At 54.8% G+C, this 57,381-nt stretch carries 52 protein-coding genes and 1 tRNA gene (2 of these 53 running past the window's edge); 29 read left to right on the top strand and 24 right to left on the bottom strand.

Features of this window, described 5'->3' with window-relative positions; translation table 11 throughout:
* Positions 1-45 carry the beginning of a SlyX family protein gene (locus tag QCD60_RS05050; protein WP_104151977.1) on the bottom strand. The gene continues 156 nt to the left of window position 1, outside the view, so only the first 45 of its 201 coding nucleotides appear in the window; it begins with the start codon at positions 43-45; its stop codon lies off the left edge, out of view.
* A 172-nt stretch (positions 46-217) separates the two neighbouring features.
* On the opposite strand from QCD60_RS05050, the gene QCD60_RS05045 reads away from it, so the two are divergent.
* Positions 218-619: a cold-shock protein gene (locus QCD60_RS05045; protein WP_279782999.1), complete on the top strand. Its 402-nt coding sequence runs from the start codon at positions 218-220 to the stop codon at positions 617-619.
* Between the two features lie 17 nt (positions 620-636).
* Here QCD60_RS05045 and QCD60_RS05040 read toward each other — a convergent pair whose 3' ends face one another.
* Positions 637-1,431: a DUF72 domain-containing protein gene (locus tag QCD60_RS05040; protein WP_279782997.1), complete on the bottom strand. Its 795-nt coding sequence runs from the start codon at positions 1,429-1,431 to the stop codon at positions 637-639.
* A 359-nt stretch (positions 1,432-1,790) separates the two neighbouring features.
* On the opposite strand from QCD60_RS05040, the gene QCD60_RS05035 reads away from it, so the two are divergent.
* Positions 1,791-1,867 (top strand) — tRNA-Met (locus QCD60_RS05035).
* 1,219 nt (positions 1,868-3,086) lie between these two features.
* Here the strand turns inward: QCD60_RS05035 and mdoH are convergent.
* Entirely contained in the window at positions 3,087-5,291 is a 2,205-nt protein-coding gene (gene mdoH, locus QCD60_RS05030) for a glucans biosynthesis glucosyltransferase MdoH (RefSeq protein ID WP_279782994.1), read from the bottom strand.
* Positions 5,279-6,853, bottom strand: a complete 1,575-nt coding sequence (locus QCD60_RS05025) for a glucan biosynthesis protein G (RefSeq protein ID WP_279782992.1) — start codon at positions 6,851-6,853, stop codon at positions 5,279-5,281. Before QCD60_RS05025 ends, mdoH begins: the two co-directional genes overlap by 13 nt.
* A 524-nt stretch (positions 6,854-7,377) precedes the next feature.
* Between QCD60_RS05025 and QCD60_RS05020 the strand changes: the two genes are divergently transcribed.
* Positions 7,378-8,175 carry a thioesterase family protein gene (locus tag QCD60_RS05020; protein WP_279782990.1) on the top strand — a complete coding sequence of 266 codons (798 nt, stop codon included), beginning with the start codon at positions 7,378-7,380 and terminating at the stop codon, positions 8,173-8,175.
* Between the two features lie 130 nt (positions 8,176-8,305).
* On the opposite strand, the gene QCD60_RS05015 is transcribed toward QCD60_RS05020, so the two are convergent.
* The 6 genes from QCD60_RS05015 to QCD60_RS04990 form a co-directional block, all read right to left on the bottom strand.
* Positions 8,306-9,010, bottom strand: a complete 705-nt coding sequence (locus QCD60_RS05015; RefSeq protein WP_104152008.1) for an ABC transporter ATP-binding protein — start codon at positions 9,008-9,010, stop codon at positions 8,306-8,308.
* 20 nt (positions 9,011-9,030) lie between these two features.
* Positions 9,031-9,912: an ATP-binding cassette domain-containing protein gene (locus QCD60_RS05010; protein ID WP_104151971.1), complete on the bottom strand. Its 882-nt coding sequence runs from the start codon at positions 9,910-9,912 to the stop codon at positions 9,031-9,033.
* Positions 9,913-11,181, bottom strand: a complete 1,269-nt coding sequence (gene livM / locus QCD60_RS05005) for a high-affinity branched-chain amino acid ABC transporter permease LivM (protein ID WP_104151970.1) — start codon at positions 11,179-11,181, stop codon at positions 9,913-9,915.
* A gap of 4 nt (positions 11,182-11,185) precedes the next feature.
* Positions 11,186-12,097, bottom strand: coding sequence for a branched-chain amino acid ABC transporter permease LivH (locus tag QCD60_RS05000; RefSeq protein ID WP_104151969.1), 912 nt, complete (start codon positions 12,095-12,097; stop codon positions 11,186-11,188).
* 85 nt (positions 12,098-12,182) lie between these two features.
* Positions 12,183-13,304, bottom strand: a complete 1,122-nt coding sequence (locus QCD60_RS04995) for a branched-chain amino acid ABC transporter substrate-binding protein (protein ID WP_104151968.1) — start codon at positions 13,302-13,304, stop codon at positions 12,183-12,185.
* Between the two features lie 950 nt (positions 13,305-14,254).
* On the bottom strand, positions 14,255-15,451 hold the full coding sequence (locus QCD60_RS04990; RefSeq protein ID WP_279782985.1) for an FAD-binding oxidoreductase: 1,197 nt from the start codon (positions 15,449-15,451) through the stop codon (positions 14,255-14,257).
* A gap of 558 nt (positions 15,452-16,009) precedes the next feature.
* Between QCD60_RS04990 and QCD60_RS04985 the strand changes: the two genes are divergently transcribed.
* The 3 genes from QCD60_RS04985 to QCD60_RS04975 all read left to right on the top strand — a co-directional run bounded on the left by QCD60_RS04985 (position 16,010) and on the right by QCD60_RS04975 (position 19,096).
* On the top strand, positions 16,010-17,008 hold the full coding sequence (locus QCD60_RS04985) for a TRAP transporter substrate-binding protein (RefSeq protein WP_279782983.1): 999 nt from the start codon (positions 16,010-16,012) through the stop codon (positions 17,006-17,008).
* Positions 17,009-17,230: 222 nt separating this feature from the next.
* On the top strand, positions 17,231-17,797 hold the full coding sequence (locus QCD60_RS04980; RefSeq protein ID WP_279782980.1) for a TRAP transporter small permease: 567 nt from the start codon (positions 17,231-17,233) through the stop codon (positions 17,795-17,797).
* A 3-nt stretch (positions 17,798-17,800) separates the two neighbouring features.
* Positions 17,801-19,096, top strand: a complete 1,296-nt coding sequence (locus QCD60_RS04975; protein ID WP_279782978.1) for a TRAP transporter large permease subunit — start codon at positions 17,801-17,803, stop codon at positions 19,094-19,096.
* 72 nt (positions 19,097-19,168) lie between these two features.
* Here QCD60_RS04975 and QCD60_RS04970 read toward each other — a convergent pair whose 3' ends face one another.
* Positions 19,169-19,897 (bottom strand): aspartate/glutamate racemase family protein, encoded by a 729-nt coding sequence (locus QCD60_RS04970; RefSeq protein WP_279782976.1) that lies wholly within the window; start codon positions 19,895-19,897, stop codon positions 19,169-19,171.
* Between the two features lie 137 nt (positions 19,898-20,034).
* On the opposite strand from QCD60_RS04970, the gene QCD60_RS04965 reads away from it, so the two are divergent.
* Together QCD60_RS04965 and QCD60_RS04960 are read left to right on the top strand one after the other, a co-directional pair.
* Positions 20,035-21,366, top strand: a complete 1,332-nt coding sequence (locus QCD60_RS04965; RefSeq protein ID WP_279782973.1) for an FAD-dependent oxidoreductase — start codon at positions 20,035-20,037, stop codon at positions 21,364-21,366.
* A gap of 94 nt (positions 21,367-21,460) precedes the next feature.
* Positions 21,461-22,738: a hypothetical protein gene (locus tag QCD60_RS04960; RefSeq protein WP_279782971.1), complete on the top strand. Its 1,278-nt coding sequence runs from the start codon at positions 21,461-21,463 to the stop codon at positions 22,736-22,738.
* 65 nt (positions 22,739-22,803) lie between these two features.
* Here QCD60_RS04960 and QCD60_RS04955 read toward each other — a convergent pair whose 3' ends face one another.
* Positions 22,804-23,190, bottom strand: a complete 387-nt coding sequence (locus QCD60_RS04955) for a DUF2750 domain-containing protein (protein WP_104151961.1) — start codon at positions 23,188-23,190, stop codon at positions 22,804-22,806.
* A gap of 230 nt (positions 23,191-23,420) precedes the next feature.
* Between QCD60_RS04955 and QCD60_RS04950 the strand changes: the two genes are divergently transcribed.
* The 5 genes from QCD60_RS04950 (at position 23,421) to QCD60_RS04930 (ending at position 28,341) form a co-directional block, all read left to right on the top strand.
* Positions 23,421-23,780, top strand: coding sequence for a histidine triad nucleotide-binding protein (locus QCD60_RS04950; RefSeq protein WP_104151960.1), 360 nt, complete (start codon positions 23,421-23,423; stop codon positions 23,778-23,780).
* A 201-nt stretch (positions 23,781-23,981) separates the two neighbouring features.
* A complete protein-coding gene (locus tag QCD60_RS04945) occupies positions 23,982-24,923 on the top strand; it encodes a bifunctional enoyl-CoA hydratase/phosphate acetyltransferase (protein WP_104151959.1) in 942 nt (313 codons plus the stop codon).
* A complete protein-coding gene (locus QCD60_RS04940) occupies positions 24,923-26,122 on the top strand; it encodes an acetate/propionate family kinase (protein ID WP_104151958.1) in 1,200 nt (399 codons plus the stop codon). The genes QCD60_RS04945 and QCD60_RS04940 overlap by 1 nt, the downstream gene beginning before the upstream one ends.
* A gap of 270 nt (positions 26,123-26,392) precedes the next feature.
* Positions 26,393-27,544, top strand: a complete 1,152-nt coding sequence (locus QCD60_RS04935) for a pyridoxal phosphate-dependent aminotransferase (protein ID WP_279782965.1) — start codon at positions 26,393-26,395, stop codon at positions 27,542-27,544.
* Complete coding sequence (locus QCD60_RS04930) at positions 27,532-28,341, top strand: amidohydrolase (protein WP_279782963.1); 810 nt, start codon at positions 27,532-27,534, stop codon at positions 28,339-28,341. Before QCD60_RS04935 ends, QCD60_RS04930 begins: the two co-directional genes overlap by 13 nt.
* A 187-nt stretch (positions 28,342-28,528) precedes the next feature.
* Here QCD60_RS04930 and QCD60_RS04925 read toward each other — a convergent pair whose 3' ends face one another.
* From QCD60_RS04925 to aroQ, 10 genes are all read right to left on the bottom strand, one after another.
* The gene (locus tag QCD60_RS04925; protein ID WP_279782961.1) at positions 28,529-28,900 is read right to left on the bottom strand and encodes a DOPA 4,5-dioxygenase family protein; all 372 of its coding nucleotides are present in this window, start codon (positions 28,898-28,900) and stop codon (positions 28,529-28,531) included.
* Positions 28,901-29,082: 182 nt separating this feature from the next.
* A complete protein-coding gene (gene purD / locus QCD60_RS04920; RefSeq protein ID WP_279782959.1) occupies positions 29,083-30,369 on the bottom strand; it encodes a phosphoribosylamine--glycine ligase in 1,287 nt (428 codons plus the stop codon).
* A 57-nt stretch (positions 30,370-30,426) separates the two neighbouring features.
* Positions 30,427-32,010: a bifunctional phosphoribosylaminoimidazolecarboxamide formyltransferase/IMP cyclohydrolase gene (gene purH, locus QCD60_RS04915; RefSeq protein WP_279782957.1), complete on the bottom strand. Its 1,584-nt coding sequence runs from the start codon at positions 32,008-32,010 to the stop codon at positions 30,427-30,429.
* 152 nt (positions 32,011-32,162) lie between these two features.
* Positions 32,163-32,480, bottom strand: a complete 318-nt coding sequence (gene fis / locus QCD60_RS04910) for a DNA-binding transcriptional regulator Fis (RefSeq protein WP_243410128.1) — start codon at positions 32,478-32,480, stop codon at positions 32,163-32,165.
* Entirely contained in the window at positions 32,481-33,470 is a 990-nt protein-coding gene (gene dusB, locus QCD60_RS04905) for a tRNA dihydrouridine synthase DusB (RefSeq protein ID WP_279782951.1), read from the bottom strand.
* An 87-nt stretch (positions 33,471-33,557) separates the two neighbouring features.
* Positions 33,558-34,661, bottom strand: coding sequence for a zinc-ribbon and DUF3426 domain-containing protein (locus tag QCD60_RS04900; protein ID WP_279782949.1), 1,104 nt, complete (start codon positions 34,659-34,661; stop codon positions 33,558-33,560).
* Position 34,662: 1 nt separating this feature from the next.
* Positions 34,663-35,556, bottom strand: coding sequence for a 50S ribosomal protein L11 methyltransferase (gene prmA / locus QCD60_RS04895; protein WP_104151952.1), 894 nt, complete (start codon positions 35,554-35,556; stop codon positions 34,663-34,665).
* A 119-nt stretch (positions 35,557-35,675) separates the two neighbouring features.
* Positions 35,676-37,022 carry an acetyl-CoA carboxylase biotin carboxylase subunit gene (accC, locus tag QCD60_RS04890; protein ID WP_104151951.1) on the bottom strand — a complete coding sequence of 449 codons (1,347 nt, stop codon included), beginning with the start codon at positions 37,020-37,022 and terminating at the stop codon, positions 35,676-35,678.
* 27 nt (positions 37,023-37,049) lie between these two features.
* Positions 37,050-37,523, bottom strand: coding sequence for an acetyl-CoA carboxylase biotin carboxyl carrier protein (accB, locus tag QCD60_RS04885; RefSeq protein WP_279782946.1), 474 nt, complete (start codon positions 37,521-37,523; stop codon positions 37,050-37,052).
* 25 nt (positions 37,524-37,548) lie between these two features.
* Complete coding sequence (aroQ, locus tag QCD60_RS04880) at positions 37,549-37,992, bottom strand: type II 3-dehydroquinate dehydratase (protein ID WP_104151949.1); 444 nt, start codon at positions 37,990-37,992, stop codon at positions 37,549-37,551.
* 618 nt (positions 37,993-38,610) lie between these two features.
* On the opposite strand from aroQ, the gene QCD60_RS04875 reads away from it, so the two are divergent.
* From QCD60_RS04875 to QCD60_RS04865, 3 genes are all read left to right on the top strand, one after another.
* A complete protein-coding gene (locus tag QCD60_RS04875; RefSeq protein WP_279782942.1) occupies positions 38,611-40,566 on the top strand; it encodes an EAL domain-containing protein in 1,956 nt (651 codons plus the stop codon).
* A 65-nt stretch (positions 40,567-40,631) separates the two neighbouring features.
* Positions 40,632-41,651: a DUF2333 family protein gene (locus QCD60_RS04870; RefSeq protein WP_104151947.1), complete on the top strand. Its 1,020-nt coding sequence runs from the start codon at positions 40,632-40,634 to the stop codon at positions 41,649-41,651.
* A gap of 133 nt (positions 41,652-41,784) precedes the next feature.
* Entirely contained in the window at positions 41,785-42,564 is a 780-nt protein-coding gene (locus QCD60_RS04865) for a ParA family protein (protein WP_279782939.1), read from the top strand.
* Positions 42,565-42,710: 146 nt separating this feature from the next.
* Here QCD60_RS04865 and ppa read toward each other — a convergent pair whose 3' ends face one another.
* Positions 42,711-43,244: an inorganic diphosphatase gene (gene ppa / locus QCD60_RS04860; protein WP_104151945.1), complete on the bottom strand. Its 534-nt coding sequence runs from the start codon at positions 43,242-43,244 to the stop codon at positions 42,711-42,713.
* Positions 43,245-43,429: 185 nt separating this feature from the next.
* Between ppa and QCD60_RS04855 the strand changes: the two genes are divergently transcribed.
* Positions 43,430-44,176 carry a hypothetical protein gene (locus QCD60_RS04855; RefSeq protein WP_279782936.1) on the top strand — a complete coding sequence of 249 codons (747 nt, stop codon included), beginning with the start codon at positions 43,430-43,432 and terminating at the stop codon, positions 44,174-44,176.
* A gap of 175 nt (positions 44,177-44,351) precedes the next feature.
* Positions 44,352-45,683 (top strand): IS4 family transposase, encoded by a 1,332-nt coding sequence (locus QCD60_RS04850; protein ID WP_279781589.1) that lies wholly within the window; start codon positions 44,352-44,354, stop codon positions 45,681-45,683.
* Between the two features lie 44 nt (positions 45,684-45,727).
* Here QCD60_RS04850 and QCD60_RS04845 read toward each other — a convergent pair whose 3' ends face one another.
* Positions 45,728-46,720 carry a class 1 fructose-bisphosphatase gene (locus QCD60_RS04845; RefSeq protein ID WP_104151943.1) on the bottom strand — a complete coding sequence of 331 codons (993 nt, stop codon included), beginning with the start codon at positions 46,718-46,720 and terminating at the stop codon, positions 45,728-45,730.
* A gap of 207 nt (positions 46,721-46,927) precedes the next feature.
* Here QCD60_RS04845 and mpl point away from each other — a divergent pair, with 207 nt between their 5' ends.
* From mpl to QCD60_RS04790, 11 genes are all read left to right on the top strand, one after another.
* A complete protein-coding gene (gene mpl / locus QCD60_RS04840; protein ID WP_279787884.1) occupies positions 46,928-48,319 on the top strand; it encodes a UDP-N-acetylmuramate:L-alanyl-gamma-D-glutamyl-meso-diaminopimelate ligase in 1,392 nt (463 codons plus the stop codon).
* A 2-nt stretch (positions 48,320-48,321) separates the two neighbouring features.
* Positions 48,322-48,984, top strand: a complete 663-nt coding sequence (locus QCD60_RS04835) for a UbiX family flavin prenyltransferase (RefSeq protein WP_279787883.1) — start codon at positions 48,322-48,324, stop codon at positions 48,982-48,984.
* Between the two features lie 33 nt (positions 48,985-49,017).
* Positions 49,018-49,605 carry an LON peptidase substrate-binding domain-containing protein gene (locus QCD60_RS04830; protein ID WP_279782933.1) on the top strand — a complete coding sequence of 196 codons (588 nt, stop codon included), beginning with the start codon at positions 49,018-49,020 and terminating at the stop codon, positions 49,603-49,605.
* Between the two features lie 228 nt (positions 49,606-49,833).
* Positions 49,834-51,090: a glutamate-5-semialdehyde dehydrogenase gene (locus QCD60_RS04825; RefSeq protein WP_279787882.1), complete on the top strand. Its 1,257-nt coding sequence runs from the start codon at positions 49,834-49,836 to the stop codon at positions 51,088-51,090.
* On the top strand, positions 51,071-51,736 hold the full coding sequence (gene nadD, locus QCD60_RS04820) for a nicotinate-nucleotide adenylyltransferase (RefSeq protein WP_279782931.1): 666 nt from the start codon (positions 51,071-51,073) through the stop codon (positions 51,734-51,736). The genes QCD60_RS04825 and nadD overlap by 20 nt, the downstream gene beginning before the upstream one ends.
* Before the next feature lie 11 nt (positions 51,737-51,747).
* A complete protein-coding gene (gene rsfS, locus QCD60_RS04815) occupies positions 51,748-52,086 on the top strand; it encodes a ribosome silencing factor (RefSeq protein WP_104151940.1) in 339 nt (112 codons plus the stop codon).
* Complete coding sequence (gene rlmH / locus QCD60_RS04810) at positions 52,086-52,553, top strand: 23S rRNA (pseudouridine(1915)-N(3))-methyltransferase RlmH (RefSeq protein ID WP_104151939.1); 468 nt, start codon at positions 52,086-52,088, stop codon at positions 52,551-52,553. The genes rsfS and rlmH overlap by 1 nt, the downstream gene beginning before the upstream one ends.
* Positions 52,554-52,559: 6 nt before the next feature.
* Positions 52,560-54,500 (top strand): penicillin-binding protein 2, encoded by a 1,941-nt coding sequence (mrdA, locus tag QCD60_RS04805; RefSeq protein WP_104151938.1) that lies wholly within the window; start codon positions 52,560-52,562, stop codon positions 54,498-54,500.
* 50 nt (positions 54,501-54,550) lie between these two features.
* Positions 54,551-55,705 carry a rod shape-determining protein RodA gene (rodA, locus tag QCD60_RS04800; RefSeq protein WP_279782926.1) on the top strand — a complete coding sequence of 385 codons (1,155 nt, stop codon included), beginning with the start codon at positions 54,551-54,553 and terminating at the stop codon, positions 55,703-55,705.
* A gap of 132 nt (positions 55,706-55,837) precedes the next feature.
* The gene (gene mltB / locus QCD60_RS04795; RefSeq protein ID WP_279782924.1) at positions 55,838-56,839 is read left to right on the top strand and encodes a lytic murein transglycosylase B; all 1,002 of its coding nucleotides are present in this window, start codon (positions 55,838-55,840) and stop codon (positions 56,837-56,839) included.
* Positions 56,836-57,381, top strand: the 5' portion of a protein-coding gene (locus tag QCD60_RS04790) for a septal ring lytic transglycosylase RlpA family protein (RefSeq protein ID WP_279782922.1). 483 nt of this gene lie beyond the right edge of the window; the window shows 546 of its 1,029 coding nt (coding positions 1-546); it begins with the start codon at positions 56,836-56,838; the stop codon falls past the right edge of the window. Before mltB ends, QCD60_RS04790 begins: the two co-directional genes overlap by 4 nt.

Below are 57,381 nucleotides of genomic sequence, written 5' to 3'. Positions count from 1 at the left end.
CATAAATGCGACCCGTGTTTCCAGCTCGGTCAAGCGGTCTTCCATAGGGCCTCCCGTGGCGTATGTGTGAAGAGAGCTAACAATGATCTCGGTAAGTAACCTTGTGGGAAGTGTCAGAGCTCATTCCCAATCTTTTCGCCTGTACTTCTGACGCTTTCTGTATTTGTCAGCTATTGATGTAAATAAGAGAGATACAATGACACCAAAAAATATCGTAGTGAGCATCGTCATCAGCGCGCTGGTAACATTACCTTTGCCGCTGCTGCTCCAGCAAATCCTGCCTGAACTGGCTATTTCTAATGCCTTCATCCCTGTCTGGGCGGCGGCAGCTGTATTGGCTGCCATCGCCAGTGTTCTGGGGCTGTTTGTGAACACGCGGGTGGTCGGCGAAGAAGACGACGAAAATGATACTCGCGAACTGGGCCAGGTAAAGTGGTTCAACGTCAACAAAGGTTTCGGTTTCGTTACCCGGGAAAATGGCGAGGATGTGTTTGTGCATTTTCGCGCCATTCGTGGAAAGGGCCATCGTACCTTGGTACAGGGGCAAAAAGTGCGCTTTCACGTGATTCAGAGTGACAAAGGTTTGCAGGCAGAGGATGTCTCTATCCTGCGTTCCTGATGGGTTGAATGTGTTTGTCAGAACAGCCCCTGTTGGGGCTGTTCTGCTTTTTGCGGCAGGCTCCAGGTGCCTGCCACAGACGAGATCTCATTGATCAGCTCATGCCAGAGTTGAGCCAGCTGTAATGTATCGCCGATATCAGGCATGTGCACAAAAAAGTAGGGGTGCTTTCCCTGTGCCAGCCACTGGCTCATCTTGGTGGCCCAGGGGCGAAGAAACTCGGTGTTTTTCTCTAGCTGTGGGTGGCCGATAAAACGCACCATTGGGCATTCCACCTGATCCAGAATGTGTACTGGCAGACGAGGCTTTTTCCTCTGGGCTTCACGTGTTGCCTCATCATCCGGTAGCGCGCTGAACAGGGCTCTGCTGTCAAAACATACCCTGCTCATCCTTCTTTCCAGTAGTCCGCGATTCAGCTGGCGTTCGCTTTCTCCCTTGGCAAAAAAGTCCGGATGGCGTACTTCCACGGCGATATCCAAGTGTTCAGGAAGCGCGTCCAGAAAGCGCCACAGGCTATCCAGCTGTGAGGCGGAGAATTGAGCCGATAGTTGCAGCATGAAGGGGCCACAAACGTCCAGCAGGGGCTGCATGGTGTGAATGAAGCGGGCGGTCTCCTGTGCACAGTTAACCAATTGTGCGTCATGACTGATCTGGCGCGGAAACTTGAAGGCAAAGCGAAAGTGATCTGGAACCTGCTGTCGCCAGCGCTCTGACTGACGGGGGGCTGGTAGCGAATAGAAAGCGGTATTCCCTTCTACTGTATTGAACGTCTGAGCATAAAGTGCTAGTGGTTGCCCCTCTGGTGCTCCCAAAATACTTTTCCACCGAGGATGTTGCCATTGTGGACAACCCAGATAGTAGTTAAGGGACATTGAGTAAAAAATAACCTCATCTATTAAGATATTGATTTATAAGTAAAATTTTATCTATTCCCAAGGATGTCCACATTGATGGGCAGAGAAAACTTGGAAAAGCTGGATGGTGTGAGCCTATGTCTGATCGAATAGGCCAGTTTTCAAGTGGCTATCCCAAGCTTATCAAGGTTTTCTGCACAGACCTATGCAAGCTGTGAGTAAGTGATGTGTGGCTATTGCAGAGCTGCTAGCAGAGTTATCTAACTTCATGAGTGCTTGACAGAAAGTGGGCATGTCACTAATATGCACGCCGTCGACGCGGGGTGGAGCAGCCTGGTAGCTCGTCGGGCTCATAACCCGAAGGTCGTCAGTTCAAATCTGGCCCCCGCAACCACATTCAGGAAAGGGCGATTACCGGAAGGTAATCGCCTTTTTCGTATTCCGGGTTTAGGGAAAGACGGCGTCGGGCTGAGCTCTTTATAACCCCGGGGCGAAGGTCGTCAGTTCAAATCTGGCCCCCGTAACCACATTCAGGAAAGAGCGATTACCGGAAGGTAATCGCCTTTTTCGTATTCCGGGTTTAGGGAAAGACGGCGTCGGGCTGAGCTCTTTATAACCCCGGGGCGAAGGTCGTCAGTTCAAATCTGGCCCCCGCAACCACATTCAGGAAAGGGCGATTGCCGGAAGGTAATCGCCCTTTTCGCATTCCGGGTTTAGACGGCGTCGGGCTAAGCTCTTCATAACCCCGGGGCGAAGGTCGTCAGTTCAAATCTGGCCCCGCAACCACATTCAGGAAAAGGCGATTACCGGAAGGTAATCGCCTTTTTCGTATTCCGGGTTTAGGGAAAGACGGCGTCGGGCTGAGCTCTTTATAACCCCGGGGCGAAGATCGTCAGTTCAAATCTGGCCCCCGTAACTACATTCAGGAAAGGGCGATTACCGAAAGGTAATCGCCCTTTTCGCATTCCGGGTTTAGGGAAAGATGGCGGCGGGCTGAGCTTTTTATAACCCCGGGACGAAGGTCGTCAGTTTACATCTGGCCTCGCAACCACAAACAGGAAAGAGCGGTTACCGCAAGAAGATCGCTCTTTTCGCATTCCGGGTTTAGGGAAAGACAGCGTCGGGCTAAGCTCTTTATAACCCCGGGGCGAAGGTCGTCAGATCACATCAGGCCCCCGCAACCACATTCAGGAAAGGGCGATTATCGGAAGGTAATCGCCCTTTTCGCATTCCGGGTTTAGACGGCGTCGGGCTAAGCTCTTTATAACCCCGGGGCGAAGGTCATCAGTTCAAATCTGGCCCCCGTAACCACATTCAGGAAAGGTAATCGCCCTTTTCGCATTCCGGGTTTAGGGAAAGATGGCGTCGGGCTGAGCTTTTTATAACCCCGGGACGAAGGTCGTCAGTTTACATCTGGCCTCGCAGCCACAAACAGGAAAGAGCGGTTACCGCAAGAAGATCGCTCTTTTCGCATTCCGGGATTCAGGTAGGAAAGTTCCGGATCCGACTGTTCAGAGTTCCGTGGTGAAGTGTCTGCATCAAACCGCTCAACTTTAAATGCAGTACGCCCACTATGAAGTGGGCGTACTGGGTTCCAAATACCATGCCTTACATTAGGCCGGGAGTTGGCCCTGGAGCTTGCTTTGCTCGGCAGACGGCCCGAGTGCTCTGGTCGGGATGGCTGCCAGCTTCAGAAACAGGCTGGGGGTCGACAGGACAATCGACTGCTCTTTCTTGTCGAGGAATTTTACAGCTTCTTCAATGGTTTCTGCTTCCTCTATTTTCATCGCTGCCATGGCTTCCACAGCATCAATATGCCCACGTGGTCGAGGTGGTATGCGGTCAACCAAGGCCAGATGCTGCTCAACCAGATCTGCGTGGCTGGCAAGTTGTACCAGGTTGGGGCTGCTGCGTACCGTCGCGTGGTATTCGTCATAAATGGCTTCGGTATGCTCGCGAATGGCGGGTTTCTCCGCCTCTTCTGGCGTACGCATGATGCCAGCGGCTTTGAACCAGCGCCCGATACGCATGGAGCCGGTTACCATAGACAGCGGCACTGACAGCAGCATGCCTGCCAGTGCTGGGGACAGCCATGCCAGCAGGTCCAGTGAGTTTAGGTAGGCAGCCAGGGTGAGGAACACGCCCATAATCATGTGCCAGCGATGGCGGAACAGTACATCAAGGAAGGGCAGGCTGCCATCATCCCGGCGCTGGGGATTCCAGCCACTGTCACGGCCGAGCAGAATGGAGAACACTGCACCGCTGTGTATCAGCATCATTACTGGTGCGACCAGCGCTGACAAAATCACTTCTACGACGAAGCTAATCAGTATGCGGAAGAATCCTCCTGCTGCTTTTCGCTGCTTATTGCTGGCCATAAAGGCGATAAGGCCAAGGATTTTGGGGCCAAACAGAATAGCCATGGTGAAGTAAAACAATTGGAGTGCGCGTGCCGCGTCCATACGTGGCCATGAGGGGAACAGCGAGAACTCGTCAGTGAAATATTCGGGGCGAATAAATTGTGCCTGCAACGCCAGAGCCAGACCTGCAAGGATCAGGGCTAACCACAATGGTGATGAGAGATAGGACATGATGCCTGTCAGGTGGTGGCTACGGCTTACCCAGTGCAGGCCTCGAGCTGTCAGCACGCGAGAGTGCTGAAGGTTGCCCTGACACCAGCGTCGGTCACGCACGGCCAGATCAATGATGGAGGGAGGGCTTTCTTCATAGGAACCTGGCAGGTCATCGGCAATAATAATGCTCCAGCCCGCGCGACGGATCAGTGACGCCTCGACAAAGTCATGGCTGAGAATATGCCCGCCGAAGGGCGGCTTACCGGGCAGATCAGGCAAGCCTGCGGCATCCATAAAGGCTTCTCTGCGGATGATGGCGTTATGTCCCCAGAAGTTGCCTTCTTTGTGTACCCACCATGACAAGCCTGATCCTACTACAGGTCCATAGATGCGCGATGCAAACTGCTGCAGCCGGGCAATCAGCGTCGTACCGTTGATGAGGTTGGGGATAGTCTGGATAAGGCCAGAGTCAGGGTCGGCCTCCATTCGGCGTGCCAGTTCGATGATTGTGCCTGCTTCCATCAGACTGTCAGCATCCAGCACCAGCAGGTGGCTGTATCCTTTGCCCCAGCGACGGCAAAAGTCAGCAACGTTACCTGCTTTACGTGCAATGTTCTTGCGGCGCCGGCGGTAGTAGATGCGGCTTTTGTCGCCTAAGCGCTCGCGGATGGTTATCAGGCAGGCTTCTTCCTGCAGTGCGACTTCCGGGTCGGTAGTGTCACTGATAACAAACCAATCAAAATGATCGCCTTCGCCGGTCTCGTGCAGCGAAAGTGCCATGGACTCAATCGCCGCAAAGATGCGTTCTGGCTGTTCATTGTAGGTAGGCATCAGTATGGCTGTCTGATGCTGAAGTGGCGTTTCCAGCCTGGCATGGCTGCGGTTCGCTCTGCGTAGCACGCAGAAAAAGCCGACGATAGCGCTGGTGAAGGCAACCGTAATCCAGCTGAAGGTCAGGGTAAACAGCGCCAGAATGATGTATTCGATGAACGTTATCTCGCCCAGCGAGATAACCCCATACATTTCATTGATGCCATAAGCGGACAGTGCCATAGCACTACCCAGCACCAGCCAGCGACGCCAGCTGGAGGAGCGCACGCCGCCTTTGTTAACAGGCTTCCGGCGTTGCTCCGCGGCATTAAAGCGCTTCAGGTTCTGTGGTGGCATATCACCGGGAGTTTCCGGTGGCGTGCCTGGTGCGGGAGTATTATCCAGGTTATCCATACAACGGCTTAGTTGGTCCATCTGTACATCCAGGTTTCAGCTTTGCGGCCGTCATCGAACTTCAGTTCCATGCGCAGTTCCACCAGATCCGCATCGGTCGGGTCCAGCTCAAAGCTCACACGATAACCTCCTGTCTGAGGGTTATCACGAACAACGACATTGCTCACGCTGCCTTTTGATGCTTTGACCATCGCCTGAGGGCGATTGGCTGGCATACTGACTCCGGTAGTATTGGGGATGGTGTAATCAACCACGAACAAGCGCTTGTTGCCGGTGCCGTCAGCCTTACCGCTGCGGGTTGATTCCACTCTGGCTTCGCCAGGAGCAATCTGTGGTCCCTGCCCCCAGGTAAGGCGGTATGCAAAGCTGTACTCTGAGCCTGCGGTAATCGGGGAAGTGGGTGCCCAGTAAGCAATAATGTTGTCATGAATTTCGGCGCTGGATGGTATTTCGGTCAGTACCACAGCACCTTTTCCCCAGTTGCCAACAGGCTCAACCCAAAGGCTGGGACGCTGCTGGTATTCAGCTTCAAGATCCTGATAGTTGTTGAAGTCGCGGTCGCGTTGCATCAGACCAAAGCCAAGGGGGGCGGTATCCTGGAAAGCGCTGATCTGCAGTTCCTTGGGATTGGCCAGCGGACGCCAGAGGCGCTCACCGCGGCCATTGACCATCAGCAACCCATCCGAGTCATGGACTTCGGGGCGGAAGTCATCGACATCCTGACGGCCATTGGCTGAGAACAGATACATGCTGGACTCTGGAGCCAGGCCGATCTTGCTCAGATCGACCCGAGGGAACAGGGTTGCTTCGACATCCATGGTGGTATTGGTGCCAGGGCGGATAGTAAAGCGATAGGCGCCTGTCACACTCTGGCTATCCAGCAAGGCATAGATGACGATGGAGTTGCTTTCTTTGCTGGGCTTTTCAATCCAGAAGGCGCGGTAAATAGGGAATTCCTCGCCTTCAGGATCAGCAGTCTTCAAGGCCAGTCCGCGGGCTGACAGACCATAGACTTCGTTTTTACCTAAGGCACGGAAGTAGCTGGCACCCTGAAATACCACGGTTTCGTCATAGAAGTCTGGCCGGTTGATCGGGCTATGCAGATTGAAGCCAGCAAAACCTATGTCATCGGCAGGCAGCGGCTTGGTCATGACGTCACCCGTTTTGAACAGCGTGGGTGAGTAGGCAAGATGGCGCGCGGTGCCGTCCTCCACAATGGCAACCTCAACGGGATCCTTGTAATAGGCTCCTCGATGGAACATCTGCATCTCGAAAGGTAAGCCCTCATTGGCCCAAACGGCTTGGGTAGGGTCGAACTGGATGTCACGATATTCGTCGTAGGAGAGTGACTTTAAACTGTCTGGCAGGGCTGATTTCGGCGGAGAGTAAGGGCTGGCAGCCAGCTTTCTGGCAATATCGACGACGGTATCACGGTTGAACTTGCTGTTCACCGCGTAGTTCTCCGCCTTGTCGGCAGCGAAGGAGGGGGCGGAAATCAGAAGCAGGATTGCCAGGCTGGGCATCATCCAATTGACTATCCCGACGCTCAATGGGCTACCACTACTTTCCTTCTTTCGAAACATCAGCCATACCTTAATGTGAAAAAACAAACAAATCGTTGCCACTTAGCCGCTTTTTATTAAAGCAGTATTTCAGTGCTTCGATAACATGGTTTTTTTGCTTTATATTTCAGTGTACTGCCATCACCGCCGAGCTTGCCGTCCGCACCTGCAGCAAAGTCTCTGTCCAACTCGATTCTGATCTTATTCCTGACACGTTAGTGCCCACTGTTAATAAACAGTGCTTTAAATATGGCAGGAAAAAGTAAGAAAGCAGGAAGGCACGTTACGTGTGACCGGAGTAACTGTCAGGCGCCGGTTTCTTTTCCCTAAGACGTTGTAACGGTTCAGGGCAAAGCCCCAAACACCGTGGATTATAGCAATCGCCCAGATGCTTACTCAATTCCCAGATGACAAAGCCTTTACTGATCTGTCGCCTTTCAAAGTGTATCTGAACGTTTTCTATGCAACGCGACAAATGGTTATATTGCGCAGGAAATAAAGGCTGCTAGGGTAAAGTGATTAAACCGTGAATAGGGTTCACTTAAATGGATCTGGATAAATACTTTGCTGATCTGCATGGCCATGAAGAGCGGCCAATTGTATGGATGCCTGAGGGATGGGGGCAGGGGCGCGCGGTGTTTGGCGGTTTGGTTGCGGCCGTCATGATGCACGCGGTGGAGCGGAGGAGGCGCGATGGCGAGAGAGTTCGTAGCATCTTGCTTAACTTCATTGCTCCGGTGCAGCCCGGAGAGCTTGATATCTCCATTACATGTTTGCGCCAGGGTAAAACTGTATCGTTCTATAAGGTTGAGGCGGGTCAGGACGGTAACATAGCCGTTATCATGCAAGTCACTCTGGGGCTGGCGCGTGATGAGCAACTACAGATGCAGGCGTTACGACCTCATAACCTCACCTCGCCTGAATCGGCTATAGTGCTGCCTTACCTCCCGGGAGTAACCCCAGAATTTACCCGACACTTTGATTATCGATGGGCTGAAGGCCCTATGCCCTATACCTCTTCCAGGGAAGCGCATATTGGTGGCTGGATCAGGTTCCGCCAGTCGCCTGTGGCAGTAATGCCCGCTTATTTACTGATGCTGTCCGATGCCTGGCCACCGGCTTGCCTGAGCCTTTTGTCGGTACCTACTGCAGCCAGTAGTATGAGTTGGTCGATGGATTTTCCTCAGCAGACCACTGCCCTTCCGGGAGCAGAGTGGTTGCGGTATCAGTCCAGACTTGATTATGCAGAGGAGGGCTTTGCCAGTGTGGATGACGCACTCTATGCCCCTGATGGACAACTGCTGATGCGTTCGAGGCAGGTAGTCGCTGTTTTTGTAAAGTAAGAGCCGCCAGAGGTCACCGAGACTCAAGGGGGCGTTCAGATATTCTGGCTATCAACGTCCAGCCTGAGTGTTTTCAATATGTATAAACAGACAAGCCCTCCGAAGAGGGCTTGTCTGTTTCCGCGGAGGATTAATGTCCGCCGAGGTAGGCTTCACGCACTTCTGGATTGACCAGCAGCTCCTGACCTGTACCGGTCATTCTGATCTGACCGTTAACCATGACGTAGCCACGATCAGACAGTTTAAGAGCATGGTTGGCATTCTGCTCGACCAGGAAGATGGTCATGCCAGTGCCTGACACATCTTTCAGGATAGAGAAGATCTGCTTAACGATAATGGGCGCCAACCCCAGGCTGGGCTCATCAAGCAACAGCAGGCGAGGGCGGCTCATCAAGGCACGCGCAATCGCCAGCATCTGCTGCTCGCCACCCGACATAGTGGAAGAGCGCTGATTACGGCGTTCCTTCAAGCGAGGGAACAAGTTGAACATATGCTGAATGTCTTCATCAGCATGAGCCATCCCAATGGGTATGGTGCCCATCAACAGGTTTTCCTCAACCGTCATGTCGGGGAAAACACGGCGTCCTTCGGGAGACTGGGCGATACCATTAGAGGCGACGAAGTGGGCAGACTTCTTGGTGATTTCCTGACCACAATAGATGATCTGTCCGGCACTTGCGCGAGGCTGACCGAAGATGGACATCAGCAGGGTGGATTTACCCGCACCGTTGGAGCCAATCAGACTGACAATCTCGCCTTTGTTGATGTGCATGGACACCTGGCGTAATGCCTGAATCGGACCGTAGAACACGTCTACGTCTTTGAACTCCAGCATTCTTTCGGAGGCTACGTTACTCACAGGGTGACCTCCTCATCGTCTTCTGCACCAAGGTAGGCGGCGATAACTTTCGGGTTGGACTTGATGTCATCGGGGCCGCCGCGAGCGATAACCTCACCGTGATCGAGCACCACAATGTGCTCGGAAATATCCATTACCATTCCCATATCGTGTTCGATCAACAATACCGTAGCGTTATGTTCTTTCTGCAGAACGCGAATCATGCTGCTAAGAGCGTGAGTCTCTGCGGGGTTCAAACCGGCAGCCGGTTCGTCAAGGCAGATCAGTTCAGGGTTAGTGCACATGGAGCGAGCAATTTCCAGTCGGCGCTGCTGGCCATAGGACATGCTGCCTGCCAGTTTGTTGGCGTGATCAACCAGGTCCATGACTTCCAGCCAGTAGAAGGCGCGCTCCAGAGCACGGCTTTCTGCCTTGCGATAGCCTGGGGTATTGAAAATACCCGCGAGCAGGTTGCGATTGACCTGCATGTGCTGGGCTACCAGCAGGTTTTCCACCACTGACATTTCCTTGAACAAGCGGATGTTCTGGAATGTACGAGCCAGACCGGAACGGTTCACCAGATGCGAGCCGCCGAACATCTTGTAGCGCAGTCGGCTGGCAAAGGCGGCTGGATTGACATAGTCGGATGACTGGAAAGGTTCACCCAGTACCTTGCCCACACGGGTCTGTTTGCCATTGGCAAACAGTGTGATGGCACCACCGGTGGCCTTATAGAAACCGGTCAGGCAGTTGAATACCGTAGTCTTCCCTGCCCCGTTGGGGCCAATCAGAGCGGAAATAGAGCCGCGTTTAATTTCAAAGTTAACGTCGTTCAGGGCTTTGATACCGCCGAACTGCATCTCCAGATGCTCAACGGTGAGGATATTGTCCTGCTTCATTTATGCGACCCCTTTCCGAACAGCAAAGCCAGTACGAGTGATGCGTACCAAACCACGAGGACGCCAGATCATCATGACTACCATCAGCAGACCAAAAATCAGTACACGGAAGTCTGCTACTTCACGCAGCATTTCGGGGGTTACAGTCAGAACAAAGGCGGCAATAACCACACCCACGGTGGAGCCCAGACCACCCAGTACCACGATGGCCAGAATCAGTGCAGATTCGAAGAAGGTGAAGGAGGTCGGGTTGACGAAGCCTTGATAGGTCGCGAAGAACACCCCGGCCAGACCGCCCGTCGAGGCGCCCATCATGAACGCTGACAGCTTGATCAGGACGTGGTTGAGGCCCAGTGAGCGACAGGCAATCTCGTCTTCACGCAGAGCTTCCCAGGCGCGACCGATAGGCATCTTGACCAGACGGTGCTTGATGTACAGCACGGCGCAAACCACCATGAACAGAGACAGGTAGATGAAGACATACTTCAAGCCTGAATCGTACGGCAGATTGAAGAACTCATGGAAAGGGGTGCCGCCTTGTTTGGCGCGGCGTTCAAACTCCAGACCGAACAGTGTGGGCAACGGAGCGTACACGCCGTTGGGGCCGCCAGTGAAGCTGGTCCAGTTGGTCAGGATCAGGCGGATAATTTCCCCGAAGCCCAGTGTCACGATAGCCAGATAGTCACCGTGCATACGCAGTACCGGGAAGCCCAGTATGGCACCGGCAACGGCAGCCATGATGGCAGCCAGAGGCAGCATCGACCAGAAGCCAAAGCCCAGATACTGGTAGCCCAGCGACAGGCCATAGGCACCAATGGCGTAGAAACCGACGAAACCCAGGTCCAGCAGACCTGCCAGGCCAACCACGATGTTGAGGCCAAGGCCCAGCAGAACGTAGATCAAGCCGAGAATCAGTACGGTCAGGATGTATTTGGTGGCAACGAAGGGAGCAACCAGGCCAATGATGATGGCGATGGGGACAATGTAGATCATTTTGGACTTATGGCCGGGAGGCAGAACGATAACGCCGTCATCGTTGTTCTGATGCTTGTACAGCATCATCTGGCCTTTCTTGCTCTGCACAAACAAAGAGATGGCAAAGCGCCCAACCATAACGATACCCACCATGGTCAGCAGCAGCGAAGGGCGGGTGGTGAAGTCGTAACCGTCGAGCAGAATGCCGATAACGGGACCGAACACAATCAGTGACAGCAGACCTGCCAGCAGGGTGTCTATGACACTCTTCTTGATGTTGATAGATGAAGACATGGAGTTACACCTTTTCTACTGCAGGTTTGCCAAGCAGACCACTGGGGCGGAAGATCAGGATGGTGACCAGCAGGCCGAAGGCAAACACGTCCTTGTAGTCGGTATTGACCAGACCGGAGAACAGCGACTCGGCCAGACCCAGAATGACACCGCCCAGCATGGCGCCCGGCAGTGAACCAATGCCCCCGAGAACAGCTGCGGTGAAGGCCTTGACGCCAATGACGAAGCCAACAAAGAAGTCAAAGCTGCCGTAGTCCAGAGTGATCAATACGCCAGCCAGTGCAGCCATGGCTGCGCCGATAACAAATACGTAGGAAATGATGCGGTCGGTGTTGATGCCCAGGATGGAAGCCATCTTACGATCCTGTTGGGTTGCACGGCACATCCGGCCCAGAGTGGTTTTCTGGATGATGTAGGTCAGGATGCCCATACCGGAGAAAGCGGCAACCAGAATGAAGACTTTCATGTAGGTGAGCTGTACGTAGCCATCACCAATATGCATGCGCAGGGTGCCGTCCAGCAGGGTAGGAACACCTTGTGAGCGCGCTCCTTGAGCAATCTGTACGTAGTTCTGCAAGATCAGTGACATACCGATGGCAGAGATGAGCGGAGCCAGACGAGTGGAGTTGCGCAGCGGGCGATAGGCAACGCGTTCAATGGTCCATCCATAAACGCCGGTAATGATGATGGTTAAAACCAGTGTGAAAAGAATAACCACCGGGAAGGAGTGGATGCCAAAGAAGCTTAGCAGTGCAAGAACAATGGCTGTGATATAAGCGGACACCATGTAGACGTCGCCATGGGCAAAGTTAATCATGCCGATGATGCCGTATACCATGGTGTAGCCAACGGCGATCAGTCCGTAAACGGACCCAAGCGTCAAGCCGTTAACCAGTTGTTGCAGAACAATGTCCATTGTCTGACCTCATGTACCTTATAGTAATTCTGTAACTAAAAACCCTGCCCGCCTGAGGCGTGGCAGGGTCTTGTGCTGCGGCGTATTAGTTAGTGGTTTCGGTGTACTTGCCGTCAGCGTGCCACTCGTACATTACATAGTCAGAAACAGTCAGGTCGCCTTTAGCGTCGTACTGCTTGTCGCCCATTACGGTAGGAACGGTGTTGCCGTGGATCCACTCACCTACCTTGGTCTTGTCGCCGTTAGCGCCTTTCAGGCCAGCAGCCAGTACCTGCAGAGCAGCGTAGGAGTACAGTGTGTAACCTTCAGGCTCATAACCGGCAGCGCGGAACTTGGCGATAACTTCAGCACTTGATGCGTTGTTGCGTGGGTCAGCACCGAAAGTCATGTATACGCCGTCGACGTACTTGGGACCGCCTGCGGCAGTTACGAACTCTTCTGAAGTGATACCGTCACCTGACATGAAACCACCGGTGAAGCCCTGATCGCGCAACTGGTGAACCAGTGCGCCAGCTTCGGCATGCAGACCACCGAAGTAAACTACTTCAGCACCTGATGCACGGATTTTGGTTACCAGAGCGTTGAAGTCTTTTTCACCACGGGTCAGACCTTCATACATGACTTCGGTCACACCGCGCTTGTTCAGCTGGGCTTTGGTAGCATCAGCCAGGCCTTGGCCATAGGTGTCTTTGTCGTGAATAACGGCCACTTTGGTGGCTTTCAGTTTGTCGATGATGTAGTCAGCCGCTACTGTACCTTGCTGGTCGTCACGACCACAGGTACGGAACACGCCAGGCAGGCCACGCTCGGTGTACTGAGGGTTGGTAGAAGCTGGGGTGATTTCGCTGATGCCGCCTTCGTCGTAGATTTCGGAAGCAGGAATAGAAGAAGAAGAGCAGAAGTGGCCGATTACACCGGCAACCTGGTCTGAGTCGACCAGACGGTTGGCTACAGATACGGCTTGTTTAGGTTCGCAAGCATCGTCACCTTTAACCAGCACCAGTTTCTCGCCGTTGATACCACCCGCTGCGTTGATGTCTTCCGCTGCCTGAGACGCACCTTTCCACAGCTGCTCACCGAACGCAGCATAGGCTCCAGTCATGGGGCCAGCGATACCGACTTTGATGTCGGCGTGTGCAGCGAAAGCTGCAAAAGATGAAGCTACAGCAAGAGAAACTAAGGTTTTCTTCAGAACGGATTTAGACATGAGAATAACTCCAACAGGTTGTTCCGTTTCTTTAATTAAGCACCTTCTACTACCGTCAGTAGTGCGTAGCAGCAGTAGTACGCTTTAGGTTTAGCAAGAACTATTCCAGTTTTTTTCAAACTGTTTTGTTCGAATGCGCATTTAGTTGTAGCAGAAAAGTTTTGTGGCTGCCGACGCGAGGGCAAGATTATTCCACGGAGTATTTCGTTAGGTTTGTGTCGCGAAAAAGTGTGTGCGGGATGCGGTGAAGTGACGTGTCGACTTTCTTTGTTAAATAAAATCAACAAATTGTGCGCGGATATGGTGCGAGCATTTGAAATATGCACCATCAAGGTTTGTGATTGATTAATTGTATGTATTGAATTTTTTATGGTGATTTCATGGTGTTAAAAGTAAAAAAAATAGCGATTACCTCTTTTTGGTAATGTTTAAAAAAATGCAATTTTTAGCCAAAGGTGGACTTGATCCTGGAGTTCTTTCCGGTGTACTCGCGGTGTTGGTCAGGCGATGAGGGAGTTTTGGTAACAGGTTGTCGAAGTCTGGTGTGTAGTTTCAACTCTTTGGGGAGTTGCTCCTTTTGGTAACACGTAAAAAGTAACACCTTGGTGTTTATTGGGTTTTCCTTTTGCTTATTTGAGTTGTATCTATTTCTGTATTGTTCAACGATGCATGGGTTAAAAGGTGCAACTTTTATAGTGAGTGGTGCAACTCAGTGAGTGGTGCGATTTGCTCTGATCGATGTGCATTTCTTATAAAGCACGGGTAGGACTCTATATTGGAATTGGTGTGGGATTAATCTGTCGCCAATATGGTGCAAAGTGGGTGTTGTGCGTGCTTCTTTATGAGGCGTAATTGTGTCGGGGAAACGCTGGCCTTTACTCTTGCTGACGGCTCAAAGGTAAAGGCCATTGTGGTCGTGGGAATACCTGACCTGGTATTTGCCCACGGTCTCAGATGAGGCACTGCCTGGCGTGATATACCCGTGCCCCGGTTTCATAGAATGCGTGACGTAAATCTCGCCAGCTGATGCTGTCAACGCTGGTTGGGGAGACCGGCATCGCCTCCTTGTCGCCAAGCAGGTAGCCTGCCATCGCTTTGCCCAGCGTTGTGCCCGGACCTATGCCGCGGCCACTGTAGCCCAGACAGGTATAGATGCCATCCGCGAGCTGATGGAAGTGCGGCAGGTGATCATTGCTATAGGCAATCTGACCGACCCAGCGATAGTCCCACTCTACCGGTCCCAGCCAGGGGAACAGTTTGCTCGTCATGCGATCACTCCAGTGTCGCAGTTTGTCACCTTGCAGCAGGTTACCCATGCTGCCTAATACCAGCCGACCGGCCTGATCCATGCGGAACGAACACATGACGGTTCGGGTATCCCAGCAGCCCTGGCGCTCGGGCAGGATACGGCTGAGCTGCTGTTCTGTCAGCGGTTTACTGGCGTACTGGAAGTAATAGATGGGGACAAAACTCTGCTTCAATTCCGGGAACAGCTGCTCTGTATAAGCATTGGTGGCGATGACCACCTTGCTCGCTTTGATCTGCCCTTGTGGGGATTTAAGTAACCAATGTTCACCCTGGCGCTGAATATCGGTAACAGGGCTCTGGGTATACAGCTGTGCGCCAGCACCGATAGCGGCTGTTGCCAGGCCACGGGCATAAGCCAGAGGCTGGATAGTGCCCGCTCGAGGGTCGAACAGGGCTCCCTGATACAGGGGCGATCCGGTCAGGCGCTGGGTTTCAGCTCGGTCCTTCAGTTCAACTGGTGCACCGCGAGCTACCAGCTGACGGTAGCGTCGCTCCAGTTCCTGCACGCCCTTGGCGGAATGCCCCAGATGCAAGGTGCCATTGCGTACCGCTTCACATTGAATCTGATGACGCTCAATCAGCCCGTATACCACATTGGGTGCATCGGCGAGAAAACGATACAGCCGATCTGCAGCAGCCTTGCCCATTAGGGCATCCATCTGATCAGGCTCGAGCCACAGGCCTGCATTGGCGAGGCCGACATTACGACCGGAGCCACCATGTCCAAGGCCCTGGGCTTCCAGCACTGCAACCTTGCTACCCTGCTCGGCCAGATGCAATGCAGTGGAAAGGCCGGTGAAGCCCCCCCCGACAATGGCGACGTCTACATCGATAGACATAACTAGAGGGCTGGTTGCTGGCGCAGCGGGAGCGCTGGCAGACCAGAGTGAAAGCGGGCTTTCTGTGACACCTTTGAACATCGGTTACTTCCGTATTTCGAGATGCTGGCAAGGAGGTCTGGCCAACCTGGGTCGCAGAGGATCGCGACAAATGAGGTGAGGTGGTCAAAGACCTAATGGGATGCGTCCACTCTAGCGTTATCAGGGTATAAGCGCTTATACAGATTTTCTGCGCTGGCTCTAGTTTAAGGCTATAGCATCCATTCGCTGTCAGACGGCTTTTCGTGAACGATGATCAGCTAATAAAGTCGACGGGCTGTCGTGTTTTGTCGTGTTTGTGGCATGGTTTCTGCTCATGTCAGATTGTTGAGCAAATAATGCATGCAATTTGTGGCCTGACGTTACAAAACGTCGCTGCCAGTAATGCAGGCGGCGTTGTCAGCTAAATCTGTCCAACTGGTGGCGCGTTTAGTTAAAGGCCAAGAGTCAGAAGCTGCACCAAGAGGTGTCGCCGATGCTCCCGATGATTATCAACGTAGTGACAGAGAGGAAAAATTTGTGAAGAGCAGCACAGCAAAAAAAGCCGGAAAGGCGTTGTTGGGTGCCGTTGGCGTTCTGGCGATCAGCGTGAGCCAATATGTCTGGTCGGCAGATACCTGGGATATGCCGTTAGCGTATCCGGCTACGAACTATCACTCTGAAACTGCCGCCGCTTTCGCCAAAGAGGTAAATGAAAAAGCGGGCAGCGAAATCAACATCGTTACCCATCCCAATGGTTCGCTGTTCAAGGGTGGGGAAATTTTTGGTGCTGTTCGTCGTGGGTTGGCGCCAATCGGTGAGCGTCTGATGTCCACTCTGGGTAACGAAGATCCCATCTTTGAAATTGATGCGGTGCCCTTCATTGCCACCAGTTTTGATGCCAGCTGGAAGCTGTACCAGGCTTCCAAACCCGCACTGGAAAAAGTGATGGCCGAAAAAGGTGTCAAACTGCTTTACACCGTACCCTGGCCGCCACAGGGTCTATACACCAAAAAGGCACTGACCTCGCTGGATGATATGAAAGGCGTCAAGTTCCGTGCTTACAGCCCGATGACTGATCAGGTGGCCCAGCTGATGGGAGCGGTACCGACCAAAATCGAAGCGGCTGAAGTCTCACAGGCATTTGCCACTGGCGTTGCTGAAAGCATGATTTCTTCCGCCTCTACCGGTTATGACACCAAACTGTGGGAATACGTTAACTACTGGTATGACGTGCAGGCCTGGCTGCCGAAGAACATGGTCTTCGTCAACCTGAAAGCCTGGAACAAACTCAGCCCCGAAACGCAGAAAGTGATGCTGGAAGCGGCGGATCACGCGGAAAAGGCAGGCTGGGACAAAGCCAAAGAGCTGACCGGCTGGTACAAGGACCAACTGAAAGCCAATGGCATGCAGACGCTGGCAGCACCTGAGGCTGTCACTACCGGCTTTGAAAACATTGGCAAGGAAGTGCTGAGCGACTGGCTGAAAAAGGCTGGCAGCAATGGCCAGGAAGCTATCGACGCTTACAACAAGATGTAATCCGGTAGCCCCATCAGCGACATCAGTGGTCGGTGTTGGGGCGTGGTACTACATTCAGGCCATGTTTGGGGGAGCTGTGCTTTCCTGACATCAAAACGGTGCCTGTCAGCCCCCGTAATCTCTGGACATGTATCAGCTCAACGGCAATACAGGCCCCAGATGGGTTGGCAGGTACCCGCAGTTCGCTCCAGTCTGCTGGAGCAAGAAGACGGGAGAGCGCCCATGGGGTGGTTGTGCCGGGTCCAGTCAGTATTGGACGGGTTCTATCGTTTTTGCGGCGCATTGGCAGCCCTGTGCCTGATGGGCATGGCGGTGTGCGTCATCATCAGCATCATTGCACGTATCTTGGGTAGCTACATTGGTGGTATCACCGAATATTCGGCCTATCTTATGGGCGCAGCCAACTGTCTGGGTCTGGCCTATACCTTCCGCGCCGGAGGGCACATTCGCGTCAGTCTGGTGATTGAGCGTTTTGGCAGCCAGACGCAGCGCTGGATCGAACTAGGCTGTCTGGCCTTCGGCAGTGCCGCTGCACTTTATCTCGCCTGGTATCTGGCCAATCTCTCCTATATGTCCTGGGACTTCGGTGAAGTCAGTGAGGGAGGGGATCAGATGCAGCTCTACATTCCTCAGGCCGTTACCGCTTTTGGTGCGGCGGTGCTGGCTCTCAGCGTCGTGCATTCCTTTTTCGAGCATCTTTGCCGGATGATTACCGGACGCTTTGTTGGCTCGCAGCTGACCGCCGCTGAAGCGGAGTTGCGCGCCCATGAAAAAGCCATCGGAGGTTAATACATGAACGAAGTCATGTTGACGGTGGTGTTCCTTGCAGCACTGTTCTTTTTGTTGGGTTCCAGCGTGTGGGTGGGCTTCAGCCTGCTGGGATGCGCAGTCGTAGGTATGGAGCTGTTTACCAATCGTCCGGTGGGTGACTCCATGGCCATGACCATCTGGGGGGTCAACTCCTCATGGACGCTGACCTCCCTGCCGCTCTTTGTGTGGATGGGGGAAATCCTGTTCCGCTCCAAGCTGTCAGATACGTTGTTCAAAGGGCTGACACCGTTGATGAGCAGGCTGCCAGGTGGTCTGCTACATGTGAATGTCGCGGGTTCGGCAATTTTCGCCGCCATTTCGGGTTCGTCTGCAGCAACGGCGGTGACCGTCGGCAAGATGTCCATCCCCGAGCTGCGTCGTCGTCATTATCCTGAGGGCATGATCGTCGGTACGCTGGCCGGTGCCGGTACTCTGGGGCTGCTGATTCCGCCTTCCATTACCATGATTATCTATGGCGTTACGGTCAACGAGTCCATTGCCAAGCTGTTCATGGCAGGTATTCTGCCGGGCATTATGCTGGCGGCCCTGTTCATGAGCTATGTGGCAATCAGTGCCTGGATCCGTGGAGATCAGTCCAACCGTGAAGAGCTGGTCTTTACCCTGAAAGACAAACTGCTTGGCCTGTATCATCTGTTCCCGGTGTTTGCCCTGATCCTGATGGTCATTGGTTCTATCTATACCGGTGTGGCTACGGCAACCGAGTCCGCTGTGCTGGGGGTCGTTGGCGCTCTGATCATGGCTACGTTACAGGGTGGTTTCGGCTGGGAAGGGTTCCGTCAGTCCCTGATGGGGGCGGTACGCACCAGCTGTATGATCGCCTTTATCCTGATGGGCTCCAGCTTCCTGTCGCTGGCCATGGGCTTTACCGGGCTGCCTCGCAATCTGGCAGAACTGATCGCAGGCATGCATCTGTCACCACTGATGCTGATCGTGATCCTGACCGTGTTCTACATCATTCTGGGCTGCTTCCTTGATGGCATTTCCTCTATTGTGCTGACCATGGCTGTTATCGAGCCGCTGGTGCGACAGGCTGGTTTTGACATGATCTGGTTCGGTATCTACCTGATGCTGGTGGTGGAAATGGCGCAGATTACTCCGCCTGTGGGCTTTAACCTGTTTGTGCTGCAGGGCATGACGGGGCATGACATGGGCTTTATTGCGCGCGCTGCCTTCCCGATGTTCCTGTTGATGGTGCTGGCGGTGGTGTTACTGGTGTGGTTCCCGGGTATTGCTACCTTCCTGCCCAAGGCCATGTAGGTAAAGGGTTGGATGGCTTGTGATGTATAAATAAAACAGGGCAGCGCAAACGCTGCCCTGTTGCTATGAACCTCAGCCTTTAGCCGCCAGAAGCCAGTGGATGGCCTGAATCAGATCGAACACAGGCAGGCCGCTGTGCTGACGGATGGCCTCGATATAGGGTGATAAATTGGTGCACTCCAGTAGCAGGGCTGCTGGCTTATGGTGCAGCAGGCGGTCCACCGCAGCGAGGACGTCAGCTTCTGCCCGTTGAGGGTCAAGCGCTGGCAAGTCCTGGCTAATGACCCGGTGCAATTCCTGCCCGCCTTCAATTCCCTCAATATCGATCCATTGATCATGGTGGCCGTTGAAGTGCAGTGGCTTGAGTTTTCGGCTGTCGAAGGTCAAAACCCCCAGCCTGGCCTGACGGCCGAATACATTGCGTAGTAATGGCACGAGCATCAGTGAGCTGCTGAGCAGTGGCGTATGGGTGTGTGATTCGATGGTGCCCTGCAGCTCACCCAGAAAGCCGCAGGAGGTGACGATCAGTTCAACGCCCTGCTGCTCAAGCTGTATGGCTGCCTGCAGGATTGCCTCGGCGACATCCGGTTGCACCCCCTGAGCACTGATGACCCGGTCCACGGTGGCTGTCTGGACGCGGACATATTGGCTGGGGAAGGCAAAGGTCTGCGGATTGCCGACATCACCAGGTAATCGCGGGAAGTGGGTGTTCAGCATAATGACCCCCAGACGGGGTTGGGTTGCACCTTCTGGAGTGGCGGTACTGCTTCCGAAGGATTGGCTGGGTTCGATAGTTATCATGGCGGAGTCGTCGTCATTAAGGAAAATAGTGGGTGACTGAGACAAGAAGACAGGGAAACAGCATGCCTGGAACGTGAAGACGTTCTTTGTGGTCAGGATGACTCAAAACAACGCGTCACAGCCAGCAGGCCGATCCCATGCAGGGTGCATTCCAGGGTAAGACAGGGTGCAGGGCAATAACCGACAGTAGCGGTTCAGGATTCCAGGTGCAAATGAAAGGAAAAGTGGTAGTCATCGGTGGCGGCATGGTGGGTGTGTGCTGTGCCTGGTTCTTATTGAAGCGTGGCTGGCAAGTGACGCTGGTGGAGCGGCGTGAAATTGGCGTAGAAACCTCCTATGGCAATGCCGGAGTGATAACACGAGGCTCTATTCTGCCATTGAATAATCCAAGACTGTGGAAGAGCTTGCCCGGCTATCTGGGGAACCATTCTGCGGCGGTACGTTACGACCCCCTGTATCTGGCTCGCCACAGCTGGTGGCTGGCACGCTTTCTGGCCAATGCCCGTGATGAACAGACATTGCGCGCTGCGGCGGCGCTGAATGAGCTGATGACGCGTGCCTTACCAGTTCATAAAGCGCTGATGCAGGAGGCGGATGTGTTACCACGCCTGCGGGAAAATGGCTGGCTCAAGCTCTATCGCCATGCCGAACGTTTCGACTCCAGTGCCTACGAGCGCCGGATCTACGATCATTTCGGCGTCGGCTATCAGATCGTGGAACGCGAACAGATCCAGGCGCTGGAGCCTGCGTTACAACCGATTTTCAACAAGGGTATTCTGGTGACAGATACGGCTTCCGTGGATAACCCGGGCGCGGTGGTTCAGGCCTATGCTGCCGCGTTTGTAGCGCAGGGCGGCGTGATACGACAGGGGACAGTGACCGATGCACGACAGGTCGGCGGGGAGTTCGTCGTATCCATCCAGCAGGGGGTGAACAGCTTTGCTGAGCACACTGACCAGCTGGTGCTGGCTGCCGGTCCCTGGAGTAATCAGTTGCTCAAGCCTTATGGCTGGCAGTTGCCGATCTGCTACGAGCGCGGTAGTCATTATCACTATCAGCCCCAGGCCGGCGTGTTACCCAATCGACCGTTTTATGACGTCGAGTCTGCTTATGTGATGACGCCGACCGACAACGGTGTGCGGGTGACTTCCGGAAGCCATCTGCTGGACATCGCCAGGCAGGCAGAGCCTGTGCAGTTGCAGCAGGTGTTGCCACGCGCGCAGGAGGCATTACCTCTGGCCTCTCAGCCGGTGTCACCGCTCTGGCAGGGAAACAGGCCATCAACGCCGGATGCTTTGCCAATTCTTGGCGCCTTGCCGGGTGTGCCGGGCGTCTGGCTGGCGACGGGGCATCAGCATGTCGGTTTCAGTACCGGCCCTGTCAGTGCCAGGGCGTTGGCTGCATTGATTGATGGTGAGCAGCCGGAGTTTGATATGCGGCCGTTCTCACCATCGCGGTTTCGGTTTTGAGACCGGCCAGGTCTGAAGAGTAGTTGCGTGTCTGTAGTACAGATGTCTGCCAGGAAGTAGGGAGTTGTCGTCCGTGAAGCAGGGAGTGACAGGTATGCGCAGGCAGGTTGCCGCCTACGCCATTTTTGCCGGGATCGTCTTGAGTTGTCTCAGCGCATGGCCAGGATCGCCAGTGCCGATCTGGACTGCCGGGCTGTGCCTGTGGGGAGGCGCGCTGTTGCTGGCTGCCAATGTTGCCTCCCGCAACTTGCGTCAGTCGCTGGTGCTGATGGCCGTCGGCCTTGCGGGGATAGGATATGGCGCGCTGCATGATCAGCCTCTGACGCTTGAGACCTTTCTGTCGGCCAATGTCAGTCTGGTAGGTATGGTTGCGGCAGTCAGCTTTCTTGCCCTGATCGCGCCGACCAGTGCGCCAGCACGCCAACCCGGTCAGGGAAGGAGCATATTCACAACGTTACTCGGGGTGCATCTGTTCGGTTCGGTCATCAACATGTCTGCTGCCTTTATTTTTGGTGATCGCATGGCCGCAGGTGGCAAGCTCAATCTCGGGCAGTCACTGATTCTCAGCCGGGCATCCTCACTGGGAGCGTTCTGGTCGCCGTTTTACGCTGCCATGGCAGTGGGGCTCAGCGTGGCGCCACATGCCAATGTCTTTCAGGTAATGCTGACCGGTATTCCGCTGGCGATACTGGGGATGGGGCTCTCCTTCTGGCAGTTGCAGCATAATGCCGAGAGCATGGATATTCAGGGCGTCCCCGTTTCCTTTGCGGCTCTGGCCCTGCCCATGAGTATGGCCGCTGCGGTACTGCTGCTACATCATTTCTACCCACCGCTGCCTATTCTTACTCTGATTACCTTGCTTGCTCCGCTCATGGCCGTGATGGTCGGGCTGCACAGAAGTGCTGGGCAGGTGCGGGTGGTAGTGCAGCGTGTCAGCGGCCATATCGAAGACAGGCTGCCACGGATGGTGAATGAAATACTGCTGTTCCTGTCTGCCGGATTGCTGACTCAGGGCGGGAAGGCGGTCATTGCTGGCTTGGGCGACTGGCGGCTGTTTGACAGTTTTGCTGGTGTGCAGGCGGTCATCATGTATCTGGCTATTGTTGCCAGCTCGTTACTCGGGCTGCATCCGATTATCGGTATATCCATGTTTGCCGCGATGCTGAATGGTCTGGATGTCGATCCCAGCCTGCTGGCGCTGGTATCCATCTGCTCGTGGGCGGTGGGGACTGCAGTCGGGCCTCTGTCGGGGATCAATCTGGCACTGTACGGCCGCTATGGTATCGATACCTACCAGATTACCCGTCATACCCTGCTGTACGCGCTGGCCATGAGTGTGCTGGTTTCGGTCATGCTGTTGTTGGTCAGCTAGAGCGTTGCAGCGAAGGGGAGCGATACAGCAAGCCTGCAGACAGGCTTGCTTTACAAGGCAATTGATCAGCTCAACGCTTCCTGCAGTGATGCGGCCAGCTCTTCGGGGGTAACGACCACACCATCTTCATCATCACCCGGGAATACTGCCAGCAGGGTGCCATCTTCCTTCATGCCAGGGATCCAGCGCGTCATCCATTCGTCCAGTTCGATGGCTTTGGGCTGACAGTCGGCCCAGTCGCCAGTTGCCCAGGCTGAGGCATAGTCAGGATGCGGCCAGATGGGCAGACAGGATTCGTCATCCTCGGTCATCAGTACGACCCAGCCATCCTCGCTGTACAGGCTCCATACCTCACCAAAGTCGGCCACTTTGTCGATCAGGTGCTGGTAACGCTGATCGGCTTTCATGCCGAGCACCTTGGTGTAGTCTTTTTTGTTCAGGGGATATGCCATGGGATGATCCTGCTGGAGTTGAAGTGTGGTCTGGCAGCCGGTCTGATGCAGTCACGGGCTAGCAAATGCTGCTGAGTGTGCGGGAGGCGCTGGGGTATGGCAAGGAGTTCGTCGGGGCGATCCGCTGCATGGCGGATCGATATACGGAAGTGAGCTATGGTAGAGTGCCAAAATCAGTGCTGTAGCCGATCCTGACCATCTGTTATTTCACGTTATAAAAAGAGTGTCTTATGACTATTTTCAGCAAAATTATTGCCCGTGAGATTCCTGCCGACATCGTTTATGAGGATGATCACGTACTGGCCTTCCGTGATATCAACCCACAGGCTCCCCTGCACCTGCTGATTATTCCAAAACAGGAAATCCCCACGATCAACGATATTGAAGAGCAGCATGAAGTGCTGATTGGCAAACTGTTTACGGCCGCTGCCCGCATTGCCAAAGCGGAAGGCATCGCCGAGGACGGTTATCGTGTGGTGATGAACTGCAACCAGCATGGTGGCCAGACGGTTTACCACGTGCACCTTCACATGCTGGGCGGCAAACCGATGGGGTGGCCACCTTATACCGAGCACATGAAGCAGGGCTGAGGAGTGATGGCTCAGCGGCGCTGCATCAAACGCTGAGCAAATTATATTCAGTAATGACACCGTCGGGACTTGATGCCCGACAGGTGCACTTGTACTCTAGGTTGTGCGCTGCACAATGGCAGCAATTTGTAACGTTTTGGATCCAGAAGTACCGGGCGTTATGCCTATCTCCCCCGCCACCTCGTGTCTATGGGAGTACGTATGTCCTTCAGTATTCTTAATGCTCCGGCTCATGGCCAGCTGGAGTATTTCATTGATCTGGCCAGGCAGACGGCACCCATGCCTACTGCCATTATTCATCCGGTGGATGACAACAGTTTGCAGGCCGCTCTGGAAGCGCATCAGCAACGTCTGATTGAGGCTGTGCTGGTCGGTCCACGGCAGAAAATAGAGGCTTGTGCCGAGCGCTGTGATCTGGACATCTCGGCGCTGCGGCTGGTCGATGTGCCACACAGCCATGCTGCCGCTGCAGAAGCCTGTACGCTGGTGCACCGGCAGGAGGTCAGAGCGCTGATGAAAGGCGGGCTGTCTACTGACGAGGTACTCAGTGCCGTACTCGATAAAAGTAACGGCATTCGTACCGATCGGCGTCTCAGTCATCTGTTTGTGTTCGATGTCCCGCTTTACCCCAAACCCTTGTTCCTCACCGATGCCGCCATCAATATCAGCCCCTCCCTGGCAGACAAGAAAGACATGGTGCAGAACGCTATCGATTTCTGTCTGGCCCTCGGTATTGCTCAGCCTAAGGTTGCGATTCTGGCTGCCGTAGAGAAGGTCAATCCTAAGATGCAAAGCACGCTGGATGCTGCGGCGCTGTGCAAGATGGCTGACCGTGGTCAGATCAGCGGTGGGCTGCTGGATGGCCCGCTGGCACTGGACAACGCCATTTCTGCCGAGGCCGCCGCAGACAAGCATATTCGGTCGGCGGTGGCGGGAGATGTCGATATCCTGCTGGCACCTGATCTGGAGGCGGCCAACATGCTGGGTAAACAGCTGATCTATCTGGCAGGTGCCAAGTCAGCGGGACTGGTGCTCGGAGCGCAGGTGCCACTCATTCTTACCAGCCGAGCAGAGAAAACCCAGGGGCGTCTGGCCTCCTGTGCTCTGGCCGCGTTGTTTATGCAGCCAAAGGAGGCAGCATAATGCGAATTCTGACTCTCAATGCCGGCTCTTCCAGCGTCAAGGCGAGCCTGTTCGTATACCGCGACCAGCAGTGGTTGTGTGAGCTGACATACCAGCTCAGCCAGCTCAACGACAGTCCGCGGGTACGCTGGCATTGGCATGACCAGGTGGAGAATAACCAGCTGCTGTCATGGAAGAGTCTGCCGCTGGAAATGCGCCACAGTGCTGCGCTGTCGCAGGTGATCGGACTGGTCAAGGATGCCGGGCTGCTGGAGGAAGTGGCCGCCGTGGCTCATCGGGTTGTGCATGGGGGGAGCCAGTTCGCCAGGCCTGTCATTGTGGATAAAGAGATTATGCAGCAACTGGGGGCGCTCGAACCTCTGGCCCCCTTGCACCAGCCCTACAATCTGAATCTTATTCGACTGGCACAGGAGGCGTTGCCGAATGTGCCGCAGGTTGCCTGTTTTGACACCATGTTCCATGCCGGACAGCCCCGCATGGCACGACTGATGGCCATTCCGCGCAAGTATCTCGATCAGGGTGTACTGCGCTATGGTTTTCACGGCCTGTCCTATGAATACGTCTATTCCCGATTACAGGAGCTGGCGCCCCGTCAGGCGGACGGGCGGGTGATTATTTGTCATCTGGGTGCTGGATCCAGTATGTGTGCTATCCAGCACGGGCAAAGTGTCTCAACTTCCATGGGTTTTACAGCGCTGGAAGGGCTGCCAATGGGCACCCGTTGTGGCCAGATTGATCCGGGGGTGCTGGTGCATCTGCTGCGTGAGGAGCAGTGGGATGCTGACCAGCTTGAGCGTTTTCTCTACAAGGAGTGCGGCTGGCTGGGATTGTCTGGAGGGATAAGCAGCGACATGGTCAAACTGCATCAGGCGGGCGTGCCTGAGGCAGAAGAGGCCATCGACTATTTCGTGCATGCCTGTGTGAAGGAAATAGGCAGTCTTACTGCGGTGTTGCGTGGGCTGGACGCCATCGTGTTCACTGCCGGAGTGGGTGAGCATGACGCCGTGATCCGGGAGAAAATTCTGGCGCAGTTGGGCTGGCTCGGTGTCGATTGGGATACGGACGCCAATCAGCAGCATCGCCACTGTGCCCACAAGCCGACCAGTCGGGTCGGTGTGTGGATCATACCGACCAATGAAGAAATGATGCTGGCGGAGCACGGCAGTCGGGCGATCAAGGCGTTACGCCTGTTCAAGTGATCTCTTGATGACTCTCCATTTAGCGCTAGCCCGGTCATGTGCGGGTTGTTGTTGAACATCTGGCCTCTTTCAATCCCTCGCTCGCCGGCTACAATCAGCTGACCTGTTGTTGGCCGTCATTCGTGAACATACACGATGACAGCCAACAAAATCTGACGATGCATATTGGCTGATGCTTCTGCCCTGCGCCCGCTGTGATTCAGGAGGGGAAGGGGGCGGATAAGCCAGCGCTTAAGGTATGCATCACCTTGCCAGGATGCCCAGACCAAAATGAATTATCCACCAAGTAAACTGCCCCAGGTTGGTACGACCATCTTTACCCGCATGTCACAGCTGGCGGCAGAGCAGGGCGCAATCAACTTATCGCAGGGCTTTCCCGATTTCGATGGCCCGGCACTGCTGAAGGAGCGGGTCTGTCACTATCTGCTCAATGGTCATAATCAGTATGCGCCGATGACGGGGGTTCCTGCCCTGCGTCAGGCCATCGCCAGCAAGATCAAGTCGTTATACGGCTACAGTGCCAATGCCGACACCGAAATCACGGTGACCTCGGGGGCGACGGAGGCAATCTTTGCCGCTATTGCTGCCCTCGTTGGCCCGGGTGATGAAGTCATCGTGTTTGACCCAGCCTATGATTGCTATGAGCCAGCGATCAGCCTCAATGGCGGCATTACCCATCATCTGCCCTTGCTGCCCCCCCATTTCGGCATTGACTGGGATCGCCTGAAAGACGCGCTGCACAGCAAGACGCGTATGGTGATTGTCAATAACCCGCACAATCCGACCGGCGCCGTGTTCAGCCGTGCGGATCTGGATACGCTGGCCGAACTGCTGCGTGGCAGTGATACGCTGCTGCTGGGCGATGAAGTCTATGAGCACATTGTTTTTGACGGCCAGCCTCATCTGAGTTTGCTCTGCCATCCAGAGCTGGCGCAGCGCTCGGTGGTCGTGTCGTCATTTGGCAAAACCTATCACACCACGGGCTGGAAGGTAGGCTACGTCGTCGCCCCTGCGTTATTGTCGGCCGAGGTGCGCAAGGTGCATCAGTATCTGACGTTCAGCACCAGCACGCCTTTCCAGCTGGGGCTGGCTGATTTTCTGGAGGCGGAGCCGGATCACTATCTGCAGCTGCCGAGCTTTTATCAGGCCAAGCGTGATGAGTTCTGCCAGTTGCTGGCGGGGAGCCGATTCAGGCTGACACCCACGCGAGGAACCTACTTCCAGTTGCTCGATTACAGTGCTATCAGTGACAGGAACGATGTCGAGATGGCTGAGTGGCTGACTCGTGAAGTGGGGGTGGCGGCTATTCCGATCTCTGTCTTCTATTCGCAGCCACCAGCCGATTTGCGCTGGTTGCGTTTCTGTTTCGCCAAGGGTTCTGAAACCCTGCAGAAAGCCGCGGAGCGTCTATGCAAGATTTAACGACTCAGACTGACGGGCGTCAGGATCTGCGGATTGCCGTAGTGCAGTCTGCTCTGGTGTGGCAGGACTGGGCTGCCAACAAGGCGCAGTTCACTGCCAGAATTGAGTCACTGGCGGGACAGGCCGACGTTATTGTTCTACCTGAAATGTTTACCACCGGGTTCAGCATGGATACGGCCGCCAGTGCACAAAGCATGGATGGCGATGCGGTGAACTGGATGCGGGCTATGGCAGAAAGCAGTGGTGCAGCGATCTGCGGCAGCATGGTCATGGAGGAGCCGGGAGTAGGCTTTACCAACCGGTTCCTGTGGATGCCTCCTGCCGGAGCCTACAGTTACTACGATAAACGGCACCTGTTCCGCATGGGTGCGGAACACCAGCATTATCAGAGTGGTGACCGGCGTGTGGTGATCGATTATCGCGGATGGCGTATCTTGCCGCTGGTCTGCTACGACCTGCGTTTCCCGGTGTGGAGCCGCAATCGTCAGGATTACGATCTGATGGTGCTGGTTGCCAACTGGCCAGCCAAGCGCAGTATGCACTGGAAAGTATTGAGTCAGGCACGTGCCATCGAGAACCAGGCCTATGTCGCGGTGTGCAATCGTGTTGGCGAGGATGGTAATGGCTGGTCGTTCAGTGGTGACTCTCGCATCATTTCGGCTGAAGGAGAAATCTTGGCAGAGCTGGAGCCAAATGCAGACGGGGTATTACTGCACACACTGAGCAACGACAAACTCAAACAGTATCGGGAAGGCTTTCCCGCCTGGCAGGACGCCGATAGCTTCACGCTGTCCTGACTGGAGCTACCTTGAACCATTGCTGGCGGTGACACTGCCAGCAACCTTCTTAATATCCGCCTGTCGCAGAGCGTGTTCACGTTTTGCTGTGCGTTGTGACACGTCGCAGAGATCGATCTCCGCTGTGCTCATCCGGGCTTGCTGGTCATTATTTACCACCCGTAAACGTCGCATCGTCTTGTGCTGCTCAGTGAAAGACATCCAGATGCAAACTACTGGGCTGGCCTAGCCATGAAGCGTGTGCCGTGTGATCCAGCAGATTGTCGCCAGTAACACCGTGCACCAGTACATCCAAACCCTGACGATGTTGTTCCAGCCACCGGATTACTTCATCAAAACTGTGCTTGTCGAAGGCCAGCTGGCAGCTCCAGTGAGGGTGAGGGCCTACTAACTTCTGATGAATGCGCCCCACCTGTACTGCCAGCTCGGTACTCGCTTGCTGAACCAGTGCTGTTGCTTGCACCAGTGAGCTGGAATCAAAGTAGACATGGGCATGATAGTGGTCGAAGTCATTTCGCGGGCGAGGGATGACCTGCGCAGAGGTGGTTGAGGCGCTCATGGCTTGGAGGTTTCTTCATTTATGGAGTTGGGTAAGTATGGCTGTGAGAGGGGAACAGACCAAGGTCAATGCAGGAAAGGCACTATTGCACAGTAATGAACTAATGGCAGAAATAGTAACGGCCGGGAAGTCCGGCCGTTACTTAGGTTTGCAAACAGCGATAGCGTTTCTGAAAACGTCGGTTACTGCTGTTCTTCGCGGGCAATGGCACGCCAGGCAATATCATTACGGAAGAACATGCCTTCCCAGCTGGTCTGGTGTACCAGCTCATAAGCCCGTTGCTGAGCTTCCTTGACGCTGTTCCCCATGGCTGTCACACACAATACCCGGCCACCGTTGGTGACAGGCTGACCATTTTCCAGTCGGGTGCCCGCATGGAATATCTTGGTACCCTCAGGCAGGGTTGCGGGCAGACTGATGACATCCCCCTTGGGATAAGAGTCGGGGTAACCTGCTGCTGCCAGGACCACACCAATGCTGGCCCGCTCGTCCCACTCGGCATGGGTCTGATCCAGACGCTTATCCAGCGCGGCCTGACACAGCTCCAGCAGTGAGGACTTGAGGCGCAGCATGATGGGCTGAGTTTCCGGATCACCGAAACGGCAATTGAATTCGATCACCTTGGGTGTGCCGTCGGCGGTAATCATCAGGCCCGCGTACAGGAAGCCGGTGTATTCATTGCCTTCGGCGGCCATGCCACGCACGGTGGGAAGAATCACTTCGTTCATGGCGCGCTGGAAAACGATGTCGGTTACTACCGGTGCAGGGGAGTAAGCACCCATGCCGCCTGTGTTGGGACCGGTATCGCCATCACCGACGCGTTTATGATCCTGGCTGGTGGCCATGGGCAGAACATGTTCGCCATCGACCATGACGATAAAGCTGGCTTCTTCACCTTCAAGGAACTCTTCAATCACTACCCGGCAGCCTGCTTCACCAAAGGCGTTGCCTGACAGCATATCGCGCACGGCTTCTTCGGCTTCAGCCAGTGTCATGGCAACAATGACGCCTTTGCCGGCGGCCAGACCGTCGGCCTTGATCACAATGGGGGCACCTTTTTCACGCAGATAAGCCAGCGCAGGCTCGACTTCGGTGAAGTTCTGGTATTCCGCAGTAGGAATCTGATGGCGGGCAAGGAAGTCTTTGGTGAAGGCTTTGGAGCCTTCCAGCTGCGCAGCCCCTTTGGTAGGACCAAAGATGGGCAGATCACGTGAGCGGAACAGATCCACCACGCCTGCTACCAGAGGTGCTTCGGGGCCAACAATCGTCAGATCGATATTATTCTGTGCAGCAAAATCTGCCAGCGCATCCAGTGCCAGCACGTCGATGGCGACGTTTTCCAGCTTGGCTTCGAGTGCTGTGCCCGCGTTACCGGGGGCTACGAAGACTTTCTCTACCTGCGGGTGCTGAGCTACCTGCCAGGCGAGGGCGTGTTCACGGCCACCATTGCCAATTACGAGTACTTTCATCTGTTTGCTCTCTTCAGCAAGACAGCGGGAGGTAGAGACTGCCTCCCGCAGGGTGGATTAGTGACGGAAATGACGCATACCAGTAAAGACCATGGCAATGCCATGCTCATTGGCAGCATCGATCACTTCCTGATCACGCATTGAGCCACCGGGCTGGATGACGGCAACGATACCTGCTTTGGCTGCTGCATCAATACCATCGCGGAAGGGGAAGAAGGCATCGGAGGCCATCACTGAACCGGGAACGGTCAAGCCTTCGTCTTCGGCCTTAATCCCTGCGATACGGGCACTGTATACCCGGCTCATCTGTCCGGCGCCAATACCCACGGTCATACCGTCTTTGGCGTAAACAATGGCATTGGACTTGACGTATTTGGCGACTTCCCAGGCGAACAGCAGGTCACGCATTTCCTGCTCGCTAGGCTGGCGCTTGCTGACGATTTTCATATCCGCCAGTTCAACCATGCCCAGATCGCGATCCTGAAGCAGCAGACCGCCGTTGACTCGTTTGTAATCCAGCTCTGGCGCACGGTCACTGTCCCAGTCGCCACAGGCCAGCAGGCGCACATTCTGTTTGGCTGCGACGATAGCGCGGGCTTCGCTGCTGACACTGGGAGCAATAATCACTTCAACGAACTGACGGTCGATGATGGCCTGAGCGGTCTGGGCGTCCAGCTCACGGTTGAAGGCAATGATACCGCCAAAGGCAGAGGTCGGGTCGGTTTTGAAGGCGCGGTTGTAGGCATCCAGAAGGGTATCGCCAATGGCAACACCACAGGGGTTGGCGTGCTTGACGATGACGCAGGCCGGATCCTTGAAGGGTTTGACGCATTCCAGAGCCGCATCGGTATCCGCCACGTTATTGTAGGAAAGTTCCTTGCCTTGCAACTGATTGGCGGTGGAGACACTGGCTTCCTGAATCACTGGCTCAACGTAGAAAGCCGCACGCTGATGAGGGTTTTCCCCGTAGCGCATATCCTGCTTTTTCACCAGCTGGGTGGAGTAGGTGCGGGGGAAGTCGCTGACCTGGGTACCAATTTCGTTACGCGCACCGAGGTAGTTAGCGATCATGCCATCGTAGCGAGCGGTATGTTCAAATGCCTTGACGGCCAGATCATAACGCAGGGCCAGGGTCAGCTGATTGTCGTTGCTGTCCATGTCGCTGAGGATGCGGTCATAGTCGGCAACATCGGTGACGATAGCGACGTGGGCATGGTTCTTGGCAGCTGCACGAACCATGGTGGGGCCACCGATATCGATGTTCTCGATAGCGTCTTCCCAGCTGCAGTCAGGACGAGCCACGGTCTGGGCGAAGGGGTAGAGGTTGACGACAACCATATCGATGGGGGCAATGTTGTGCTCTGCCATCACTTCGTCATCCTGGCCACGGCGACCGAGAATGCCACCATGCACTTTAGGGTGCAGGGTCTTGACGCGACCATCCATCATTTCCGGGAAACCGGTATGGTCAGAGACTTCGGTCACTTCGACACCGGCCTGTTTCAGCAGCTTGTAGGTGCCGCCTGTCGACAGCAGGGCGACGCCACGTGCCTGCAGGGCTTGGGCAAACGCCAACAGTCCGGTCTTGTCGGAGACGCTGAGAAGAGCGCGGCGAACAGGAGAAAGATGTTGGTCAGACATGGTATGCAATCCAGATTCTAATGGGGCAGCAAGTAAAAGCATGGGGTGACTGGCTGGGCTGGCACTTCCCGGCAGTGGAGCAATCCACTATACACAGTCAAATTTGACCAAAAGGTCAAAAAGAAAAAAGGCGGACAATGCCGCCTTTTTACTTACAGTAATCCGTACTGTTTGAGTTTCTTCCGCAGAGTGCCGCGGTTCAGGCCCAGAACCTGTGAGGCTTTGGTCTGATTGTCCTTGGTGTAGTGCATGACGGTCTCAAACAGAGGCTGTTCGATTTCCGCCAGCACCATCTCGTACACATCGCTTACGGGTTGGCCATCTAACTGCTTGAAGTAGTTATCCAGAGACCGTGCCACGGTATCACGCAGGGTCTGGGCAGTTTCCTGAGGAACCACTGCTGTGTGTACCTTGGTGGGCGATTCATTGAGCGTGTCTTGGGTATTCAGTTTAGTCAGTGCCATATTCATTTAAGCCGCTACCTCGTTATCGGCATCTCGCTCACTAAAAAAGTGCTCGAGCGCCTCTATTTGCGCTTCGGAGGTTTCTATCTGATTAAAAAAACGTCGAAATTCGTTACCGCCTGGCTGAGCTGCCAGATACCAGCCAACATGTTTTCGCGCTACACGCGTTCCAAGCACGTCACCGTAAAAGGTGTGTAGTCCTCGCAGGTGCTCAAGTAAGATCGAGCGCAACTCTGCGAGTCGGGGTGCTGGTAGTGCCTTCCCAGCACGAAGAAAGTGATCAATCTCGCGAAAGATCCAGGGCCGTCCTTGCGCTGCCCGGCCAATCATCACCGCATCGGCTCCGGTATGCTGGAGCACCTCGCAGGCTTTGGTCGGGCTGTCGATATCGCCATTGGCAAATACCGGAATACGGACACTCTGCTTGATCGCCGCGATGGTGTCGTACTCGGCATGCCCGGTAAATTTGTCCTCACGTGTCCGGCCGTGCACCGCCAGAGCCTGGATACCCAGGTCTTCAGCCAGTCTGGCAATGGTCATGCCATTACGCAGCTCCTGACTCCAGCCAGTACGGATCTTCAACGTCACAGGAACGTCAACGGCAGCGACTACTGTCTGCAGGATTTCTGCAACCAGCCTTTCATCTTTCAGTAGTGCCGAACCTGCCGCCTTGTTACACACCTTCTTGGCCGGGCAACCCATATTCAGATCAATGATCTGGGCACCCTGTTCCACGCTCAGGCGGGCGGCATTGGCCATACTTTCCGGGTCACCACCTGCAATCTGCACTGAGCGAGGCGCTGGTTCATCAAGATGAATCATACGCAGCTGCGACTTGCGCGAATGCCAGAGGTGATGGTTGGCCGTCAACATTTCAGAAACCACTAAACCCGCGCCCATACGCTTGCACAAAGTCCGGAACGGTAGATCGGTAACCCCTGCCATGGGGGCCAGGATGACCCGGCTATCAATGGTATAGGGACCAATTCTGAACACGTATTTTTCCCGGATAGATAAGGCTGGCTAAGCGCCTGAAAACCCCAAAAAATGAGGGTCAGGTGGGCAGTTTCTGAACAAGGGGGGCTATTCTACTCTTTCAGGCTTGGGTGGGAAAGAGGGAATTCGGGCGTCTGCCGCATAGAGGTGCAGGGCATATCCTACCGAGGGTGCACCCGGATCCTGCAGGGTAAAGCTGATGTTAACCGGCGTGTTGATGGGCATTTCCTTGGCGTCTTCCAGATCACCACCCAGATAGTCAGTGGAGGTGATATAGCGCTGTGCGCGTGGATGTCCCTGCAGGTCATAAAATACCAGTCCGAGTACGGGATAAGGTTGGTTGTAACTCGCCTGATTTAGCAGCGTCAGATTGACCTGCAGCAGATTACTGTATTCCTGATGATCGCGAATGGATAAGGCTGTGCTGCTGATTTTGTCGACATCACTGCGCGGGTGCAGCTGGCAGGGCAGTGAGCTGCAACTCCACTGGATAAAGGTCCCAAGGGGGGGCTGCCAGGCTAGCTGCTGACGCTGCCACCATATCCATTGCAGAGGGAGTGCCAGCAGCAATAGCAGTGTCCAGGCCAGCAGGCCGTTACTCAGTTTGGGTGCGGGCTCGTGCCAGTGCAGATGTTCCTCATCATGCAGATTTTCCAGCGCCTGTAGTGGGCTTAGTGTCAGTACATCGCCGTCTGGTCTCGAGCTTTGGGCATTGTTTGATGCAGGCGTGTCTGAACTGGCCTTCGCCGCTGCGTGCGAAGAGGCCTTGGCCGCCTCCTGATGGCGCTGAGTCGGCACTGGTTTGCTGTTAGCTATCGCCGTTGGGCGCGCGGGGGCTGCAGGCTGAGCCTGTGCTGATGCGGCGTGTTTGTCATTGTGCACAGGTGTTGGTTGTGCTGAGACTTGCGGCGAGGGTGTGGCTGCAGCATCAGGTTCCCTGGTTTTGGGGGTCACCACGACGTGATGCAGACTGGGCCGATCTGCCGAAGGCTTGATGGGAGGGCGGCTATTGGGTTGGGGAGAGGTGCTGGTCGGTTCTGGCTGGCTGCTTAGCATATGCTGAGCAGCCATGAATACATGATGGCAGACGCCGCAACGGACTCTCCCCCCGGCCTGCTGCAGTTGCCGTTGTTCCAGTTTAAAGGCGGTCTGGCACGCCGGGCAGCGGGTAATCAGGTGGGAGAGTGGCATCTCAGAAGCGTATTCCTTCCAGACGACCCCAGTCTTCCACAATCACTGGGGGCGACATTGTGTAATAGGGCTGGTAGGCGGCACTGACCTCTTCTGCCTGATGAGAAAGAATGCCTGACAGCACGATCTTTCCTTCAACATGACACAAAGCGGCCAGGGTGGGTGCAAGGCTGACCAGCGGGCCTGCGAGAATATTAGCTACCACAACATCAGCCTGCAATTCCGGCATCTGCTCGGGGTACAGTGTCATCAGTCTGGAGGAGTGAATACCATTGCGCTGGGCGTTGTCGCGGGTAGCTTCCAGTGCCTGTGGATCAATGTCCACGGCATAGACCATACGTGCTCCCAGTAGTAGCGCAGCAATGCCGAGTATGCCCGAACCACAGCCATAATCGATCACTACCTTGTCTTTCAGGTCCTGCGCTGCGAGCCAGCGCAGGCACAAGGCTGTGGTGGGGTGGCTGCCGGTGCCAAAAGCCAAGCCAGGGTCGAGAATCAGGTTGGCTGCTTCGGGATCCGGCGTAGGTTTCCAGCTTGGGCAGACCCAGAAATGCTCACCAAACTGAATGGGCTCAAAGTGCTCCATCCATGCGCGTTCCCAGTCTTTGTCTTCCAGAATTTCTACTTTGTGTGCAGGGAACTCCTGGCCAGGGTGGCCTGCCAGGTAGTGTAACTGCAGGGTAGTGAGCGCTTCTTCGATATCCGTATCGGCAGTGAACAGGCCAATCAGTGTGGTATTGCTCCACAGTGGTGTGGATCCCAGTTCGGGCTCATAGATAGGTTGGTCCTCATTGTCCTGAAAGGTGACTGACACGGCGCCAACGGCCAGTAGCAAATCTTCCAGTTCTTCCGCTTGCTCAGGTTTGATTTCCAAACGAATCTGAAGCCAGGACATGATTAGTCTCCTGTAAAAAGAAAAAGCCTCTTTGCCACCGCAGTAGCAAAGAGGCGGGAGGCTGGACAGCGCGCATCAGCATGATGCCAGCAGCCCAGGGGCTCCAGGGAATACCGGAATCAGTGTTCTGAGCCCAGCTTCTTCTCAAGGTAGTGAATGTTGACACCGCCTTTGGCGAACTGGCTGTCACGGACCAGATCCTTGTGTAGCGGGATGTTGGTCTTGATGCCGTCAACAACCATCTCATCCAGTGCAACTCGCATACGTGCCAGAGCGGTTTCACGGTTATCACCGTGAGTGATCAGCTTGGCAATCAGCGAATCGTAATAGGGTGGGACGGAGTAGCCACTGTACAGGTGAGAGTCGACACGCACGCCGAAGCCGCCAGCAGCATGGTAGGTTTTTACCAGGCCGGGGCAGGGCATGAAAGTGCGTGGATCTTCTGCGTTGACGCGGCATTCAAAGGCATGGCCCTTGATCTTCACGTCTTCCTGACGGAACGACAAGGGCATGCCGGAGGCAATGCGCAATTGTTCCTTGACGATGTCGATGCCAGTGATCATCTCGGTAACGGGATGCTCCACCTGAACACGTGTGTTCATCTCGATGAAGTAGTAGTTGCCATCTTCGTAGAGAAACTCGAAGGTGCCCGCGCCGCGATAACCGATGGTGATGCAGGCATCCACACAGGACTGCAGAACAGCCTGGCGTGCGGTTTCATCTACCAGTGGTGCCGGAGCTTCCTCCAGCACTTTCTGGTGACGACGCTGTAAGGAGCAGTCACGGTCATACAGATGAATGGCGTTGCCCTGGCCGTCAGCCAGTACCTGCACTTCAATGTGACGTGGGTTCTCGAGGAACTTCTCCATGTACACCGTGCTATCACCGAACGCAGCCTTGGCTTCAGTCTGGGTTACGCTGACTGAACTAAGCAGATCGGCTTCGGCGTGCACAACGCGCATACCACGACCACCACCGCCAGCTGCCGCCTTGATGATGACAGGGTAGCCAATTTCGAGAGCAATCTTTTTCACTTGCTCAGCGTCGTCTGGCAGCGGGCCATTGGAGCCGGGAACGGTGGGGACACCAGCTTCCTTCATGGCCCTGATGGCAGAAACCTTGTCACCCATCAGGCGAATGACACTGGCGGTCGGGCCAATAAAGACAAAGCCGCTTTTCTCTACCATTTCGGCGAAGTTAGCGTTTTCAGCCAGAAAGCCGTAACCGGGGTGAATACCGGAGGCATCGGTAATTTCCGCCGCCGCAATCAGGCGAGGAATATTCAGATAGCTTTCCGTTGATGAGTTCGGGCCAATACAAACGGCTTCGTCTGCCAGACGAACGTGTTTCAGATCACGGTCGGCTTTGGAATGGACAGCTACTGTCTTGATGCCCAGCTCTTTACAGGCTCGCAAAATGCGCAACGCGATTTCGCCGCGGTTCGCAATCAGGACTTTTTCCAGCATGAGCGTTTCCTTTAGCGGTAGCGTGTATTAAGCAATAACGAACAGGGGCTGATCGAACTCAAGTGGCTGGCCATCTTCCACCAGGATTTCCACAATGGTACCGGCCTTGTCTGCTTCGATATGGTTCATCATCTTCATGGCTTCGATAATGCAGATCTTGTCGCCAACATTGACGCTGGAACCCACTTCCACGAATGCCTTGGTGCCTGGTGCTGGTGAGCGATAGAAGGTGCCTACCATGGGAGAGGTCACAATGTGGCCTGCAGCAATTGCCTTGCCGGTTTCAGCAGGCGCTGCAACAGGTGCAGGTGCTGCGGCCTGGACTGGCGCGGCCTGCATAGGCATTGGCGCGGGCGCGTAGGCAGGAGCATAGGCTGCGGCAGGTACTACGTTGGAGACACGGCTGATGCGTACCGACTCCTCGCCTTCTTTAATCTCGATCTCGTTGATATCGGATTCTTCCAGCAGTTCGATAAGTTTTTTTACTTTACGGATATCCATGAGCATCTTTCTCATTCAGGGAACGTTAGTCCCGCTCCAGCATTGACAGTGCAGCTTGCAGGGCGAGGGAGTAACCTTGAGCACCCAGTCCGCAGATCACCCCGACCGCCACATCGGAAAAATAGGAATGATGACGGAAGGGTTCACGTTTATGCACGTTGGACAGGTGAACCTCGATAAAGGGAATCGCAACGCCACTCAGGGCATCTCGGATGGCAACACTGGTGTGGGTGAAAGCCGCCGGATTGATCAGAACAAAGTCGACCTTTTCCGTGCGTGCCTGGTGAATACGCTCTACCAGCAGGTGTTCGGCATTGCTCTGAAAAAAGTCCAGACTGTGGCCGCTGGCTGTGGCCTGGGCTTCGAGCATGGCTTGGATATCGGCCAGCGTGGTGTAACCATAGACCTCCGGCTCACGTGTGCCGAGAAGATTAAGGTTGGGACCGTTGAGGACCAGAATCTTTGCCATAAATTCGCCGTTCCTGACATGCCTGAGAACATCACCTGTACCTGACGGGAGACTGTTAGTCTTCGGTCAGCAGAGACGTCTGCCAGCATTGCTGATATTGGTTAATGAACTGCACCAGATATTGCTACTGCATCCTCCAGGAACCGGGGCTCCAGAGGTTGCGTCACACCGTTGGCCGAGGCCGATGCGAATTGGCGGACTAGTTTGCCGAAAATTATCTTTATAGTCTAGTTACGCCTAATTTCACTTCAATGTTTGGCTGTTTCCTTGCAAGTTTCTTATTCTTTTCCTCACGGAGCGAGGTTGGAATTGAGCAGAAGGACTGTATTCTCAGAAACTCCGAAACAGTATTTATGCGTAAATGGCTAAGTCAGTCCGGGTGACGGCAGATGTGTAAGTCTGTCGCGCAGGGGTGTGCAGTCAGCTGCAGTGTTCTATAGTTGCTGTGCCTGTATTTAGCTTTATTTCATTTCAGAGCGGTTGTGCGCCTGTACATGGGGTAAGGTTGCTGATCAATGTCGAGTCAGCCAGTTAGTCTAATCTAAGAGCAGCGTGTAATGACGGATAGCGAGATCAAGATGGTCGAGGATGGAAAGTGGGGAGCAACAGGAGGAACCCATGAGTTTGCGTAATGTGCTGTTCTCGTTCCTGGCCGGGGTGATGCTCGCGTTGTTGGCTTTGACCCTGTTTTCAGCGGTGCAGAATTATCGCAGTTATCTGCAGGCCCAGTTGCAGGCCCATGCTCAGGATGCTGCTACATCTCTGGGGATTGTGCTGACCAACTCAGCGGCATCCCAGGACGAAGTCACCATGCAGCAGATGATTGATGCTGTTTTTGATCGCGGTTATTACCAGCGCATCGAGTATCTGGATGTCAACGGTGAGTCAAAGATTGTCAAGCAGACAGGCGGTGGTGTAGATGATCTGCCGGACTGGTTCGTGCGTTTTGCTGACCTGCCAGCGCCCATCGCGGAGGCGCACGTGACCAACGGCTGGATGCAGCTGGGGATGGTGCGAGTGCAGAGCCATCCGGCCGAGGCTTATCACGATCTCTGGGACTATCTGCAGAAGGTGTTTTTCCAGTTTCTGGCAGCATTGATGGTGGTGTTTCTCATCATGCGCTGGGTGCTCAATCGCGTTGTTATTTCTCCTCTGCAAGTGCTGGAACAGCACAGTAGTGCCTGGGCCGAACGGCGCTTCAGCACGATCGATATCAAACCCTCTACACGTGAGCTGTCCAGTCTGGTCGGCGCCATGAATCGCATGGTCAAACGGTTGGAGAGCATATTTTCCGAACAGTTGGGGTTGATTGAGCATTTGCGTAGGCAGGTCAGTGAAGATGGCCTGACGGGGTTGCTCAATCGCTCTGCCTTTGATCAGCGTATCAGACTGATGCTGAGCCTTTCCGAAGAAGGGGCGCGCAGTGGCGGTCTGATGCTGCTACAGGTGCGGGGCCTTGAAGACCATAACGTCCGCTATGGTCGGGAAGCAGGCGATGACATGCTGAAAAGGATTGCGCTACGCCTGCAGGAAGGCGTGCAAGCCTATGACGGTGCCCTGCTGGCGCGGCGTTCCGGGACAGATTACGCGGTATTCATACCCGGTTTGGCAGAAAACGATTTTGCCAGCCATGTGGAGAAACTGTTCAATCACGTTTCACGTATGGAGTCGGTTACTGCACCTGAGTGGCGTGATCGGCTGCATCTGGGGGCGGTTTATCTCTATCCGCAAACTACATTCGATTTGGGCGCAGCCTTCTCCGAAGCTGATGTGGCGTTGAGGGAAGCGCAGCAGAAGGGGCTGAATGCATGTCATATCAGTCGTTCACAGAGTAATAGTCGCTCCGCCAATGAGTGGCGCCACTTCCTTGAAGGGGCTATTGCCCGGGACGAACTGCTGCTTTATTACCAGCCTGTGTACTTGGCGAAAAAGGTTGTACTGCATCATGAGGTCTATGTGCGGTTGCAGGATGAGCACGGTGTGCTGGCCGCTGGTGAGTTTCTGCCCATGGCTGAGCAGTTTGACCTTTTGCCGGCACTGGACCGTCAGGTATTGCACAATTTGTTACGACGCATGAGCTCCAGGGATGATGATGGTGCTGCGGCCTACTGCGTCAACATTTCTATTGCCTCATTGCAGGATGAAGGCTTCTGCTCCTGGTTGAAGGAAACCTTTCAGAGCCGCGCCAAAGAAGCTGCGCGTATTGTGTTGGAGGTGCCAGAGTATGCCTTGCGGCAGCATATGGATCTGCTGTTGTCGCGCATGCATGGGCTACGCTCGCAAGGTGTGCGCTTTTCCATCGATCACTTCGGTGTTGGCGGGGTGCCTTTCGCCTATCTGAAGACAATGTCGCTGGAGTACGTCAAGGTGCACCGCAGTTTCGTGCAGAATGTTCAGGACCGACGTGAAAGTCAGTTCTTCGTTATTTCCATGGCTCAGATTGCTCATGGGCAGGATATTATGTTGCTCGCTGATGGTGTTGAAACTGAGGCGGAATGGCAGCAATTGCAAAGTCTTGGAGTCGATGGCGGTATGGGGTATTTCCTCGGCAGACCGCAAGCTCAGCCCAGTTGAGGGGCAGTAATGTCAACTCATCGGGTGATGTGTACTGGATACTGTTTGGATAAAAGGAAGTCTTGATGTTGGATCGTTTGTTGGTGTGGTTGTTTCCTGAGGAGGGACGCCTGTGGCTGCGCTGGGGTATCGCAGCAGTTGCTATTTATCTGCTAGGAGCTGTGCTGGTCGGTTTGTACTGGTCTGCTAATCCTGACAGCTTTGACCCGGTGGCAGAGGCCAAAGTCATGGCTGAACAGCGTGGGCAAGAGAAGGTGGTCAACGGCTATACGACCACGGCGACTCTGATTAACGTGGCGGATATCCTGCTGCATAAACCTGGTGGTTATTTGCACAATGATATCTTTCCGCCGGGAGTATGGCTGGACAACACCCGTGCCTGGGAGTTCGGTGTGGTCGTGCAGGTGCGTGATATGGCTCGTGCATTGCGCAAGGATTTTAGCCGTTCGCAGTCACAGTCACGCGAGCAGACCGATCTGACCGTGGCCGAACCTCAGTTCTCCTTCAGCACCGATAGCTGGATGCTTCCCTCTACTGAAAGTCAGTATCAGGAAGGTATTAACGCGCTGTACCGCTATCTCGACAAGCTGAGTAACCCGACCAACGGTAACGCCGAATTTTTTGCCCGTGCAGATAACCTCAATAACTGGCTGGGTGATGTCTCTACACGGCTGGGCAGCCTGTCACAGCGTTTGTCTGCCAGCGTTGGTCAGCGTGTGGTCAATACGGATCAATTGGAGCCCGGCAGTGATGAGGCAGCGACCGAAGATCAGACAGTGAAAACCCCCTGGCTGGAAATTGACAACGTGTTTTATGAAGCGCGAGGAACGACCTGGGCATTGCTCGAATTCCTGCGGGCGGTTGAGCACGATTTTGGCCCGGCGCTGGCCAAAAAGAATGCGCTGGTTAGTCTGCGACAGGTAATTCGTGAGCTGGAGGGTACACAGGAAACAGTGTGGAGCCCGATGATATTGAATGGTTCAGGCTTTGGCTTATTTGCTAACCACTCTTTGGTTATGGCGAATTACATCTCTCGAGCGAATGCCGCGATCATCGATTTGCGCGAGCTGCTGTCCAAAGGTTGATCGTTGATCCACACGGGGCCTCATTCGAGGCCCTTGTTGTATCTGCTGTTGGCGGCTGCCAGTCGGTCCAATCATTGCAAGTAACGCTGCGCCAATACTATTTCTGGCAATACAGGTGAGGGATGGAGGGGTCATGAAAAGGGTTGTCTTCAACCAGAAGGGCGGAGTGGGTAAATCAAGTATTGCTGTCAATCTGGCGGCGGTTGCTGCACAGCAAGGGCGTCGCACGCTGGTGATTGATCTTGATACGCAGGGAAATGCCAGCCACTACCTGCTGGGTCATGACTACTTGCAGCAGGAGGAAGAGGGACGGCATTCGTTATTTGATTTCTTCGAGTCCACGCTCAGTTTTCGCCTGCATGCTCCCACGCTGGATAGCTGTGTGTGGCCAACAGGCTACGACAATCTGTTTGTGGTGCCTGCGCATCCTGAGTTGCCGTCCTTGCAGTCCAAACTCGAGGCCAAGCACAAGATCTATAAACTCAGGGATGCCCTGAATGACTTGTCGGGCTTTGACGAAATTTTTATTGATACACCGCCAGCCCTGAATTTTTTCAGCTTGTCCGCGTTGGTCGCGGCAGAAGGCTGCCTGGTGCCCTTTGACTGTGACCAGTTTGCCCGGCAGGCACTCTATACCCTGCTCGACAATCTGCAGGAGACCCGAGCAGATCATAATCCACAGTTGGCGCTGGAAGGGATTGTTGTTAATCAGTTCGCGCCACGGGCCAGCTTGCCGAAAAAACTGGTGGCCGAGCTGAAAGGGGAGGGTCTGCCCGTCCTGGAGACAACCTTGCCCAGTTCAGTAATGATGCGTGAGTCGCATCAGTCGGCCGTGCCGCTGGTGCATTTGGCTCCCAAGCATAAGCTGACTCAGGCGTTTGTGGGCTTGTGGCAGGATTTGCAGCAGGGCTGAGCGGAGCTTGGTGTAGCACTGGCGGAAGGTGTGGGGATATACGAATACTTGATCCAAATAAACAGCCCGGCTGTAGGCCGGGCTGATCGCTTGTCTCTGTTGGCTTGCAGGAAGTATCAGCAGCCGTCAGGAAACACAGGCGGTTATTACTGCTTGGCTTCGTAGTTCTTGACGGAAGTCAGAATAGCCTGGCGTGCAGCTTCGGCATCTGCCCAGCCATCAACCTTGACCCACTTGCCTTTGTCCAGGCCTTTGTAGTTTTCAAAGAAATGCTTGATCTGCTGCAGCTGCAGTTCGGGCAGGTCAGCGATCTCTTTCACTTCTTTGTACAGTGGGCTCAGTTTGTCGTGGGGCACGGCTACCAGCTTGGCATCTTCACCGGCTTCGTCGCTCATGTTGAGGATGCCAATGGGGCGGCAGCGAATCACTGAGCCGGGAACGACAGGGTAAGGAGTGATGACCAGCACATCCAGGGGGTCACCGTCATCAGCCAGGGTGTTGTTGATATAGCCGTAGTTGGCTGGATAGAACATAGGGGCAGACATGAAACGGTCAACAAAGAGTGCGTCGGCATCTTTGTCGATCTCGTATTTGACCGGGCTGCTGTTGGCGGGGATCTCGATGATTACGTAGATATCATTGGGCAGGTCTTTGCCAGCCGGTACGTTTACAAAGCTCATGGATGTAGCCTTCTGTGGTTAGCGGGTTTTTAACCCTGTACAAAAACATTTACAGAAACTGGGTGGGCAGTGATTATAAAAGGCCGTGGCGGGAAGACCAATACGACCTCTGGCTTTGTTATTGCTGTATGCCCCTGTTTTCCTGCCTTTTCTCGTCCAGGCCTGAAGTTGTTGAGCATTTTGCCATGCCGGTTTGGTTAAAAACGATCGTTCTTATCACCCTGGTGGTATGTGCTGTTGCCTTTATTTTGTCGTGCTGGTTACGCCATCGGCGACAGATGCTGGCACGTGAGGCGACGTTGCGTTTTTATCTGAAATATCACCCCTTGTTAGTGGATGCTCTGGATGCCTTGCATGACTGTACGGCTGATCGGCGAGTTATTGAGCCCTATCGTCAGGCTTTGCAGCGTCTAACCCAGGCATTGCGCCAGTACGGCCAGTTGACTGATGCCATGGAGCGTGAAGCCGTAGATGTTATCAACATGGAGGTGCTGGAAAAGGACGAGTGGTTGCTGCTGGCTAAACACTCGTTGCGGGAAGTGGAGTTTTATTCGCAGCGTTTTCAGCTTGGTCTGAAAGCCCTGATTGCTGTCAGTGGCCAGGTTGGGGCCAGCCGGGAGGAGTTGATCCCGCTCAAGCGCAGTCTGATTCAGCTCACGTCAAAAATGCGGGTATGTACCCTGATGCAGGTTGCGACTCATCTTGAGCATGACAGCAAGCTGGATCAGGCATTGAACTGTTTTCATCAGGCGCAGCGTGAACTGAGCCGCTGGCGAAATCCGGATGCCATGCTGCGTGAGCAGTCAAGACGAGTGATGGAGGCATTGCAGCGATTACGCGATGTGGTAGATCAGAGCAATCCGCTGCTGCAGGCACTGCAGAAAGAAGAGCAGGGGGACGGTCTGCCGCAGGCCGCTCCCTATGATCTTTGAGGCTTTACCAGCTTCAGTGGAAAGGCGTTGTCCGTCTCAGTGGGACGGATTGTTAACACGTCATAAAGAGTAAATAAGGGAGCCTTGGCTTAATGCCAGTCAGTTAAGCCCAACAGCTTGACCTTTTGCGCCCTGAAACGAAAATCCGATGCTTGTTTTGAGCATCGGATTTTTTATGCGACTGTCCCGCGCCTTGGCACTGACTCACGAAGCCGCTTCTACTACTCACGCCCTTGATGAACTGGGGGCGCTGCTTGATCCAGACCTGGTCAGCACCGCACTGGAAACGGCGGGAGTGGCGACCATACGTAAGCGACGCCTCCCTCTTGAGTCCATGATCTGGTGCGTGATCGCCATGGCGTTGTTTCGCCGGATGTCGGCCTGGGATGCTGCGAGTCGTATGGACATCATGCTGCCTGGGCAGAGGCCACTGGTGGCACCCAGTGCCATCGTGCAAGGTCGGCAGCGCCTGGGCAGTGCGGCGGTGCGAGAAGTCTTTTCCCTGACGCAACAACGCTGGCATGCCAGCGCCAATCACCCCACCTGGGCGGGTTTGCGCCTGCTCAGTGTCGATGGCGTGGTCTGGCGCACAGCGGATACGGACGACAACCGCAAGCACTATGGCAGCGCCAGTAATCAGCATGGCGATACCGGCTATCCCCAAGTGCGCATGGTCTGCCAGATGGAACTGACCAGTCACATGCTGGTGAGCAGTGCTTTTGCCGGTTATCACAGCAACGAGATGAAGCTGGCCGAACAACTGATCGACAGCACACCCGATCACTCGCTGACCTTGTTCGACCGTGGCTTCTATTCGCTGGGGCTTCTTCATCGCTGGCAACAAACAGGCACTCAGCGCCATTGGCTACTGCCGCTGCGCAAGGATGCTCAATATGAGGTGCTATACAAGCTGGGGCGCCAGGATGCCATCGTCTCGCTGAAGACCTCGCCGCAGGCGCGTAAGCAATGGCCCGAGCTGCCCGACACGCTACAGGCCAGGTTATTAAGCAAGACCATCAAGGGCAAAGTCCGGCAAGTACTGACTTCGATGATCGATCCTCTGCGCTTTCCGCCAGATGACATCGTGGATCTGTACAGCCAGCGTTGGGAAATCGAATTGGGCTATCGAGAAATGAAGCAAGGCATGCTCGCGGGTCACTACACACTGCGCAGTAAAACGCCGGAGATGATTGAACAAGAGCTGTGGGGCGTACTGCTGGGGTACAATCTGCTGCGTTATCAAATGCTGGAAATGAGTCGCCACTGCCCTGGCATCTCCCCCTGCGAAATGAGTTTCACCGCCTGCACCTGGGCGATCCTGGGCTTCTTGAACGGGGTCTCTTTGAATCATCCAGGCAACATCCCTCGCTACCTGGCTGAACTACAGGCTTCGGCCATGCACTACGTCCTGCCTCATCGACGTGAGGAGCGCAGTTACCCGCGGGTGGTCAAGCCCAAGCCGTCCAAGTATCCGACCAGAAATAAAAATGCCAGTCAGCTTAACTGACTGGCATTAAGCCTTGGCTCCCTTATTTACTACTGCACTTCCGCTTAGTCGCCCTGCTGGCTGCCAGCCAGACGGCGGTGATAGTCCAGAGCGATGTTTACTTCATCTTTTGAGCCGAGCACAACAGCAACGCGCTCGTGAATCCCTTTAGGCTGGATGCCCATGATATGGGTATAGGCGTTGGTGCTCAGCCCACCTGCCTGTTCAATCAGGAAACTCATGGGGTTGCCTTCATACATCAGTCGCAGCTTGCCGGGTTTCTTCGGTTCACGGTAATCGTAGGGGTACATGAAGATACCGCCGCGTGTCAGGATGCGGTGCACTTCTGCAACCATGGAGGCAACCCAGCGCATGTTGTAGCGTTTGGCCAGAGGGCCTTCTTCGCCTTTGAGCATGTCATCTACATAGCTCTGCATCGCATGTTCCCAGAAGCGCTGGTTGGACATGTTGATGGCAAATTCCTTGGTCGTAACCGGTACCTGAACCAGTTCGCGGGTCAGGAAAAAATCGCCGGTATTGGCCAGGGTAAACATATGGGTGCCCTTGCCAGTGGTCATGACCAGGATGTTGGAGGGGCCATAGAGTACGTAGCCAGCGGCAACTTGTTTGCTGCCTTGCTGCAGGAAGGCGCTCTCGTCATCGCCAGCCAGGTCAGTGGGTGCCTGCAGAATGGAAAAAATGGTACCAACAGATACGTTGACGTCGATGTTGGAAGAGCCATCCAGCGGGTCAAAGGTTACCAGATATTTACCGTTGGGATTGCCTGCAACGGGAAAGTCCTCTTCTTCCGAGGCGATACCCTTGACCAGATTGCATGATAGTAAGGTCTTTTTCAGCAGATCGTTGGATAGTACATCCAGCTTCTTCTGCGTCTCTCCCTGAATGTTTTCTGCCCCGGCAGAGCCCAGAATGCCGGCCAGTGCACCCTGTTTCAGCAGGTAGGCGACTTCTTTACAGGCCACCAGGAGCGTATCGATCAGCTCTATCAACTCCGGGGAGGTATGTTGTTCGCGCAGAAACTGATGCAGCCTTTTCATGCAATTTATTCCCTGTGTGTCCTGAGTGAGGCAGTATGTGTTCGAGTGCGGTCTTGATGGGCGCACTATCATACGTTATTAACATGCAATTTTCATGTAATCCCAAGGACGCTTTCTATGTCGGAGCAGCTTTCCGCTCATCCCGAAGTTGATCAACCAGTTATGAGCACTTCTGCTGCGCCTGGCGTCGGGCAAGCCAGTACACCCTTGCATATCCATATTCTCGGTATCTGTGGCACCTTTATGGGGAGCCTCGCGGTGCTTGCCAAAGAACTTGGCTACCGGGTCTCTGGCAGTGATGCCAATGTTTACCCGCCCATGAGCACCCAGCTTGAAGCCGCAGGCATTGCTCTCAGTCAGGGCTATAGAGTAGAGCATCTGCAGCCAAGGCCGGATCTGGTGATCATTGGCAATGCGTTATCCCGGGGTAATCCTGCGGTAGAAGCAGTGCTGGACTTGGGTATTCCCTACATTTCCGGCCCTCAGTGGCTGGCTGAGCACGTGTTACCGGAGCGCTGGGTGCTGGCCGTTTCAGGTACCCACGGTAAAACTACCACGGCGTCTATGCTGGCCTGGATTCTTGAGCATGCAGGCATGGCGCCGGGCTTTCTTATCGGCGGTGTGCCGCGTAATTTCAGTCAGTCAGCGCGTCTGGGTGATACTCCTTTCTTTGTTATTGAGGCTGATGAGTACGACAGTGCTTTCTTCGACAAGCGTTCCAAGTTTGTCCACTACCGTCCCCGTACCTTGATCATGAATAACCTCGAATATGATCATGCTGATATCTTTCCTGATCTTGAGGCGATCCAGCGCCAGTTTCATCATCTGCTACGTACGGTGCCAGCATCTGGGCGACTGATTTTTCCTGCTGAAGATGAGGCCCTGCAACGGGTGCTGACCATGGGGTGCTGGAGTGAGCAGGCTGCCACGACGATGGCTACCGACCCGCAGAGTAGCGCCGTCTGGCGAGCGGATAAACTGAGTGCTGATGGCAGCCATTTTCGGGTCTGGCATCACAGGCAGGATGTGGGAGAAGTGCAGTGGTCGCTCACAGGTGATCATAGTGTCAGTAACGCGCTCAACGCCGTGGCTGCGGCGCACCATGTAGGGGTGTTGCCGCAACAGGCTTTGCTGGCGCTGGCAGAGTTTCAAACGCCCAAGCGGCGAATGGAAGTGCTGGGGACACCCGGTGGTGTAACGGTTTATGACGATTTTGCCCATCATCCTACGGCCATTGCGACAACCTTGCAGGGGTTGCGCCAGCGTATCGGTGAGGCGCCATTGCTGGTGCTGATTGAGCCTCGCTCCAATACCATGCGTATGGGGGTGCACAAGGCAAGCTTGCCTGCGTCAGTCAGCACAGCCGATGCAGTTTATTGGTACCAGCCTGAAGGATTGGACTGGCAACTGGATGACGTGGTGGCCGCATGCCCGAATGCGGCTTACCTTCTGCAGGATATTTCTGCCTTGGTTGAGCGGGTTGCCGCTGAGGCAACTCCCGGTAGTCATGTTGTTATCATGAGCAACGGCGGATTTGGCGGGGTTCACGGCAAGCTCCTGCTGGCATTGCAGCAGCGCTTCGCCGGACAGGAGTGTTAATGATGTGGCAGCCAAACCCCTCCATTGTCACCCTGGCCATGACAGGGGCTTCGGGATTGCAGTATGGGCTGCGCTTGCTGGAGTGCCTTGTAGCAGCGGATAAGCAAGTGTTTGTCATGGTTTCCAAGGCTGCTCAGGTGGTTGCCGCGACGGAAACCGACTGGTCGTTGTCGGGGCAGAGTGCAGCGCTGGAAAACTATCTGACCTCGCGTCTCAGTGCCAAGCCAGGGCAGATTCGTGTCTTCTCCCGTGAGCAATGGATGGCGCCGGTGGCTTCCGGCTCTGGGGCGCCCAGTGCCATGGTGGTATGCCCTTGCAGCACGGGTACGCTGTCTGCGATCGCCTGCGGCGCCAGCAATAACCTGATTGAGCGGGCGGCTGATGTGGCACTGAAAGAGCGTCGCCAACTTATTCTGGTGCCGCGAGAAAGCCCATACTCTGAAATCCATCTTGAACATATGCTCAAGCTGACGCGCATGGGGGCGGTTATATTGCCTGCCAGCCCTGGTTTCTATCACCGCCCACAGTCTATCAATGACCTTATCGACTTTATCGTGGCTCGCATTCTCAACCAGTTAGGTATTCCGCAGCAGCTGATGCCGAGCTGGGGAGCAGCTTTACATCCTGATGAACTGGAAGAATCCCAACATGAGCCCCATGAATGATGGCATAGCGATCAGGAAGTGAAGTGCTGAGCTATGGATATTTTTCCAATATTTCCATTGAGAATGACGGCTTTCCCTTACGCCAACCTGAGTCTGCGCGTTTTTGAGCAGCGTTATCTGCGGATGACCTGCGAAGTGATGAAACAGCAGCAGTGTTTTGTCATTACCCCGTTGCTGGATGGTGCAGAAGGGAGTCCTGATGAGCAGCAGTTCGCTCAGGTAGGTTGTCTGGTCAGGGTCGATGACTTCCATAAGCAGGCCGACGGTTTGCTGGAGCTGGAGGTGCATGGTCTGGAGCGTGTCAATATCGGCAGACGCTGGCAGGAGGCTGACGGCCTCTGGAGAGGGGAAGTGGAACGGTGGCCTGAGGCAGAGGAACCCCTGGGGGTTGATCACGGCTGTCTTATCGAGTTGTTTGAAGCCATGTGTACTCACCCACTCATTGCCCGCGACAGTCCGGTGCGATGTCAGCAGTTACCTAATGCCAATGTCCTGAGCTGGAAGCTGGGAAGCTGCCTGCCGTTGCCGCCAGTCTGCCAGCTGCAGTTGCTGCAGGCTGAATCGGCAACCCAGCGACTGGCACTGATACATGGCTGGCTGGATCATGACATGGAGTGTTGAGCACTGAGGGAGCTGTTCGGAGCAGTCCAGAGTGCTTTAGTAACATCATGACGGATGGAGAGTGAGTTGTCCTCAGGCTATAATGGCCGATTCTTGAGGACAGGGCGGGTATCCCTGTCTGAATGCCGGACGAGTTGAGTGTCATCATCAGTAAGGTGATTGGCTCAATACGTCACTTTGTCAGCCGAGGAATGCCGTTCCATGAACGCGAATGAAGACCGCTCATCCCTGAGCGTGGAAAGTTACATGCAGTCTGTGGGCCAGCAGGCCCGCACCGCATCCCGTGCGATGGCACGAGCGGAAACAGAGCAAAAGAACAAGGCTCTTCTGGCCATGGCAGAAGCGGTTGCCAGCAAGCGCGATGAGCTGATGCAGGCCAATGAAGAGGACCTGCAACGTGGTCGCAGCAATGGCCTGGATGCCGCAATGCTTGACCGTCTGGCACTGACACCGGCCCGGATCGATAACATGATCGAAGGCCTGCGTCAGGTTGCGTCCTTGCCTGATCCCGTAGGCGAGATTTCTGACATGGCTTACCGACCTTCCGGCATTCAGATCGGTAAGATGCGTGTCCCTCTGGGTGTCATCGGCATCATTTATGAGTCCCGTCCCAATGTCACCATGGAAGCAGCCAGTCTGTGTCTGAAGTCTGGTAATGCGGCTATTCTGCGTGGTGGTTCAGAAGCTATTGCCTCTAACCAGGCACTGGCTGCGTGTATTCGTCATGGTCTGCAGGTTGCAGGGCTGCCAGCGGATGCTGTGCAGGTCATCGAGACTACGGATCGTGCGGCGGTTGGCTATCTGATCACCATGCCTGAGTTTGTAGATGTCATCGTCCCACGAGGCGGCAAGGGCTTGATTGAACGTATCAGTCGCGAAGCGCGTGTCCCTGTGATCAAACATCTGGACGGTATCTGTCACGTTTACATTGATAGTGAAGCGGATCTGACCAAGGCGATCAATATTGCTATCAATGCCAAGACCCATCGTTATGGGACCTGCAATACCATGGAGACCCTGCTGGTAGATGGCATGGTTGCTGACGTTGTATTGCCTCAGCTGGCTGAGCGCTATCACGAGCTGGGGGTGGAATTGCGGGGATGCTCCCGTACCTGTGCCATTCTTGGTGATATACAGGCGGCCACGGAGGAAGACTGGAGCACTGAGTATCTTGCCCCTGTGCTGGCCATTCGTATCGTCGATGGCCTTGATCAGGCGATGGATCACATCAATACCTACAGCTCTCAGCACACCGACGCGATTGTTACTGAGAACTACAGCAAAGCACGTCGTTTCCTGCGTGAAGTGGATTCCAGCTCAGTCATGGTCAACGCTTCTACCCGTTTTGCTGATGGCTTCGAATATGGGCTGGGAGCTGAAATCGGTATCTCCACCGATAAAATCCACGCCCGTGGCCCGGTTGGCCTGGAAGGTCTGACATCCCAGAAATATATCGTGCTCGGCGATGGGCAAATCCGTCGCTGAGTCTGCCATTGTGCTGCTGGGAGGGACGTTTGACCCAGTGCACAATGGTCACCTGCGCGTTGCCATGGAGTTGGCCGACGCGCTGCCCGAAGCCCAAATTCGTTTGTTACCCTGTCAGCAGCCTGTGCATAAGGCGGCCACTGGTGCTGATCAGCATCAGCGGGTGGCCATGTTGCAACTGGCCATTGCAGGTGAGCCGCAGCTGTTAATCGATCAGCAGGAATTGCAGCGTCAGACGCCGTCTTACACGGTACTGACGCTGGAAGCGATGCGGCAGCAGGTCGGCAATGAACGTTCGCTGTGCTGGGTGATAGGAATGGATTCGCTGCTGTCGCTGCCTTGCTGGCATCGGTGGCAGGAGCTGCTTGAACTGGCCAATTTGATTGTCGTGGCCCGTCCTGGATGGGAATGGCCGAGTCAGGGTGAAGTAGCAGAATGGCTGCACGGTTGTGCAGTGCATGATATGGGAGCCGTGCCACTGGCTGCTCATGGGCAGGTTCTGCGTTTGACCGTGCCGACACTGGACATCAGTGCTACCTATATCAGAAACCTAATTCGTCTGCGGCGCTCGGCACGCTTTCTGCTGCCGGATGCGGTGTGGTCGTACTTACAACAACAGCGCCTGTATGGCGCTGAGCCCATGTAATCAGAGGCAAGATGGAAACAACAGTTTTACTCAGCGAGATTGATAACCTGCTGGCCGATATGAAGGCCAAAGAAATCAAGGTATTGGATGTCCGTGGCCTGTCCAGTGTGACTGACTATATGGTGATTGCGTCCGGTACATCAAACCGTCACGTCAAGGCCATTTCCGAATACCTGACCGAGGAGGTTAAGAAGCGTGGTCTGCAGCCTATGGGTGTAGAGGGGCGCGAGGCATCAGAATGGGTACTGGTTGACCTGGGTGATGTGGTGGTGCACGTCATGCAGCCACAGGCTCGTGCCTTCTATGATCTTGAGCGTCTGTGGGCACGTCCTGAGGGCGCTGCACACTAATGAAAATTCGCCTGTTGGCCGTAGGGTCGAAGATGCCTGGCTGGGTTGAGCAGGGCTATCAGGAATATGCCAAACGGCTGCCGGCGGAGATGTCACTGGAGCTGATTGAGCTGCCTATGGGACACCGTGGCAAGAACGCTGACCTAGTGCGGGCGATCCGCCAGGAAGGCGATGCCATGCTTGCCGCCATCGGTGCTCAGGACCGGGTCATTGCGCTGGATGTCAAAGGTAAGCCCTGGAGCACCGAAGATCTGGCGCAGCAACTCAGTGACTGGCGCATGGAGGGGGTTAACATCAGTTTGCTGGTCGGTGGCCCTGACGGACTGGACAGCCGCTGCTTGCAGCGAGCTGATGCCAAATGGTCGCTGTCGGCGCTGACTCTCCCCCATCCTCTGGTCAGGGTGGTACTGGCGGAACAACTGTATCGCGCCTGGACCATTCTGCAGGGTCATCCCTACCATAAGTAAAGGTTTATGCCCGGCTCCTTTCAACGCGATCAGCTGACAATACGCAATCACGGACAGGAGAAGCGCCTGTTCAACAGCCGGGTAGTGACTGCCTGGCTGCTGATCATGGTACTTATCCTGGTGTTGATCGGGCGGCTGCTCTATCTGCAGGTCTACCAGTACGACCGCTTCGTCACGCTGTCTGATCAGAACCGGGTACAGCTGGTGCCCATTGCCCCCACCCGCGGACTGATTTATGACTCCAAGGGCGATTTGCTGGCGGACAACCGGCCGAACTTTACACTCACCGTCACCAAGGAAAAGGCGGATGACATTGATCAGCTGATTGATGACATTGGTCATATCATTACGCTCGATCAGACTGATGTGGACCGCTTCAAGCGTCGCATGAAACTGCGTCGCAGGCCCTATGAGTCAGTACCTCTGAAGCTGTCACTCAGCGAAGAGGAAATCGCGGCCATCTCTGTGAATCAGTACCGTTTGCCGGGCGTTCAGGTTGAGGCTGATCTGGTGCGGCATTACCCCTATTCGTCAGATATCGTTCATGCGATGGGATATGTCGGGCGAATCAACGAGCGTGAGCTGCAGCAGGTTAATGCTGAGAATTACAGTGCCACCCACTACATCGGTAAGCTGGGTGTTGAGCGTTACTATGAAGATGCTCTGCATGGCCAGGTCGGGATGCAGAAGGTTGAAACCAATGCCCGTGGACGCATCCTGCGGGTACTGGAAAAGGAAATGCCCAAGCCGGGTCTGGATCTGACGCTGTATCTGGATCTGGATCTGCAGCATATGGCAGAAAAGGCGCTGGCAGGGCGTCGTGGAGCGGTAGTTGCTCTGGATCCTAAGACAGGCGGCATTCTGGCGCTGGTTAGCGTGCCGGGATATGACCCCAACGAGTTTGTCACAGGGATCAGTTTCAACCGCTACAAGGCCCTGCAGGATGACCCGGACCTGCCGTTGTTCAACCGTTCTCTGACCGGTCGCTACCCACCTGCTTCCACCGTCAAGCCCATGATGGGTATTGCTGCCAACGAGTCAGGTACCATCAATCTGGGCTACAAGGTGTTTGACCCGGGCTGGTACCAGATTAACGGCAAGGGGCGTAAGTACCGTGACTGGAAGCGCTGGGGGCACGGCCTGCTGGATCTTGATCAGGCGATCGCGCAGTCCTGCGACGTTTTCTTCTACGATGTCGGCCACAAGATGGGCATTGACGTCATGTCCGACTGGTTCCATCGCTTTGGTTATGGCCAGGTGGGCAGCCTTGACCTGCCTGAAGCCAGCAAGGCCATCTTGCCTTCCCGTGACTGGAAACAGCGTATGTATAAGCAAGCCTGGTTCCCCGGCGACTCGGTCAACATGAGCATCGGTCAGGGGTATTTTCTCGCGACGCCGATGCAGCTTGCCACTTCCACCGCGATTATTGCCAACCGTGGCAAGTGGGTCATGCCGCGCATGCTCAAGCATTTTGGCGACCCGGAGCATGTGATCACCGCGGACATGGACCCTATGGTGGCAGAGTATGAACGCCGCGCTGCGGAGCAACGGGCGCAGCTGCCACCGGATATCGATCTGAAAAATCCGCAGCTGTGGGATTACATCACTAATGCCATGGTCAACGTGGTCAATGGCCGCACCGGTACTGCCCGTAAAATTGGTAAAGATGCGGCTTACAAGATCGCAGGTAAGACCGGTACTGCGCAGGTAGTGGGGATCAAACAGGATGAGCGCTACGACGCCAGCAAGCTGGATGAGCGCCACCGTGACCACAGTCTGTTCATTGGTTTTGCTCCGGCGGATGATCCCAAACTGGTCGTTTCCGTCATTGTGGAGAACAGTGCCGGGGCGGCAGCAGGTGTTGCCAGGCAAGTGATGGATGCCTATCTGCTGGGTAAGGACCCGGACGACAATCCCATCGGCGATATTCCTCATGATGCTGACTGAGCCAGCATCATGAGTCGTTACAGTAAGCCTCTGGCGGCAAAGGTAGTGCTATGAAACAGGTGGACTTTCAGCGGTCATTGCAAGGCGGTGCAGATGGTTTTGCACCGCCACCGACAATCTGGCAGAAGCTGCACCTGGATCCCTGGCTGATGCTGCCTTTCCTGCTGCTGATGGGATATGGCCTGATCATTCTCTACAGTGCCTCGGAAGGCGACATGGGATATGTCGAGCGTCAGGCGCTGCGTTTTCTCATGGCCTTTATGGTGATGTGGGGGTTTGCCTGGATACCGCCGCGTTACCTTCGCAATATTGCGCCCTGGCTCTATGTCTTTGTCGTGGGATTGTTGCTGGCAGTGCTGCTGGTCGGTGTGGGGGCCAAAGGCGCGCAGCGCTGGCTGGAGATCCCTGGCCTGCCGCGCTTTCAGCCTGCCGAGTTGATGAAGCTGGTACTGCCGATGACCATTGCTCTGTGGCTGTCGAACAAAAAGATCCCACCGCGCTTCAGTCATATCATTATCGGCTTGCTGATTATTGCTATTCCGGTACTAATGATCGCCAAGCAGCCTGACCTTGGAACATCGATCCTGATTGCTGCATCCGGGGTCTTTGCTATCTTGCTGGCAGGTGTCCCCTGGCGCTGGGTGTTACTGGCGCTTGGTGCTGCTATCTCTGCTTTGCCTGGGTTATGGATGGTGATGCGAGAGTATCAGCGTCAGCGTGTACTGACTTTTCTTGATCCTGAAAGCGATCCGCTGGGTTCTGGCTGGAATATTATCCAGTCGAAAACGGCTATTGGTTCCGGCGGCCTGTTCGGCAAGGGCTGGATGGCTGGCACTCAGTCACAGCTGCATTTCCTGCCAGAAAGTCATACTGACTTTATCGTGGCGGTATTAGGTGAGGAGTTTGGCTTCGTTGGTATTGCCGTACTGCTATGCCTGTACATGATGATTCTGGCACGTGGGCTATATCTGTCGACGCAGGCAGAAGACCTGTTCGGCCGGCTGCTGTCGGGTAGTCTGGTGCTGACTTTCTTCGTCTATATCTTCGTTAACATCGGCATGGTCAGTGGCCTGCTGCCGGTAGTAGGTGTTCCCTTACCGCTGGTAAGTTATGGCGGGACCTCGGTGGTTACTTTGATGACAAGCTTTGGTATGGTGATGTCCGTGTATTCACACCGCTCGCGGCAGGGATTAATGCATAAGTAGCGACCACAGGCGGTGCTGTTTACTCTGCCAGTCTGGCGGTTGTCCAAAAGGTACGGAACGGCAGGTTCGCAGGTAGCAAGCGCAGGATCAGTAGTCGTTGTAGTAACGGCTCAGAACAAGCAAAAGGTTTTTATGGGAAAGGCACGGTTATACGCAGGTATGGTTCTGGCCCTGTCACTGCTGGGCAACGCCTGGGCAGATGGATATGCAGACTATCCCGAAGCGCAACAGATGGCGCAGCAGCTGGATAAAGAAGGGATCCGCAAGGACTGGGTACTTCAGGTGTTGTCTCAGGCGGAACGTAAGGACAGCATTCTAGAAGCTATCAGCAAACCGGCCGAGCGTCGTCTGAACTGGTCGGAATACCGCAAGATCTTTCTAACTCAGGCCCGCATCAACAAGGGTGTTGCCTTCTGGAATGCCAATGAATCGGCATTAAGTCGTGCCGAAGCCCAGTATGGTGTGCCTGCCGAGGTTATCGTTGCCATCATCGGTGTAGAAACCAGTTATGGCGGCAATATGGGTAATTACCGTGTGGTTGATGCGCTCTCAACACTGGGCTTTGACTATCCAAAACGGGGCGAGTTCTTCCGTAAGGAGCTGGCCAATTACCTGCGTATTACCTACAAAGAAAAACTCGACCCGCTGACCTTTAAAGGGTCTTATGCCGGCGCGATGGGGTATGGACAATTCATGCCCAGCAGCTACCTGCAGTATGCCGTCGACTTCAATGGCGATGGCGTTCCTGATATCTGGGAAGATCCTGTTGATGCCATTGGCAGTGTGGCCAACTACTTCGCTGGTCACGGTTGGGTAGCGGGTGGGGTGACCGTATTGCCGGTTATGCCACCTGCAGGTGAGGGCTGGAAGTCGCTTGTGCAGACGGGGCTCAAACCGAATACGCCACTCAACCAGATACGTCAGGCCGGTATCCGTGTACCTGATTTTCTGGGCAATCAGAATGGTTTGCTGATGGCACTGGAAACAGACAAAGGGCAGGAGTACTGGCTGGGTCTGGATAACTTCTATGTTATTACCCGTTATAACCATAGCCGTCACTACGCTATGGCGGTCTATCAGTTGGCTCATGAAGTAAAGATGGCGCGTGACGCCGCTGGAGAAAAAAGTAAATGAGGTGGTTGCTCGTTCTTTTGAGCATAGTGTCGGTATTGCTGGCGGGTTGTTCATCAACCGGTACGCGCACTGAAAATGCTGGCCGCTATTCCATCAGTAAAGATCGTGGGCCGAGCGAATATCGCGATGTGGCGCAAATCCCCGATGCCGTGCCGCAAGTAATGCCTTATTCCAAGTGGGGCAACAAGACTCCCTATGAAGTCTGGGGAAAAACCTATAGCGTCATGCCCAGTCATATCGGTTATCGGGCTGACGGGTTGGCTTCCTGGTACGGCGAAAAGTTCCATGGTCATCGTACCTCCAGCGGAGATGACTACGATCTGTATGGCATGAGTGCTGCGCACAAGTCTCTGCCTATTCCCAGCTTTGCCAAGGTCACCAACCTTGATAATGGCCGCAGTGTCATTGTCAAAGTCAATGATCGTGGCCCCTTTCACGAAGACCGGCTGATTGATTTGTCCTATGCGGCAGCGGCCAAACTGGGTTATGCCGACAAGGGCACGGCCCGTGTGCGGGTTGAATCCATTGATGCGGCCAAATGG

It is taken from the genome of Pokkaliibacter sp. MBI-7 (assembly GCF_029846635.1).
Lineage (GTDB): Bacteria > Pseudomonadota > Gammaproteobacteria > Pseudomonadales > Balneatricaceae > Pokkaliibacter.
The sequence above is the reverse complement of the archived record's forward strand: the minus strand, read 5'-3'. Positions and strand labels throughout refer to the sequence as shown.

Bases quoted from the DNA above. Each gene is read 5' to 3' on its own strand.
- QCD60_RS04845 (WP_104151943.1), bottom strand. From the start codon at position 46,720: ATGAAAAGGCTGCATCAGTTTCTGCGCGAACAACATACCTCCCCGGAG.
- purD (WP_279782959.1), bottom strand. From the start codon at position 30,369: ATGAAAGTACTCGTAATTGGCAATGGTGGCCGTGAACACGCCCTCGCC.
- nadD (WP_279782931.1), top strand. From the start codon at position 51,071: ATGGGCAAATCCGTCGCTGAGTCTGCCATTGTGCTGCTGGGAGGGACG.
- QCD60_RS04850 (WP_279781589.1), top strand. From the start codon at position 44,352: ATGCGACTGTCCCGCGCCTTGGCACTGACTCACGAAGCCGCTTCTACT.
- mrdA (WP_104151938.1), top strand. From the start codon at position 52,560: ATGCCCGGCTCCTTTCAACGCGATCAGCTGACAATACGCAATCACGGA.
- accC (WP_104151951.1), bottom strand. From the start codon at position 37,022: ATGCTGGAAAAAGTCCTGATTGCGAACCGCGGCGAAATCGCGTTGCGC.
- QCD60_RS04970 (WP_279782976.1), bottom strand. From the start codon at position 19,897: ATGATAACTATCGAACCCAGCCAATCCTTCGGAAGCAGTACCGCCACT.
- QCD60_RS04830 (WP_279782933.1), top strand. From the start codon at position 49,018: ATGGATATTTTTCCAATATTTCCATTGAGAATGACGGCTTTCCCTTAC.
- QCD60_RS04995 (WP_104151968.1), bottom strand. From the start codon at position 13,304: ATGTCTAAATCCGTTCTGAAGAAAACCTTAGTTTCTCTTGCTGTAGCT.
- prmA (WP_104151952.1), bottom strand. From the start codon at position 35,556: ATGTCCTGGCTTCAGATTCGTTTGGAAATCAAACCTGAGCAAGCGGAA.
- QCD60_RS04835 (WP_279787883.1), top strand. From the start codon at position 48,322: ATGTGGCAGCCAAACCCCTCCATTGTCACCCTGGCCATGACAGGGGCT.
- QCD60_RS04855 (WP_279782936.1), top strand. From the start codon at position 43,430: ATGCCGGTTTGGTTAAAAACGATCGTTCTTATCACCCTGGTGGTATGT.
- purH (WP_279782957.1), bottom strand. From the start codon at position 32,010: ATGTCTGACCAACATCTTTCTCCTGTTCGCCGCGCTCTTCTCAGCGTC.
- QCD60_RS04975 (WP_279782978.1), top strand. From the start codon at position 17,801: ATGAACGAAGTCATGTTGACGGTGGTGTTCCTTGCAGCACTGTTCTTT.
- QCD60_RS04875 (WP_279782942.1), top strand. From the start codon at position 38,611: ATGAGTTTGCGTAATGTGCTGTTCTCGTTCCTGGCCGGGGTGATGCTC.
- QCD60_RS04940 (WP_104151958.1), top strand. From the start codon at position 24,923: ATGCGAATTCTGACTCTCAATGCCGGCTCTTCCAGCGTCAAGGCGAGC.
- QCD60_RS04990 (WP_279782985.1), bottom strand. From the start codon at position 15,451: ATGTCTATCGATGTAGACGTCGCCATTGTCGGGGGGGGCTTCACCGGC.
- QCD60_RS05015 (WP_104152008.1), bottom strand. From the start codon at position 9,010: ATGCTGGAGTTCAAAGACGTAGACGTGTTCTACGGTCCGATTCAGGCA.
- accB (WP_279782946.1), bottom strand. From the start codon at position 37,523: ATGGATATCCGTAAAGTAAAAAAACTTATCGAACTGCTGGAAGAATCC.
- QCD60_RS05020 (WP_279782990.1), top strand. From the start codon at position 7,378: ATGGATCTGGATAAATACTTTGCTGATCTGCATGGCCATGAAGAGCGG.
- rsfS (WP_104151940.1), top strand. From the start codon at position 51,748: ATGGAAACAACAGTTTTACTCAGCGAGATTGATAACCTGCTGGCCGAT.
- QCD60_RS04955 (WP_104151961.1), bottom strand. From the start codon at position 23,190: ATGGCATATCCCCTGAACAAAAAAGACTACACCAAGGTGCTCGGCATG.
- QCD60_RS04900 (WP_279782949.1), bottom strand. From the start codon at position 34,661: ATGCCACTCTCCCACCTGATTACCCGCTGCCCGGCGTGCCAGACCGCC.
- QCD60_RS04945 (WP_104151959.1), top strand. From the start codon at position 23,982: ATGTCCTTCAGTATTCTTAATGCTCCGGCTCATGGCCAGCTGGAGTAT.
- rlmH (WP_104151939.1), top strand. From the start codon at position 52,086: ATGAAAATTCGCCTGTTGGCCGTAGGGTCGAAGATGCCTGGCTGGGTT.
- rodA (WP_279782926.1), top strand. From the start codon at position 54,551: ATGAAACAGGTGGACTTTCAGCGGTCATTGCAAGGCGGTGCAGATGGT.
- QCD60_RS05010 (WP_104151971.1), bottom strand. From the start codon at position 9,912: ATGAAGCAGGACAATATCCTCACCGTTGAGCATCTGGAGATGCAGTTC.
- livM (WP_104151970.1), bottom strand. From the start codon at position 11,181: ATGTCTTCATCTATCAACATCAAGAAGAGTGTCATAGACACCCTGCTG.
- QCD60_RS04965 (WP_279782973.1), top strand. From the start codon at position 20,035: ATGCAGGGTGCATTCCAGGGTAAGACAGGGTGCAGGGCAATAACCGAC.
- mltB (WP_279782924.1), top strand. From the start codon at position 55,838: ATGGGAAAGGCACGGTTATACGCAGGTATGGTTCTGGCCCTGTCACTG.
- aroQ (WP_104151949.1), bottom strand. From the start codon at position 37,992: ATGGCAAAGATTCTGGTCCTCAACGGTCCCAACCTTAATCTTCTCGGC.
- QCD60_RS04980 (WP_279782980.1), top strand. From the start codon at position 17,231: ATGGGGTGGTTGTGCCGGGTCCAGTCAGTATTGGACGGGTTCTATCGT.
- ppa (WP_104151945.1), bottom strand. From the start codon at position 43,244: ATGAGCTTTGTAAACGTACCGGCTGGCAAAGACCTGCCCAATGATATC.
- QCD60_RS04925 (WP_279782961.1), bottom strand. From the start codon at position 28,900: ATGAGCGCCTCAACCACCTCTGCGCAGGTCATCCCTCGCCCGCGAAAT.
- QCD60_RS04865 (WP_279782939.1), top strand. From the start codon at position 41,785: ATGAAAAGGGTTGTCTTCAACCAGAAGGGCGGAGTGGGTAAATCAAGT.
- fis (WP_243410128.1), bottom strand. From the start codon at position 32,480: ATGAATATGGCACTGACTAAACTGAATACCCAAGACACGCTCAATGAA.
- QCD60_RS04950 (WP_104151960.1), top strand. From the start codon at position 23,421: ATGACTATTTTCAGCAAAATTATTGCCCGTGAGATTCCTGCCGACATC.
- QCD60_RS04870 (WP_104151947.1), top strand. From the start codon at position 40,632: ATGTTGGATCGTTTGTTGGTGTGGTTGTTTCCTGAGGAGGGACGCCTG.
- QCD60_RS05000 (WP_104151969.1), bottom strand. From the start codon at position 12,097: ATGGACATTGTTCTGCAACAACTGGTTAACGGCTTGACGCTTGGGTCC.
- QCD60_RS04935 (WP_279782965.1), top strand. From the start codon at position 26,393: ATGAATTATCCACCAAGTAAACTGCCCCAGGTTGGTACGACCATCTTT.
- QCD60_RS04930 (WP_279782963.1), top strand. From the start codon at position 27,532: ATGCAAGATTTAACGACTCAGACTGACGGGCGTCAGGATCTGCGGATT.
- QCD60_RS04960 (WP_279782971.1), top strand. From the start codon at position 21,461: ATGCGCAGGCAGGTTGCCGCCTACGCCATTTTTGCCGGGATCGTCTTG.
- mdoH (WP_279782994.1), bottom strand. From the start codon at position 5,291: ATGGACCAACTAAGCCGTTGTATGGATAACCTGGATAATACTCCCGCA.
- QCD60_RS05025 (WP_279782992.1), bottom strand. From the start codon at position 6,853: ATGTTTCGAAAGAAGGAAAGTAGTGGTAGCCCATTGAGCGTCGGGATA.